Below are 43,255 nucleotides of genomic sequence, written 5' to 3'. Positions count from 1 at the left end.
TCCTTCAAAGACAAGGCAATATATTGCCGGTCATCGAACCGAAAACTTCATCAATAATGGAAAGGACCTTTTTGCATTAACCTTTCCGCACGGCTAGGTATGTCAACGCCTTTGTCGCAACTGTAGTTCCATTATGGATGCGCAATGGCCTATACAACTTCATTTCGCTTCCGATCATGGCCACGATAATTTGACCTTTCAGGACAAATTTCGGAACTCTCGCAACTGCCCGCGCGCTTTATCGGTAGTGACCTGCAATCCAAGGAGATGGAAAATGGCACATACCGACATTGCAACTGGCGAAACCGCAACACTGATCGCATCCGACAAGGTGGAAGGCACCGCCGTTTACAACCGGCAGGGCGAGCGGCTGGGAACGATCAAGAATTTCATGGTCGATAAGATTTCCGGCAACGTTCAATATGCCGTGCTCTCGTTCGGCGGCTTCATGGGTATGGGCGGGGATTATTACCCAATCCCTTGGAACATGCTGACCTATGACACCAGCCAGGGCGGCTATGCCGTGGATCTGGACAAGTCGCTGCTCGAAAACGCTCCCAGGTACAGCAGTGACAAGGAACCGGCCTTCGACCGTGAATATGGCCGCAGCGTCTATGATTATTATGGCGTCACCTACCCCTGGTAACGCAATGAAGCCCCGGCCTTGAGAGGCCGGGGCTCTTTTTTCTTCATCCCCTCCGTTCCCTCACCCAAGCGCGTCTGTCCTTGCTCGGGATCTGTTCCGGCTCCAGCGGCACTTCACCTTCCTCGTCCGGCCCGAAAGAGGGTTCAGGCTCCCGGTGTTGCGGCTCCTGCTTTTTGGGCGGAGCTTCGTTTTTCCCCATTGCCAATCTCCTCTGTGCCTCAGGAAACCGATGCCTTGCCAGTGCCGACATCATCCCGCGCTTTTCCCTTCTTTGTCCGCTGCGCCACTGCTCGCGCACCTGAAAGGACCGGTCCGCAGGAAGCGGCCTTCGCGTCACCAATGTCGACAAACGCCAATATTCCTGCCAGCGGGCTTGCGATGGTCGCCAGGCCAAGCCCTGCCCCGGCTCGTGCCAGCAGCTCGCCACTGATGGGGTCAATCTTGGGCTCGGCAAAATAGCCGCCAACGCCAATCGGCGACTGACCGGAAAAGAGGCTGAACTTTTTGCTGTCGGCTCGTACGGCCAAGTCGATCCGCTCATCCCTGAAGCTGATCGCCCCATTGCCGAGCACCACATTCTTGGCCGTGTCGATCAGTATCGGGTCAGCCGCGGCTACCCCATTCCTCACGGTGAACGCCACCAGACCGCAGTTGATGCTGACCGGCTTTTTGAGTTTCTTCTCAAACATCTTTTGGACAAAAGTGCCGACGTCCAACTCGGAAAGCTCGGTGTTGCGCGTCCACATCGTACCGGCCGGAATGATGATCGCAATCCGTCCGTTCGAATTGGCGAGCGACTTGCGCACGGAATTGCCAAGACCGGTCAATTGCACCCGCGCCTTCAGCACGCCCGAGGTCCCTGACTGCTCCACGCCCCAGCCTGCGAGCAGCCGTCCCATCGGAGTGGGCGACAGGCGAATGTCGTACGCGGTCCTGACCGGCTCTCCGCGCGCGTTGATCTCAATATCCGACGAAAGGAACCCGCCCGCCAGATCAAAGGTCAGCGGCGAGAGGGTGAGCAGGCTCCGGTCAAGCTTCAAGGCCATTGCAATGTTTGAAATGGGGAAGCTTTCTGCCCGAACCCGTGCAATGCTGTATTTGACGTTCGCGTCGAACCGCTTGAGCGCCTCCACCCGAAGCGGCGCGTCCGGGAGGATTCGCGGCCTGCCGCCCACCACCTCCACCGCGCCAGATGCGCCCTGCGCGTCAAGCTTCTGCGGATTGTAGCCGATGAAGGGGCCGATATCGAGAATGTCGACCACCTTGCTTGCAAGGTCGGCATTCAAATGAAGCCGGTCCTGCGGCATGGAAATGGTCAGGCGCCCGGCAAGGTCGCTGTCACCAAAGCGGCCGCGCAGGTGCGTGAAGCGCCATTCATCGCCGGACTTGGTGAGATGCGAGTTGATCCGGTACTGCCTTGTATCGGGGATTGCCACGCCCAGGAAATCGAATAGCAGGCTTAGATTGGGGCCGCGCGCCTGCATGCGGAGGTCGGCGCCTTCAATCTCCGTCGCGCCGGGCAAGGTGCCAGAAACCTCGATCCTTGTGGGACCGGCCTGCGCCTGAAGCGCAAGCTGGTTCTCGCCGCCCGCAACAGTCTCATTGGGTGAAAGCAGGCCGCCAGAGACTGTGAAAGGCCGTCCGCGGATACCGCCGCTGCCCGAAAAACGGATGTCATTTTCAAATTTCGTATCCCGCGCCCGGACCGTATCGATGCCCACATCCGCGTGGAACTGAAGCTGCGGATGGGCATAGCGCAACCTTGTTCCAGCCACCAGGGCACGGCGGATGGTGGGCAGGTCCAGCGGCTTGCCGCGCTGTCGGGGATCACCAAAAGTCCAGGTGTTGCGATCGCCGTCGGCCGACCATTCGAGATCGGCATTTCCCTTGACGATCCGCAGCCAATTGATGCGCTCATCCGGCGTCAGCAAGGAAAAGGTTGCGATCCGCGCCTCCACCAGATCGGCTTTGAAGAAATGCTTCTCGCTCGCCCATTGGGGATTGGCGATGCTGATCTTCTCGGCAAGGAACTTGATGTTGATCGGCGCGAAATAGAGCTGGAAATCGCCGCCGACCTCCACCTTTCGCTCCAGATTGGAGGTGGCGATCCGCTCGAACGGGCCTTTAAGAAAACGCCCCTTGGTGATGTAGAGCACCGCCCAGGCGGCAAAGAGCAGCGCGACAATCCCCAGCACGATCTTCAGCGGCAGGGGCATGCGCCAGCGGCGGCGCAGAGCCTCCACGGGCGGCTCCCCCTCTACTGGGGGCGAATATGCGGGCCCTTCCCTTTGCTGTTCAAGCGACGGACCCTCGGGAGGGATATGCCTGTCCATTGCAGGCTATCAACGATTGGAGTGCAACAAGGGTCCCAAGTGCCTGGGAAGGCGCCATCCCAACACCATTCCGTTCGCTCCGAACGAAGTAGGGGGGCATTGAGATGGCACCGTGTGTCTCGACCTCGCTCGACACGAACGGGGTTAAATTGTTGCGGGTGGGGTAGGGAAATTACCGCCTCACCCGATGGTCTGACCGGTCTTCTCCCAATCGGCGAGAAATGAGGCGATGCCCTTTTCCGTCAACGCATGGTTGAAGAGCGACTTGATCACCGCGGGGGGCATAGTCGCAACGTCAGCGCCGATCTTGGCAGCCTGAAGCACATGGATCGGATGCCGGACTGATGCCACCAGGATTTCCGTGCTGAAATCATAATTGTCGTAGATGAGGCGGATGTCCTCGATCAGTTGCATGCCGTCAAAACCGATATCGTCATGCCGCCCGACAAAGGGAGAAATGAAGGTCGCCCCCGCCTTGGCCGCGAGCAGCGCCTGATTGGCCGAAAAGCATAGCGTCACATTCACCATGCACCCGTCGCTGGACAGCGCCTTGCAGGTCTTGAGCCCGTCAATGGTGAGCGGCACCTTGATCGCGACATTATCGGCGATCCGCCGCAGCACGGCGGCCTCCTTCATCATGCCTTCATGGTCGAGTGCGACCACCTCGGCAGACACCGGGCCATCGACGATGCCGCAGATTTCCTCGACGACCTCAAGGAACTTCCGGCCCGATTTGTGGATCAGCGAGGGGTTGGTGGTAACGCCGTCCAGCAGGCCCGTCGCGGCAAGCTCCCGGATTTCGCTGATATCGGCGGTGTCGACGAAGAATTTCATGGAAATGGCCCTTCATGGCGGGATGATTCGTGGGCCAGTCTATAGCGCCGCCGGGGCGGTGGGGTAAGGACGATGTACTGCTCCTGATGCACGGCTGCGGAAGCAACTGAATCGTCGTCCCTGCGCAGGCAGGGACCCAACTTTTCTTCTACAGTTCCAGGCCAAGAGAAGCGGGGTCCCTGCCTGCGGGCGAAAGCGGCAGTTTATCCTGAGCGCCCGTCCTACGGGCAGTCGAAGGGCAGGGACGACGGATGAGACGGGCAGAATGACTGCATTTACTTCGCTGGAGGTTCACATCCCAGCCTCGCCTGCTCTAGGGAGGACCAATGACTCGCGCCCGCGTCCTTCTCCTCAACGCCGCATTGGGGCCGCTCGACTATCGCGTGCCACACGGAATGGGCGTGGAGCATGGCAGTATCGTCGTCGCGCCGCTCGGCCCCCGGCAGATCGTCGGCGTCGTCTGGGAAGAGGAGCGGTTTCCAGTCGAAACCGTGGGCGACAATCGCTTGCGTCCCTTGCTTCAAACGCTCGATGCGCCCGCCCTGCGCGCTCCGCTCCGGCGGCTGATCGAATGGACGGCGGGCTATTATCTCGCCCCGCCCGCAGCGGTGCTGAGAATGGCCCTGTCCTCCTCAGCTGCGCTCGACGGCGGCCGCATGGTCACTGAATATCGGGCGACTGGAAACGCCCCGGAACGGCTGACGGACAAGAGGACCCAGGCTCTGGAGCGGATCGGAAGCCGGCAGGGGCTGGTGCGGGAGCTTGCGATACTCGCCGGGGTTTCCGACGGCGTGATACGCGGGCTGGTGAAAGCAGGAGCACTTGAGGCGGTGGAGGTCAGCGTCGACACGCCCTTCCCTGCCCCTGACCCGGACTTTGCGCCGCCCGAACTCAGCGGCGAGCAGGAAGCGGCGGCGAGCGAACTCGTCCACGCCGTCCGGGGAGAGAATTTTCAGCCCTTTCTACTCGACGGCGTCACCGGTTCGGGAAAGACCGAAGTTTATTTCGAGGCCATTGCGGAAGCGCTCCGGCGCGGCAGGCAGGTGCTGGTCCTCCTCCCCGAAATCGCGCTGACCGAACCTTTTCTACAGCGGTTCGAAAAGCGCTTCGGCGTCCCTCCGGTCGCCTGGCACAGCGGCCTTCGCCAATCGGAGCGGCGGCGGGCCTGGCGCGCGGCCGCGAGCGGGCAGGCTCAGGTCGTGGTGGGGGCTCGCTCGGCACTGTTCCTCCCCTATGCCAATCCGGGCCTCATTGTCGTGGATGAGGCGCATGAGACCAGCTTCAAGCAGGAGGACGGCGTCCATTATCACGCCCGCGACGTGGCGGTGATGCGCGGCCTGCTTGAAAAATGCCCCGTCGTCCTCGCCTCGGCCACCCCTGCCATAGAGACCCGGCAACAGGTGGCGCTGGGCCGCTACCGCGAAATCAGGCTTCCGGCACGTTTCGGCGGGGCCGAAATGCCTGCGATTGAGGCCATAGACCTTACCCGCGAACCGCCGGAACGCGGCCGATGGATCGCGCCAAAGCTCGTCCGCGCCATGGACGAGGTGCTCGAAAAAGGCGAGCAGGCGCTGCTGTTCCTCAACCGCCGGGGCTATGCACCGCTCACCCTCTGCCGCCATTGCGGCTATCGCTTCCAATGTCCCAATTGCACCGCCTGGATGGTGGAGCATCGCCTGACCCGCCGCCTGGCCTGTCACCATTGCGGTCATGTAGTTCCGACGCCCCGTGCCTGTCCCGAATGCAAGGAGGAGGACGCGCTCGTCGCCTGCGGCCCCGGCGTCGAGCGGATCGCGGACGAGGTGGCACAGCTTTTTCCGCAGGCACGAACCGCGATCGTCACGTCGGACACGCTCTGGTCCCCTGCCAAGGCGGCGGAGTTCGTCCGCTCCATGGATGCGGGGGAAATCGACATCATCGTGGGCACGCAGCTCGTTACCAAAGGCTACCATTTCCCCAACCTGACGCTGGTGGGTGTGATCGACGCCGATCTTGGCCTTGAAGGCGGGGATCTCCGCGCGTCCGAGCGAACATTTCAGCAGATCGCGCAGGTTTCCGGCCGCGCTGGACGCGGCGAAAAGCCGGGCCGCGTGTTCATCCAGACCCGAGAGGCGGGCCACCCTGTAATCAAGGCGCTGGTCCGTGGCGACGCCGACGCTTTTTACACCGCCGAGACCGAGAGCCGCCGCCGCGCCGCCGCGCCTCCCTTCGGCCGTTTCGCCGCCATCATCATCTCGTCGGAAAAGGCCGAGGACGCGCAGGAAACCGCCCGTCTCATTGGCCGCACTGCCCCAGAGGCGGAGGGGATGACCGTCTATGGCCCCGCCCCCGCCCCGCTTGCAGTGCTGCGCGGCCGCCATCGCCACCGCCTGCTGGTCCACGCCCGCCGAGCGCTCGATGTGCAGGATGTGATCCGGGACTGGCTGGGCAAATTGACCTGGCCCGCCAGCACGCGGGTCAGTGTCGATGTCGATCCATACAGTTTCCTATGATCGAATCGCCCTGCAACCGCATCTGCACCCTCGACGATCGCACCGGCTGGTGCCTCGGCTGCTGGCGGACGATCGAGGAGATAATCGAATGGGGCTTGGCCAGCGATGAACGCAAGCGGGAGATATTGGAGGCGCTGGAGGAGAGGCGGAACGGGTGATTTGGGTGAAGAGTGTACCGTTTCCCCCTCCCATGGGGAGAGGATACGAAGGCTTGGCTGCGTGCAGCCTGGCCGGAGTTGGTGAGGGGTTGTGCGTTACTGAGTGGGCAGAACCCCTCACCCAACTGCGACTAGGACTGGCTTCGCCAATCCAAATCTGCATATCCCTCTCCCTCCGGAGAGGGTGGATACCTCTAGCCTTACCGTTATCCTCCCACTATATCCGCCCAGCCAGAAGGTCGGGCGGCCGCCGGCACGGGTTTACCGTGCGGGAGGAAAGTCCGGGCTCCACGAAACAGCGGTGCCGGATAACATCCGGCGGGGGTGACCCCAGGGACAGTGCAACAGAGAGCAGGTCGCCCAGCCCGCAAGGGCTAAGGCTTCGGCCAGGCGAAAGTGAAAGGGTGCGGCAAGAGCGCACCGCGGACCCGGCAACGGGGACGGCATGGTAAACCCCACCGGGAGCAAAACCGAATCGGGGCGGCGCGCGGGCTTCACGCCCGCTAGGCAGTTTCGGCCGAGATCGCCCGGGTTGGTTGCTTGAGCCGCGCAGCAATGCACGGCCTAGAGGAATGGTCGCCCAATTCCGGGAAACCGGAATGGACAGAACCCGGCTTACAGACCTTCTGGCGATTTTCGATAAAGGCCCTTCTGGTCTTGATGGGGGGATGCCGTTACATTGAAGGGGCTATGGCACGACCGACACGATCCAATGACTGGGGATTTCCCCGCTGGCGGGGCTATGGCGCTGCGCGCGAGGCGGAACAGGTCCGCATTTGCGACCGGCACGGCTGCGACGCGCCGGGCAATTGCCCAGCTCCCAAATCGCCGAACAGCCGTGAACGCTGGCATTTTTGCGCCGCGCATGCGGCGGAATATAACCGGAACTGGGATTATTTTCAGGGCCTTGATGCTGAAGAAGCCGCAAAACGCGAGGCCGATGAGCGCCGGGATGCGAGCGGTTTTCAGGATAGCGCCTTTTACGGCTGGGGCGGGCCAGGCGACGGCACCCGCTCTCGCGACGAAATGCGGGCGCTCAGCGTGCTGGAATTGGAAAGTGATGCCGATTTTGAAGCGGTGAAGAAAAGCTGGCGGCGTCTTGCAAAGGAAAACCATCCTGACGTGAAACCCGACGACGCGGAGGCCGCCAACCGTTTCCAGGCCATACAGGCTGCTTATGAAGTTCTCAAATCCGCCGAGGAACGGCGCGAGTGGCGGCCCGATTGACCAAAACCATATCTTCCAACTGGCAGAACAGCATCCTCATTTGCCGTAAATGTTCAAAGCGCCTGGGCGGTGGCTTCGGCCCCGACGGTAAAAAGCCTCTGGCCAAGGCGCTGCGCAAGCATCTGGGCCTCAGGAAGGGCCGCAAGGCTGCGGCTGGCATCATAGAGGTCGGCTGCCTTGGCGTTTGTCCCAAGGGCGCCGTGACGCTGGTAAACGGCAGCGCGAGCCGCGAGTGGCTGCTGGTGCGGCCGCGAACTGACCTCGCCACCTTGGCTGAGGAACTGGGCCTCAACTGAGTATCCGGGCCGCGTCGACCGACACGGCCCGTATAAGCGTCAGACTGCGTGGGCCAGCGTAGGTGCGTCGGCGTCGGCGTTGCCCAATTCGAACTGCCTCACCATTTGCGCCAGATTGAAGGCTTCCTCATTGAGGCTGTTGGCGGCCGCATTGGTTTCTTCCACCATGGCGGCATTCTGCTGCGTGGCCTGCTCCATCTGCCGGACGGCGGCGTTTACCTGCTGCATATTATCGGCCTGTCCCGCCGAAGCTTCCGAAATCGCCTGCGCCTGAACGCGGATGTCACTCACCTTGCCGACGATCCGGTTGAGAGCTTCGCCGGTGCGCCCCACCAGCACAACACCATTTTCCACCTGTTGGGAGCTTTCATCGATCAGGCCCTTGATGTCCCTTGCCGCTTCGGCAGAGCGTTGCGCAAGGCCGCGCACTTCGCTCGCCACGACCGCAAATCCCTTGCCTGCATCGCCGGCCCTCGCCGCTTCCACCCCGGCATTCAGGGCAAGCAGATTGGTTTGAAAGGCGATGCCGTCGATCAGGCTGATGATGCTCGCAATTTCCTGGGACGATTTTTCTATGGCATCCATGGCCGCGACAGCTTCCCGCACGATCATCCCGCCTTCCGTCGCTTCCTGATCAGCCTCGGCCACAGTTTCGTTCACATGACGGGCACGGTCGGCGGTATCGCGGACAGCGCCTGTGATCTCATTCATCGCCAAAGCCGTGCGTTCGAGCGATGTGGCCTGATTCTCGGTCCGCCGCGCAAGGTCATGGGCCGCCGAACTGATTTCCGTGACACCAGTCTCCATCTTTCCGGCGGATCGGGACAATTTGCCGAGCGCCACCTGCAGGTCGGGCACGGCACGATTGAAATCTTCCTTCAGCTTGGCGAACGGACCGGTCAAATCGCTATGGACCCGGACCGCCATGTTGCCGCGCGCAAGCTCCTCCAGCCCCTTACCGATGCTGGAAACCAGCAGCTCCGTCTGCTCGTCCTTCGCACGTTCGGCTTCCTGACGCGATCGTTCGGCGCTGGCGAGCTGGTCGCGAAACCGGGCAATAGCGCGAGCCAGGATCCCAACTTCGTCGCCGCGCTTTGTTTCCAGGTTGGGGATATCGAGATCGCCCCTGGATAGCGCATCCATCGCCTGCGTCATCTTCGGCAACTGCCGCACCGAGGCCATCGCCCACCAGGCTATTGCAGCGCCCAGAACCAGCGCCCCGGCGCAGATCATGAGGATCAGCGTCTGAAATTGCTCAGCCGTCGCCCTGGCCTGAGCGCCGATCGCCTTATTGCGCCCCTCCTGCAGGTCGATGAATTGATTGATCTGCTTCAGCCATTGGACGAACAAAGGCCGGGCCTCACGGAGGAGCAGTACCTGCGCCGCCGCTCCATCGCCAGCGATGCGCAGGGCAATGATCCTTTGGACCACCGGCAGCGTCTGCCGTTCGGTTTCCTTTATGCTGTTCAATATGGACATTTCTTCGTCCGACGGCTTCTTGTCTGGAACGAGCATGTCGTCCAGCGGAGCTGCAGAACTGGCGTAATTCGCCGCAAGCCGGTCTATGTCTGCAATGGCCGCCTTAAGCTCGGCCGGGTCGGTCACCAGCACAACATCCCGGATGTCGATCGAACGGTCATGAACACTGCCGCGAAAGTTGATGGCATAGCGCTGCTTGACGCTGTTCACGTCGTTGATCGTCGCCAAATCCGCATTGATGCTTTGGACCCTGTTTATGCTAACCGTCGCCAGGGCCACCAGCAGCAATAATATACCGGCAAAGCCGACGATCAGCCGCATCACCATCTTGTGTTCAATCAAACCTGTCATCACGTGTAAAAATCCTGTGTATGCATCCGACGCAGACAAGAACGGACTGATTTCATGGAATTTTTCCCGGCCGTGACGATTTTTCCGGTCGGCCATAAGGAAAGCTCGCATGCCGTAACGGCAAGTTCGTGAATCCCTTGGATGGATGGTTGGCGTTTGCGCTCCAACTGCTATATTGCACCGCAATATGGCTGACCGGTCCCCCCACCCCCGGCGCGAAACCGCTTCCCCCCTGCCGCTGCCGGACCGGGTGGCGCTGGTGTTGCAGGGCGGCGGCGCGCTGGGAGCCTATCAGGCTGGCGTCTATGAAGCGCTGCATGATCGCCTGATCGCGATCGACTGGGTCGCGGGCATTTCCATCGGCGCGGTGAACTCCGCCATCATCGCTGGCAATCCGCCGGAAAAGCGCGTGGCGAGGCTGCGGCAGCTTTGGGAAATGGTAAGCGGCGGACTGCCCAATTTCTGCCTGCCGCCCGACGGCGAGATTCGGGAAGCAGCGCATCTGACCGCTGCCGCTGCTGTTGCGGCCTTTGGCGTACCGGGCTTTTTCCGGCCCCATCTGATCCCGCCGCAGTTCGCGCCCAAAGGCAGCATGAATGCGATCAGCTATTATGACACCTCGCCCCTGTTCGAAACCCTCAATGAACTGGTCGATTGGGAGCTTCTGAACCATGGGCCGGTCCGGCTGTCCGTTGGCGCAGTCAATGTGATGACCGGCAATTTCATTTATTTCGACAATCAGGACCCGCACTGGCGCGGCAAGATCGGCCCGAAGCATATCATGGCATCGGGCGCCCTGCCTCCCGGCCTGCCTCCCATAGAGATCGAAGGCGATTTTTATTGGGATGGCGGCATGGTGAGCAACACGCCGCTCGCCCATGTGCTGGACCATATGGGCGGCGACGGCCTGCTCTTTCAGGTCGATCTCTTCCCCGCACAAGGACAGATGCCCAGGCAAATGACCGATGTCTGGTCGCGGCAAAAGGATATTCAGTACAGCAGCCGCACCCGCCAGGTGACCGACAATTTCCTGCGTCGCCACCGCGAACATGGCCTTGTCCGCAAGCTGCTTCGCAAGCTTCCGGCTGAACTAAGGGATGATCCGGTGGTGAAGGAACTGCAGGAACTCAACCATTGCGGCGCGGTTAATATCGTTCATTTCATCTACCGCAGCCATGCCTGGGAAAGCGGCGCGCGCGATTTTGAATTTTCCCGCGCCACCATGCTGGATCATTGGGCTCAGGGGCATGAGGCGGTGGAAGGGGTGATGTGCAAGGGGGACCTGATCGCCCAGAATATCATCGACGGCAAATCATCGACTTTCGACCTCGACCGTCCAGACCATCTCAAGGAGAAGAAGGCATGATCCTGAAGGGCAAGACCGCACTGATCACAGGTTCCACCTCTGGCATTGGCCTAGCCTATGCCAAGGCACTTGCGAGCGAAGGCGCCAACATCGTCATCAACGGCTTTGGTGATGCGGGTGCGATCGAAGCCGAACGCCAGGGGCTCGAAGCCCTGAGCGGTGGCCGCGCGCTTTACAATGACGCCGATCTCACCAAGGTCGAGGCAATCGAGCAGATGATGGCCGCCGCTGCGGAAGCCTTTGGCGGGGTGGACATCCTCATCAACAATGCCGGTATGCAGCACGTGGCGCCCGTCGAGGAATTTCCCGTCGACAAATGGGACCTCATCATCGCCCTTAATCTCAACGCCGCCTTCCACACCACGCGTCTTGCGCTGCCTTATATGAAGCAGAAGAAGTGGGGCCGGATCATCCAGACGGCATCGGCCCACTCCCTGACTGCCTCCCCCTTCAAATCCGCCTATGTGACAGCCAAGCATGGCCTTGCGGGCTTTACCAAGACCGTTGCGCTGGAAACGGCGACCTTCGGGATCACGGCCAATTGCATCAGCCCCGGCTATGTCTGGACGCCCCTCGTCGAAAATCAGATCCCCGACACCATGAAGGCGCGGAACATGACGCGGGAGCAGGTGATGAACGATGTTCTGCTCGCTGGCCAGCCGACCAAGCAGTTCGTGACGGTCGAACAGGTCGCCGCCACGGCCCTGTTCCTGTGCCGCGATGAGGCAAGCAACATCACTGGCGCCAATATCTCGGTCGATGGAGGCTGGACGGCGCAATGACCGGAAAAAGGCTCTGGCCTGCCGTCACTGCACTGATGCTTGCCGCATGCAGCGGCACGGATGAAGAGCTTGCCTCACCTGCCCCAGCTCAGGACACTGGATGGAAAACGGTCGCCACAGAGGCTGACCGCGACCGGCTGCGGCGCTGGTGGGACGCCTGGCAGGAAGCTCTCGCCGATGCCAGGGAAGCGGGACACGGCGCCGACATAGAGGCTCAGGGCTCCTTGCTGGTGCCAGATGCAGCCGTTGACCGGCCTGATTTGCCACCGGGACATTATCGCTGCCGGACGATCAAGTTGGGCATTAAGGGCGAAGGCGGGCTCGCCTATCTCGCTTACCCTCCCTTCGACTGCGCGGCGCAAGTGCAGGATGGATTGACGAAGCTGGTGAAGCTTACGGGCTCGCAACGGCCGGTGGGGCTTGTCTATCCCGACACCAGCCGCCGGTCTGTCTTCCTCGGGGCCCTGGAACTGGGGGACGAACAAGCGCCCATGGCCTATGGCATTGATGCCAGCAGGGACATGATCGGCCTTGTCGAACGGATCGGCCCCCGCACCTGGAGGCTGGTGTTTCCCTGGCCTGCATTTGAATCGAAGCTGGACGTGGTGGAGCTTGTCCCGGCGAGTGAGTGAGTGGATCGCCTAAATCCGTCGTCCCTGAACACGTAGGCAGGGACCCCGCTTTTTTTGCAGCAATTCATCGGAGACCTCCATGCGTCACCTCTTCCTCGCTCTACCGCTCCTGTTCGCTACGCCGGCCGCTGCCGATACGCTGTCCAGCAAGGTGGCCGCCGATATGCCCTCGCTCATGCAGTTATACCGGCACCTGCACGCCAATCCGGAATTGAGCTTCCAGGAAGTGAAGACCGCCGCATTGCTGGCAAAGGAAGCGCGCCACCTTGGTTTCCAGGTGACAGAAAAGGTCGGCGGAACAGGCGTCGTGGCGGTGATGCAGAACGGCCCCGGTCCCGTGCTCATGGTCCGCGCGGACATGGACGCCCTGCCGGTCGTGGAGCAGACCGGCCTCCCCTTTGCATCGAAGGTCCAGGCAACCACGGATGAAGGCATAGAATCTGGTGTCATGCATGCCTGCGGCCATGACACGCACATGGCGGCCTGGCTGGGCACCGCGCGCAGGCTCGGCGAGATGAAGGACCAATGGTCCGGTACACTGGTCATGATCCTGCAGCCAGCCGAGGAGCGCGGTGCTGGCGCACGGATGATGCTGGAGGACGGCCTTTTCACCCGCTTTCCCAAACCCAGCCATGTCATCGCCTTTCATGATGCCGCCAACATCCCTGCCGGCGTCATTGGCTACACACCGGGCTATGCGCTCGCCAATGTGGACAGTGTCGACATCGTGGTGAAGGGTGTCGGCGGCCATGGCGCCTATCCGCACACGACGAAGGACCCGATCGTGCTCGCCAGCCGCATCGTGACAGCGCTGCAAACACTGGTCAGCCGCGAAATGGATCCGCAGGACCCTGCCGTCGTCACCGTCGGCAGCTTCCATGCCGGATCCAAGCATAATGTCATTTCCGATCAGGCGACGCTGCTGCTGACCGTGCGCAGCTATTCCGACGCCACCCGGCAGAAACTGCTGGACGGCATAAGACGCATTGTGCGGGGGGAAGCGATTGCCGCCGGTATCCCTGAACAACTGATGCCGGTGGTGACGCTCAAGGACGAATTCACGCCCTCCACCTATAATGTTCCGGCTTTCACGGAACAGATGGCGGCCCTCTTCACGCAGCGCTTCGGCAAGAACCGTGTCGTGGAAACTCCCGCCTCCATGGGTGGCGAGGATTTTGGCCGCTTCTACCGCGCCGACAACAGCCTTCAGAGCCTGATCTTCTGGGTCGGCGGCGTGTCTGCCGAAAATATGGCAAAGGCCGCCAAGGGCGAGACGCTGCCCTCATTGCACAGCCCGTTCTGGGCGCCCGATGCGGCAACGGTGATTTCCACCGCTACCGAGGCGCTGACTACGGCTGCGCTGGAGGTACTGAAGAAATAGAGGATTGCCGTCAGCTCGCCAGCGGCACGCTGCCCTGGCCTGCCCATATCAGCCAGAATTGCGCGATATCCCGCCACGGGCCGCTGACCGCCGAAAGCACCTGCTTCGCCCCTTCCCTGTCGCCTGAGCGCGCAAGGGCTATCCCGAGCCGGGTATTCAGTTGCCCTGCGTCGGCGGGGCTCTGGCTCAGCGCCTTGCGATACAGTTCCGCGGCCTTGGCATATTCGCCGATGGCCAGATGACCGTCCGCCGCCTCGACTGCTCCTCCAGCCTTGGCGGCGAGCGTTGCCAGCGCGGCCTTCTCCTTTGTGGCACGGGCATTCGCCGTTTTGTAGATGCTTGCTGTAGCCGTATCGCTGTCCAACAGCTTGCCAGCAGCACGCCCTGCTTCCACGACTGCCTTCACTTCCCCATGCTGGCCACTCTGCGCCGCTGCTGCCGCGTAGGCATGATAATCGCGCTCGCTCGCCATTGCCCCAGCGGCCAATTGCAGGCGGTATAGGTCCAGCTTCATCGCCTGCGTCAGCGCAGGATTATCAAGATAGTTGCTGATCGCCGTCCGCCAGTTCTGAGGCGAAGGAAAGCTTGCGAGTTTCTGGCCGTACCAACCAGCAACGGCAGGCCAATCCTTGAGCTTATAGGATATGGCGGCGGCACGATCATACCAGCTCTGATCCACCGCTCCGCCGCTGGCTTTCTGTTGCGCCATGGCTTCCCTGAGCAGCGCCATTCCTTCCGCCGTTTTGCCGGCCCGCAGATTGGCATCGGCGAGCAGGAGGGCCAGTTGGGGGCTTTTATAGCCTAGCTGCCGCGCATAATTCAGTTGGGCGACGGTATCATTCCACTCATTCAGCGTGTAGCTGAAATAACCCGCCAGATAGCGCAAATAGGGAAGTTCATTCTGCGGGGCACCGCCACTGTCCAGCATCGCCGTTATCGCCTTGCGCTGGGCGACGGGATCAGCGCGCTTGGCAGCGAGCTGCATCCGCAGGGCAGCTACCGAATATTTCTCGCCCGGCGTTGCTGCCATGGCCTCCAGCGACCCGATCTGTCCGCTGGCGCCAGCGAAATCGCCAAGATCGACTGTCGACTGCGCATTGCGGGCGGCTTCACGAAACGCCTTGCTGAGTTCGAACCCGGAGGCCTTCTCCTTTGCGTTCCCAGCGATCGACGGAGCAGAAAGAAGCAAAGCCCCGAAAAGGATCGCTGCATGCGATCGGGCCAGCCGGGCAACATAGGTCATGGAGAACTCCCAAATCAGCCGGAGTCAAAAAGGGGAGCGGAGAAAAATTCCCCGCTCCCGTTCGTAAAGCCTGTTTCCGCTCAGGCCTGCTTGCTCAGCCAAAGCAGCCAGAATTTGGCGATGTCCTGCCTCGGTCCGGTCACTTTTTCAAGGGCGGCCTTGGCGCCTGCCTTGTCGCCCGATTTTGCAAGGGCGATGCCGAGGCGCGTATTCACTTCATTGGCGTCCACCGATCCCTTCTGAAGCGCGATATTGTAGAGCGCGGCGGCCTTCGCATATTCGCCGTAGCCGAGATAGGCGTTGGCGGTGGACGCAGCGATCTTGCCGTTCGCGGCCTTGGAGGCGTCCCGCTCGCCCGAAGGCAAGGAGGCCTTGTCGCCCGCGACGCGGCTGTTGGCGATCTGATAGATTTCGGCAAGCTTGGTGGGCGCTACCTTGCCCTTGCTGCGTCCCTCGTCGATCACCGCCTTTGCTTCGCCGGGAAGACCGCTGCTGACTGCCGCCTCAGCATATTCAGAATAGTCAAATTCGCTTTCCAGCGATCCGGTGGTCCGCATCAGGCGCATGAGGTCCAGATTTTCGGCCTTGCCAAGGGTGCGGTGCGTATCCTGGTAGCCACGCAGCAGGCTCCGCCAGTTCTTGGCGCTGGGATCGGCCTCCACCGTGAACATGGCCCATTCGCTTGCTTCGGGCAGTCCGGCGACATAAGCGACCTGGAAGCCGCGCTCATACCATGCGGCCGGCACAGGCTTGCCTTCGCCCTTCTCTACCTCGATGGCTTTTTTCAGATGCGGGAGCCCCGCCTGCACAGATGCCTTGCCTTCGGGCGTGAACTGATTGCCCTTGGCCGTGGCGAGCGCCTTCTTGAAATAGGATTCGGCGAGCAGCACATGCGGCGCGCTGCCCGGATAGCCCGCCGCCGCAGCCTTTTGCAGATGGGCGATGGCAGAGTCGGGATCATTGGCTTTCAGCGCAAAATCGGCGGCATAGAATTCATATTTGCCAACCTCTGCAGCCGGTGCCGCTCCGCTCGCCAGCATGCCTTCGATTCCGGCCCGCTGAAGCTTGGCGTCGCTGGTTCCAAGGCCGAGCTGCAGCTTGAGCATGTTGAAGGTGTAGACATCGTCCGGGGTCTTGGCGGCCGCTTCCGCAGCGGCCAGCTTTGCCTGGGCGCCCGCAAAGTCCTTCGCCGTAATCGCCTTCTGAAGTTCGCTGGCCGGCCCCATGAATTCCTTGCTGAAATTCTGCTTTGCCGCCTTCTCCTTTTTCGCCGCCATTGCGGGCGAAGCGCCGACAACGGCAACACCACTGGCCGCAAGCATCAGGCCCAGGGCCATGGTCGAGACGAAACGCATAGAATTACCCTCCAATAGACATCCTCACACGGGTCTGGCGTTCACTAATTCGAGCTTTCGCCCCGCACAAGACCAATGAAGCAGACATTGGCTAGTCAGTCGCGACTGAATACCGCTTGAACGCTTTTGATCCGACTAAACGCATCTCTTGCACCCTTTGACCCGGCAAACGCCTTGGGCTAGGCGGCTGCGATGCTCGCACTGCTCTCTCCCGCCAAATCGCTCGACTTTAAAACGCCCTTTCCGGCGCTCGACCCCACTTCATTGCGCTTCTCAAAGCAAACCGAGGAATTGGCAAGCGCTGCACGCAAGCTCGAAGCGGCGGACCTCAAACGCCTGATGCACATTTCGGATGCGCTGGCCGAGCTAAACAGGGATCGGTTTGCAGATTTTTTCGCACAGCCGGAGCGGCCCGCTATCTATGCTTTCGCCGGCGACGTCTATGTAGGCTTCGAGGCACGATCATTGCCGGACGAGTGCATCGCCTTCGCCCAGGACCATGTCCGCATTCTTTCGGGCCTTTACGGGCTGCTTCGGCCGCTTGACAACATCCGGCCCTACCGCCTTGAAATGGGGACGCGCTGGGCGCCCAAGGCAAAGAACCTCTATGATTTCTGGGACGACCGGATCGCCCGCCTCATAGCCGAGGACATGGCGGCACTGGGAACCCGAACACTCATCAATCTCGCCAGCAATGAATATTGGAAGGCCGCCCGCGACCATCTCCCCGCCAGCATCCGCATCATCGATGTCGATTTCAGGGAAGAAGGTCCCAAGGGCCTGCGCTTCAACAGCTTCGCCGCAAAACGCGCCCGCGGCATGATGGCCCGCTTCATCTGCGAGAACTTCCTGGCGGATTGCGAATCGCTGAAATCCTTCGACAGCGACGGCTATGCCTTCGATGCGGAGAATTCGACTGGAAATATGTGGCGGTTCGTACGGCGTTAGCCTCGCGCGCATGCGCGCGCGGAGGGGGTGACAGGCCCCTGCCCCTTCGCTAGAACCGTTTCGACCTGCAACCCAAGCCAAAAGAGACAGACATTTGAGCACCGACGAGACGACCCTCGCCGACCCTTCGGACATCAGCCCCATCAACATCGTCGATGAGATGAAGTCGAGCTATCTCGACTATGCCATGTCTGTCATCGTCAGCCGCGCCCTTCCCGATGTGCGCGACGGCCTCAAACCGGTGCACCGCCGTATTCTCTACGCCTGTCATGAGGCTGGTTATGTCGCCGGTCGGCCCTATCGCAAGTCAAGCCGCATCGTCGGCGACGTCATGGGTAAATATCACCCGCATGGCGACAGCGCGATCTATGACGCGCTCGCCCGCCTGGCGCAGGACTGGTCGATGCGCGTCATGCTCATCGACGGCCAGGGCAATTTCGGCTCGATGGACCCCGATCCCCCAGCGGCGATGCGCTATACCGAAGCGCGCCTGGCAAAGGTCACCAACGCCCTTCTCGACGATCTCGATAAGGACACGGTCGATTTCCAGCCCAATTATGACGCCTCCGAAAGCGAGCCGCAGGTCCTGCCTGCGCGCTTTCCCAATCTGCTGGTCAATGGCGCTGGCGGCATTGCCGTGGGTATGGCGACCAACATCCCGCCGCATAATCTGGGCGAAGTGATTGCGGCTTGCCTGGCCTATATCGACAATCCAGGAATCACGGTCGACCAGCTTTTCGAGATCATCCCTGGCCCTGACTTTCCGACAGGCGCCCTCATATTGGGCCAGTCGGGCGCCCGGTCGGCCTATCATACGGGGCGTGGCTCCGTCATCATGCGCTCGCGCCATGAAATCGAGGAAGGCCGCGGGGACCGCCGCTCCGTCGTACTGACCGAAATTCCCTATCAGGTGGGCAAGTCCGGCCTCGTCGAAAAGATCGCCGAAGCCGCCAAGGACAAGCGGATCGAAGGCGTCTCCGACATTCGCGACGAGTCCAACCGCGAAGGCGTGCGGATCGTCATCGATCTCAAGAAGGACGCCACGCCCGACGTCGTGCTCAACCAGCTCTGGCGGCATACCCCCGCTCAATCGAGCTTCCCCGCGAATATGCTGGCCATCAGGGGCGGACGGCCGGAGCTGCTCAACCTACGGGACATCATCGAGGCCTTTGTCAGGTTCCGCGAAGAGGTCATCACCCGCCGCACCAAGTTCGAACTCAACAAGGCGCGCGAGCGGGCGCATCTTTTGCTCGGCCTTGTCATTGCCGTCACCAATCTGGATGAGGTCGTTCGCATCATCCGCGGTTCGCCGAGCCCCGCAGCCGCGCGTGAAGCCCTGCTTTCGCGTGAATGGCCGGTGGCGGAGATCGCGCCCTATATCCGGCTGGTCGAGGCCGTCGAACATGAGGTGGAGGGCGACACCTACAAGCTTTCCGACCTTCAGGTCCGCGCCATACTCGATCTGCGCCTCCATCGCCTGACCGCCCTTGGCCGAGATGAAATAGGTAATGAGTTACAGGCACTTGCGAGCAATATCGAAGAATATCTCGCAATTCTGGGCGACCGGGTAAAGCTCTATGCCGTCATGCGGGAGGAGTTCGAGGCGATCCGCAATGAGTTCGCCACTCCCCGCCGTTCCGCCATCGCCCCCGCCGCCGATGGCATTGAGGACGAGGACCTCATAGAACGCGAAGACATGGTGGTGACCGTCACCATGCAGGGCTATATCAAGCGCACCAATCTCGACAGCTTCCGGGCGCAGGCTCGTGGCGGCAAGGGCCGCTCGGGCATGGCGACCAAGGACGAGGACGCCGTCACCAATCTCTTCGTCACCAGCACGCACACGCCGGTTCTGTTCTTCTCCAACCATGGCAAGGTGTACCGGATGAAGGTCTGGCGCTTGCCGGAAGGCGGGCCCGCGACCCGCGGCCGACCAATGGTGAACCTGCTTCCGCTGGCGGCGGGCGAAAAGATCCAGACCGTCCTGCCTCTGCCCGAAAGCGAGGAGGAATGGAGCAAGCTGCATGTCGTCTTCGCTACCGCCAGGGGCGGCGTGCGGCGGAACAGCATGGATGCGTTCACCAATGTACCCTCGAACGGCAAGATCGCCATGCGTTTTGAGGAAGACACGGAGGATCGCCTGATCGGTGTCGCCCTTCTGACCGAAGGGGATGACGTGCTTCTGGCCACCCGGCTGGGCAAGGCCATCCGCTTTGCTGCGACCGACGTACGCGAATTCCAAAGCCGCACTTCCACCGGCGTGCGGGGCATGACGCTCAGGGAAGATGACGAGGTCATCTCCCTTTCGATCCTGCACCGCGTGGGCACCACACAAGAGGAGCGCGAGGATTATCTGCGTTTCGCTCCCTGGAAGCCCGAGAAGGAAAGCGAGCCCACAATGTCGGCGGACCGCTATCAGCAGCTCGTGGAACAGGAACAGTTTATCCTGACCGTTTGCGCCAATGGCTATGGTAAGCTCAGTTCGGCCTATGAATATCGCCGTACCGGACGGGGTGGCCAGGGCATCACCAATATCGACAATATCGGCCGCAACGGTCCCGTCGTCGCCAGCTTCCCTGCGAAGAAGGACGATCACCTGATGCTGGTGACCGATCAGGCCAAGCTCATCCGCATGGGCCTCGATTCTCTGCGCGTCATTGGCCGCAATTCGGCAGGCGTGCGTCTGTTCAATGTCGCCGACAATGAGCATGTGGTGAGCGCGGCCAAGATCGAGGAAACAGAGGAAGAGGCCGAGTCCGGAACGGAGGCGTGAAGCCATGGCCGAACTTTTCGCCTACAAAATCCTGACGCGGGACCAATGGGAGGCTTTCCGCGCTGACGGCGTTTTCGAAGGCGCGCCAGTTGATCTCGCCGATGGCTATATTCACCTCTCCGCGAAGTCCCAGACGGCGGAGACGGTGACGAAACATTTTGCCGGGCAGGACGACCTCATCCTGGCAATGGTCGACCTCGCGGCTTTGGGCGGCAAGGTAAAATGGGAGCCGTCCCGTGGCGGGCAGCTCTTCCCGCATCTCTACGGACCGCTTCCCATGAGCGCCGTCGTTACCAAGGCAGTGCTTCGCATAGGCACGGACGGCAAGCACAGCTTCCCGGCCGGGTTTGATTGATTCTGCTGTTCCCGCGAAAGCGGGACCCTTGAACAAGTCATCTTCCCGTCGCCGTCGTCCCTGCGCAGGCAGGGACGACGGCGGAGGAAGCGAGCAAACGCACCCAAATCCTTGCCATCTGCTCAGCAAAGGCTATCTCCGCCGCATGACATATCAGGTTCACATCATTGGCGGCGGGCTCGCGGGCTCGGAGGCTGCATGGCAACTCGCCCAGGCCGGAGTAAAGGTCCGCCTGTCCGAAATGCGCGGTGGCGGCGACATGACGCCGGCGCATCAGACCGATCAGCTTGCTGAACTCGTCTGCTCCAACAGCTTCCGTTCCGATGATGCCGACCGCAATGCCGTCGGCCTTTTGCATGCGGAGATGCGCGCCATGGGCTCGCTCATCATGGCAGAAGCCGACAAGGCGAAGGTCCCAGCAGGCTCCGCTCTTGCCGTTGATCGCGACATCTTTTCGGCCAGCGTGACCCGCACCTTGGCCGCGCATACCAATGTCGAGATCGTCCGGGAGCGGATCGATACCCTCCCCTCCTCAGGCATGACGATCGTCGCCACCGGCCCCTTGACCGCCATGGGCCTGGCCCAGAGCATAGGCGCCGCCACCGGCGAGGAAGCGCTCGCCTTTTTCGACGCGATTGCCCCCATCGTCTATCGCGACAGCGTCGACATGGAGATTTGCTGGATGGCGAGCCGCTGGGACAAGGTCGGACCGGAAGGCGACGGCAAGGACTATATCAACTGCCCGATGACGAAGGAGCAATATCTCGCCTTCCATCAGGGCCTGCTTGACGGCGAAAAGACCGCCTTCAAGGAATGGGAAAGGAACACGCCCTATTTCGAAGGCTGCATGCCGATCGAGGTGATGGCAGAGCGCGGCGTCGACACCTTGCGCTTTGGTCCGATGAAACCGGTTGGTTTGGACGATCCGCGCACGGGCCGCTGGCCCTATGCCGTGGTGCAGCTTCGCCAGGACAATGCACTCGGCACCCTTTGGAACATGGTGGGTTTTCAGACAAAGCTAAAACATGCGGCGCAGGTCGAATTGTTCCGCACCATCCCCGGTCTGGAGAAGGCGGAGTTCGCGCGCCTGGGTGGGCTTCACCGCAACACCTTCATCCAGAGTCCCAAGCTGCTCGACCATCAGCTCCGCCTTAAAAAAGCGCCGCATATCCGCTTCGCCGGACAGATCACCGGCTGCGAGGGCTATGTCGAAAGCTCTGCCGTGGGGTTGCTCGCCGGACGTTTCGCCGCAGCGGAACTGGCAAGCCGATCCCTCCTTCCCCCTCCCCCCGCAACCGCGCTCGGTGCTCTTCTGGGCCATATAACGGGCGGAGCCGAGGTTGAAAGCTATCAGCCGATGAACGTCAATTTCGGCCTTTTTCCGCCGGTCGATGCGCGGATCAAGAAGAAGCAGCGCAAGGAAGCCATGACGTCCCGCGCCAGGGATGAACTCGCCGGATGGATGACGGCGATGGGGTAGTGCTTAAAGATTCCCCTCCCGTTTACGGGAGGGGTTAGGGGAGGGCATGTTGCCGCCGCCCCACAGTCCCTCCCCCGCCCTCTCCCGCAAGCGGAAGGGGAGATCTGGGCTTACACCGCCTCCCCATTCTCCTTCCCGGCGCTACCCACCGAACTGTCGATCAGTCCCGCGCGCATCATCAGCCAGAACAGGATGATCCCCGGCAAGGCAGCCAGGGTGGTGAGCAGGTAGAAATTCACATAGCCAAAGGCTTCGATCAGCGCGCCTGCTGACGTACCGGTCAGGAACCTCCCGACAATGCTCGCCGCCGCAGAGATCAGTGCATATTGCGCAGCAGTGAACCTAAGGTCGCAGAGAGCGGAGAAATAGGCGACCACCGTCACGCCGCCAATGCCGCTCGCGAAATTCTCGAAACCAATGGCGCCCGCCATGCCCCAATTGCTGTGACCAGCAGCGGCAAGCAGCGCGAAGCTGAAGTTCGACATAGCCATCAGCACTAGGCTCAGCAGCACCGAGCGCTTCATGCCCAAGCGCGAATACAGGATGCCGCCGACAAATATGCCGATCAGATAGGCCCAGAAACCAAGCCCAACATCATATATCGCAATTTCGTCATTGGTGTAGCCAAGATCATCGAACAGCAGGCGAAAGGTGAGGTTGGCCAAAGTGTCCCCGATCTTGTGGAGCAGGATGAAGAGTAGCACCAGAAAGGCGCCCCGCCGCTGGAAGAACTCCACCAACGGGCCCTTTATCGAAACCCAGGCTTCGGCCATGCCCCGCCGCTCGCTTGGCTCCCGGTGGCGCGCGGGCTCTCCCATGGCAAGGCCCGTCAGCATCGCGGGCAGTGCAAAGAGCGCGCACGCCAGATAGGCCGCCTCCCATCCGGTCCGGGCAGCCAGCACCAGTGCAAGTCCGCCCGCCGCGACCGACCCGATCCGCCAGCCATATTGCGACATGCCGGAACCGACGCCGAGCTGATCCGGCCTCAGCGTTTCAATCCGGTAAGCATCAATCACAATGTCGAACGTAGCCCCGGCGACCCCCACCAGCACAGCCGCATAGGCCGTTTCAATAAGGCTGGTCTCAGGATTGACGAGCGCAAGGTTCGCAACCGCCGCAATGACGAACAGACCCGCAAGGATCAGCCAGGAAACCCGCTGGCCCAGCCTGCCGAGGACAGGGATATGGACCCCATCGACAATCCAGGCCCAAAGCCATTTGAGATTATAGACCAGGAAAGCGAGGGAAAAGGCGGTCACCGCCTTCTTGTCGATGCCGTCCTGGGCAAGGCGCGTGGTCAGCGTCGCACCGATCATGGCATAAGGAAAACCCGACGAGATCCCGAGGAAAAAGGCCGCAACGGGAGCCGCTTCCGTATAGGGGCGAACACTCTCCGGCAACATCGCGCGCCATCCCCGCGCCTCCTCCACTGCCTCCATCCGATCATGCCTCCGCCAGCAACAAATTGCGGGCGAACCTAAAGAAATTTTGAGCTTTGGCCAGTCAGAACAGCATCAGGGCCTGCGGCAGCCGCCCTGGAGTGGAACCCGCCATGATGGCATCGATCGCCTCAATGGCGGCGAGAAGTTCCTTTTGCGCATAGGGCTTGATGAGGCAGCCAACGGCCAGATGCCGCGCGTCTGCGGGACAATTGGCGGTTACGAACAGCACGGCGATGCCACGATCACGGGCAAGCTGCGCCACGTCCACGCCGCTTCTTTTGCCGTTGAGGCGGATATCGGCCAGCACGAGGTCGATTTCCGCACTTTTGATGACCAGCTCGGCATGGGCGTAGCTGTCCACCGTATCGACGACCTGGTAGCCAGCGTGGGTCAGCAGATGCTCATTGTCGAACGCGACGAGCGGCTCATCCTCGACGATCAGAATCCTGCTGATGACCCGGTCGCCATGTCCAAAAAGCATTGCCGTCCTCGTCCCTTTCCGTCATCAGTCGCGGCGGTTCAGCCATCGAACTGCTGAGGCAATGAACCATAAACGCACAACCCCGGCCGGAAGTCGCCCGCGTTTGGCGCGAAAAAGGAATATTTTCTCTTGTCTCAGAAGAAGGCCCCTCCAGCCCGCAAGCCCGCTTCTCCTGTTCGCGCCAAGCGGCGACCAGGTCAGCAGTCAAGGCCCGGCGGCGCGGCCAAGTCCCCTCGTCCCGAGGCCACGCATTCGGACAAGGGAGAACATCGTGTCGCAAAATTGCTGGCAAGGGCTGGCGTAGCGTCGCGCCGCGAAGTGGAACGGATGATCGCTGAAGGCCGGATTGCGCGGGACGGGGAAGTGATCGGCACGCCTGCGACATTGCTCAAATCGCTCCACGGCGTCACGGTGGATGGCAATCCGGTAAATGAACCCGCGCCCGCCCGCCTTTTTCGCTATCACAAGCCTGCGGGCCTTCTGACAACGGAGCGCGATCCTCGTGGGCGTCCGACAATTTACGACAAACTCCCGGCCGACCTGCCAAGGGTGATGCCTGTCGGCCGCCTCGACCTCAACACCGAAGGTTTGCTGCTGCTCACCACCGATGGGGGATTGAAGCGTCAGATGGAGCTGCCCTCAACCGGTGTGGAGCGCACCTATCGCGCCCGCGCCTATGGCGAAGTCAGCCAGGCGCAGCTTGAGGACCTGATCGAGGGCATAGAGATTGAAGGTATCCGCTATGGCCGGATCGATGCCAATCTGGAGCGGCGCACCGGACGCAATCAGTGGATCGAGCTTACCCTGACCGAAGGCAAGAACAGGGAAGTGCGGCGCGTGCTGGAACATCTGGGCCTGAAGGTCAGCCGCCTCATCCGTACCCGATACGGCCCTTTTATCCTGGAGGACCTTCCTGCCGGAGGTGTTGAGGAGGTGCGGCAGCACGATCTGGTGGTGTTCAGAAAAGGGCTGAAATAAACTCGGCCCAGCGGCAGACAGGTACGAAAGTAAGACCTTCCAACTGACCTTATTTCCGTCGTCCCTGCGCAGGCAGGGACCCCGCTTCTCTTTGAGATGGTTGAAGAACCAGCGGGCTCCTGTTTCGCAGGAGCGACGGCTCAGTTTTTCCTCCATGTCAGCAACAGAGGCTCGATCGGCACCACGCCCTTTCGCGAAAACCTGATCTTCCCGCCCGGCAAGCAGCTTTTTTGTGACAAAAGGGCGACAAACGGCTTGCTTCTCTCTATATGCGCGGGCAGGAGGCGGCGAGAGGCCGCTCAGGCTGCGGCGACCGGGTTTTCGACAGATGCTTACGACCAATCCTTTCGACGACGATAAACTGCGCGAGGAATGCGGAGTTTTCGGGATAAGCGGCGCTGAGACCGCCTCTGCCATAGTGGCGCTGGGGCTGCATGCCTTGCAGCATCGTGGCCAGGAAGCCGCGGGAATCACCAGTTGGGACGGCACGGAATTCCACACCCATCGTGCGATGGGCCATGTTGCCGGAAATTTCGACCGCGATGACGTGATCCGCAGCCTTCCCGGTGGCGTGGCCTGCGGTCATGTCCGCTATTCGACCACCGGGGAAACCGCGCTCCGCAATGTGCAGCCGCTTTATGCCGAACTTTCTTCGGGCGGCTTTGCAGTGGCGCATAATGGCAATATCTCCAATGCCATGAAGCTCCGGCGAGAGCTTATCCGCCGCGGTTCCATCTTTCAGTCGACCTCCGACACCGAAGTCATCATCCACCTGGTCGCGACGTCCACCTACCGCACCCTTCTCGACAAGTTCATCGACGCGCTGAAACAGGTCGAAGGCGCCTATTCCCTGATCGTCATGACGCCCGAAGGCATGATCGCCTGCCGCGATCCGCTTGGCATCCGTCCCCTGGTCATGGGGAAGCTGGGCGACGCCACGATCTTCGCATCGGAAACGGTTGCCTTCGATGTGGTGGGCGCGGAACATGTGCGCAGCATTGAACCGGGTGAACTGGTGATCGTGCCGAACAATGGGGAAGTGCGTTCCATCCGCCCCTTCGGAGATCATCACGCCCGCCCCTGCATTTTCGAACATGTCTATTTCTCGCGGCCGGATTCGATCGTGGATGGCTCCTCGGTCTATTCGGTGCGCAAGGCCATCGGCGCGCAGCTTGCCGTCGAGAACCCGGTCGAGGCGGATTTCGTCATTCCTGTACCGGACAGCGGCGTTCCCGCCGCCATCGGCTACGCCCAGCAATCGGGCATTCCCTTTGAGCTTGGCATTATCCGCTCCCATTATGTCGGCCGCACCTTCATTCAGCCGGGCGACAAGGTCAGGCATCTTGGCGTCAAGCTGAAGCATAACGCCAATCGCGCGCTGATCGACGGCAAGCGCATCGTGCTGATCGATGACTCCATCGTGCGCGGCACGACCTCGCTTAAGATCGTCCAGATGATGCGCGAAGCGGGTGCGAGCGAGGTCCATATGCGCATCGCCAGTCCGCCGACCAGGCATAGCTGCTTCTATGGCGTCGACACCCCCGAACGCGCCAAGCTTCTGGCCCATAAGCTGGACGTCAATGGCATGCGTGATTTCATCCATGCGGACAGCCTCGCCTTCCTTTCCATTGACGGCCTTTACAAAGCGCTTGGAGAAGTGAAGCGCGCTGACATCCGTCCCCAATATTGCGACGCCTGTTTCACCGGGGACTACCCCACCACCCTAACCGATCAGGATGAGGCGCAGGTGACGGACCAGTTCTCGCTGCTGCAGGAACGCGTGGTTTCCTGATCTTTCCACATTGTCCGGCTCGTCCGGGTTGCGTCTGTCGAAGACCTTCCTTTCACTGATGGGGGAAGCCTTCCACAGGCTCAGGGCGAACGGGAAAAAGCACAAAGGCTCACATGACCGACCACCCCCTCACCGGCAAATTGGCTCTCGTCACTGGCGCAAGCCGCGGCATTGGCGCTGCAACGGCGGTGGCGCTGGGAGAGAGGGGCGCGCATGTGATCATCACCGCCCGCACGTCGGGCGGACTGGAGGAAGTGGAAGAGCGTATCCATAAGGGCGGCGGCAGCGCCACCATTGCTCCGCTGGACCTGACCGACGGCGAAAGCATCGGCCGCCTTGCCAATGCCGTGGCCGAACGCTGGGGAACATTGGACATATTGGTCCTCAATGCAGCGATGCTCGGCACCTTGGCTCCCGTCAGCGCCATAGACGCCAAGGAATTCGCGCGGCTCATCACGCTCAACCTGACCGCGCAACAGGCGCTGATTGCGGCCTTTGACCCGATGCTCCGCAAAAGTTCGGATGGCCGGCTTGTGGCGATCACCTCGGGAGTGGCTCAAAATCCGCGCGCCTATTGGGGTGCCTATGCCGCTTCGAAAGCTGCTTTAGAAACATTGGTCACGGCCTATGGCGAGGAAGTGAAGAATATCAGCGCTGTCCGCACCGCCATACTCGACCCCGGTCCCACCCGAACGGCCATGCGCGCCAAGGCCTATCCCGGAGAAGACCCCGCCACGCTGAAAAGCCCGGAGGCCGTTGCGGAGATTCTCGCAGGGCTGGTAACCGATGACATTCCCACCGGCTTTCGGACGCGGCTGGAGCGCTGAATTCCAGGCCCGTGCCAAATTCGCTTGGCGCCCGGCCCCTTAGATGATGTCGCGAAACTCACGCAGGACATCCCGGTAGAGCTTTCGCTTGAAAGGCACGATCAGATCGGGAAGCGTGTCCGGGTCCGCCCATTTCCAGGCGCGAAATTCCTGATGGTCGGTCTTGATGTTCACATCCTCATCGGTGCCGGTAAAGCGAACCAGGAACCAGATCTGCCTCTGCCCCCGGTAGCGGCCCTTCCATATCTTGCCGACCAGTTCGTCGGGCAGGTCATAGAAAAGCTCTTCCTTGGCCTGAGCCAGAAATTGCAGATGCTCTTCCGCTATGCCCGTCTCTTCACCTATTTCGCGAATGGCAGCGGTTCGAGGATCTTCGCCTTCATCAATGCCCCCCTGGGGCATTTGCCACGCTTCGACTCTGGTATCGAGCCGTTGTCCGACAAACACCTTGCCTTCATAGTTGACCAGCATCACGCCCGCACAAGGGCGGTAGGGAAGCGTCTCCAGATTAGCGTCCATATATTCCTTCGCTCATGGAGCCCCATTTATCTTTGAACCGGGCGAGTCCCGCCCAGATATCGCCAGCGGAGGAAGGTATCGCCTTGGCAAGGTTAATTAAACCGTGAATGTTACCCCCTCCCTCCCAAGAGGCCAGCGGCACAGCTTGTTCGATGCACGACTTGGCAAGGCGCCGCCCCTCGTCGCAGTGAATCGCAGCCAGTCCCTGTCAGGCCCGCGGCAGAGTTTCCATGCAGCGAATCTGCTGCAACAAAAAACGCATTCCGCGTCCATCTCCTGATTGCTCCCAGGCTTGGAAATCCATATCTGATTAAGGTGTATGGCTCGGGGCCGCCCCGTCTCGCCTGCAAAAGGAAGATTGCGTTATCCGCACATTTTCTTTTTTGAAACAGGGTTTGGAGACGCGTAGGAGGCTCGTGCGCGACGACGCGATTTGTGACAGGATGAAGAATATGGCGACAGCCGCCCATGATTTTACGACCGAAGCAGCCTCCGCTGCACCAGCGCCTGAGGCGGTGGTCGTTCGCTTTGCAGGCGACAGTGGCGACGGCATGCAGTTGACGGGGGGACAGTTCACCCTTTCCACGGCGCTGGCCGGGAATGACCTTGCGACCTTTCCGGACTTTCCCGCCGAAATCCGTGCCCCGCAAGGAACGCTGTTCGGTGTGTCGGCCTTTCAGATCAATTTCGGCTCGACTGAAATCAACACGGCGGGCGATGAACCCGACGTCCTGATCGCGATGAACCCGGCGGCGCTCAAGACCAACGTCAACGCATTGAAAGCCGGCGGTCTCATCATCGCTGACGAGGGCGAATTCAACGAGCGCAATCTTGCGAAGGCGAAATATGACAGCAATCCTTTGCAGGACGGCAGTCTTGCCAAATGGCAACTGCTCGCCTTCAACATTTCCCAGCATACGCTGGACAGCGTCAAGGAATTCGGCCTTGGCAACAAGGAAGCACTGCGCTGCAAGAATATGTGGACGCTGGGCCTGGCGCTCTGGATGTTCGACCGCGACCGGCAGCCGATCATTGACTGGCTAAAGGCAAAGTTCGCAAAGAATCCGGTTTTGGCCGATGCCAATATCGCTGCGCTGAACGCTGGCCATGCCTATGGCGAGACGGCCGAGATCGGCGGTCCCATGAAGCAATATCATGTGGGCGCCGCACAGCAGGAGGAAGGACTCTACCGCACCGTCACAGGTGCTGAATCCGTCTCACTCGGCCTGGTGGCCGGTGCTCAACTTGCCGGACTGCCCATGTTCTTTGGTGGCTATCCGATCACGCCCGCCTCTGCGATCCTGCATCATCTTTCGCGCCTGAAGGAGTTCGGCGTCACCACTTTCCAGGCGGAGGACGAGATCGCCGCCGTCGCTTCGGCGATCGGCGCCAGCTATGCGGGGCAGCTCGGCATCACCTCTTCGTCGGGTCCGGGCATCGCCCTGAAGGGCGAGGCGATTGGCCTTGCGATCATGACAGAACTACCGCTGGTCATCGTGAACTCGCAGCGCGGCGGTCCGTCCACCGGCCTTCCCACCAAGACGGAGCAGTCGGACCTTTATCAGGCGGTCTATGGCCGTAACGGCGATGCGCCAATGCCCGTCATCGCGGCCCGCTCCCCTGCGGACGCCTTTGACTGCGCCATCGAAGCGTGCCGCATAGCGACGCAATATATGACCCCTGTCATGCTACTGACTGACGGCTATATTGCCAATGCGGCAGAGCCTTGGAAAGTGCCGGACATGGGCGCCTATGAGCCCTTCAAGGTCGAGTTCCTTGAGGAGCCGCAGGAGGGTGGCCTCAAGCCCTATGGGCGCGACCAGAAGCTCGCCCGTCCCTGGATCAAGCCCGGCACGCCCGGCATGCTCCATCGCATCGGCGGCATCGAGAAGCAGGTCGGCTCAGGACATATCGACTATTCGCCCGCCAATCACCAAGCGATGACGGAAATCCGCCGCGACAAGGTGCTTGGCATTGCCAATGGCATTCCGGAACAGGATGTCTGCCTTGGCAATCCCGGCGGCAAGCTGGCTGTCGTGGGCTGGGGTTCGACTTTTGGCCCCATTCACCAGGCCGTCCGCCGCGCACGGAACAAGGGCCATGACGTCAGCCACATCCATATCCGTCACATCTGGCCGCTCCCCCGCAATCTGGGCGAGCTGCTGAAAGGCTATGACCGGATCCTGGTGCCCGAGATGAACACGGGCCAATTGAAGACCGTGCTGCGCGACCAATATCTGGTCGACGCCAAGCCCTTGAACAAGATTTCCGGCCAGCCCTTCCGCATTGCGGAAATCGAGGCTGCCATCGAGGAAGAGTTGAAGTGAAAAATCCCCGGCCGTTCGTGTTCGAAGTCGAAACACGTTCGCGCTACCGTCCCTCGACTTCGCTCGGGACGAACGGAGACCAAGAATGAACGAGATGACCAAACTCAGCATCAAGGATTTCGAGACCGACCAGGAAGTGCGCTGGTGCCCCGGCTGCGGCGACTATGCGATCTTGAAGGCCGTTCAGCGGACCATGCCGGAATTGGGAGTGCGACCTGAAAATGTCGTATTCGTCAGCGGCATCGGCTGCTCGTCACGCTTTCCCTATTACATGGAAACATACGGCTTCCACACCATCCATGGCCGCGCGCCTGCGGTGGCGACGGGGGTAAAGCTCGCCAATCCCGAACTCGATGTCTGGATCATCACTGGCGATGGCGACGCGCTGTCGATCGGCGGCAACCACACCATGCATGTGCTTCGCCGCAATCTCGACTGCCAGATCCTGCTCTTCAACAACGAGATCTATGGCCTCACCAAAGGCCAGTACAGCCCGACGAGCCGCGTGGGCACGCAGAGCCCGTCCACTCCCTTCGGCTCGGTCGATCGTCCTGCCCGGCCCTGCGCCTTTGCTCTGGGTTCAGGCGCGCGTTTCGTTGCGCGGGCTTATGACGTGTCGAAGCAGCTCCCCGACGTGCTGAAGGCCGCTCACGCCCATAAGGGCGCCAGCTTTGTCGAGGTTTTCCAGAACTGCATCGTCTATAACAAGGATGTGTTCGCGGATTTCACCGAAAAGAAGAATGCGGACGTGGGCCAGCTCTGGCTGGAGGATGGCAAACCCATGCTCTATGACAAGGGCACCAAGGGACTGCGGCTCAATCTGGATCACCTCCATCTTGAAGTCGTTGACGTGGTCGACGGCGATTGGGAAGCGGCCGGCGTGCTCGTCCATGACGTGCGCAACCGGGCAGTCGCGCATATGCTTGTGGAAATGCCCTTTGGTGCATTCCCCATGGCATTGGGTGTGCTCTACAATGACCCGGCGCCCACCTTTGACAGCGCGGTGGTCGAACAGAACAAGGCCACTGCACAGGGCAAGGTTGCGGACCTCCAGAAGCTGGTCTCCAAGGGACAGACCTGGACCGTAGGCAAACAGCCGGAACCCGCCTGATCCTTGCCTTTTGGACCTTAGCCCCATCAGAACCGTTCGTGCTGGACCTGTCGAAGGCCTTGACTTTTCTTCAAGAAAAGATGGACCTCGACAAGCTCAGTCCGAACGGAAGATGAGTGGTTTCGCTTAGCGCAGCAGCGCTAGCCGTTTTGCCCCAATCCGTTCATCATTGTCTCGGCGGAGTCCGGGCACGCGCATGATTGCGCAAGCCGGGCCGCTCGGGCACATATGCCACATGAACGCCATTCAACCACGAACTGACCGCTCTCCGGCCCGGCCTGGCGATGCTCTCGGCCGTAAAGCAGCCATGGCCCGGCTGGTGGCGCCGCTGTTCCACAGGATATTGGACCGGATCGATGCGGGCCTCGAAAAAGGGGCGCTTGAGGCGTGGCTGCCTGATGGCACCACCCGCATTCTGGGCGGGCGCGGTCAGGGTCCTGTTTGTGAAGTTCGAGTTCATCGCTGGCGCTCGCTGATCCGCCTGGTCACTGCGGGATCGTCAGGATGGTATCGGGCCTGGGCGGCTCATGAGTGGGAAAGCCCTGATCCGGTTCCCCTGTTCGACCTGTTCATGCGCAACGCCGACACATTGGGCGACGTGGCCCGGTCGAGCGGGCTGTCTCGCTGGGTGGCGAAGGTGCTGCATTCCCTGCGGCGCAATGACCGGCGGGGCGCCCGACGGAACATCGAATTCCACTATGACCTCGGCAACGATTTTTATGGCGCATGGCTTGATGAAAGCATGAGCTATTCCAGTGCCTTGTTCAATGATGCTGACCGTTTTCACGAGTCACTCGAACTGGCCCAGCAACGCAAATATGAGGCGATACTGTCCCGCCTTGATCTCCGAAATGGCTCCTCCTTGCTTGAGATCGGCTGCGGCTGGGGCGGCCTTGCGCTCGCGGCGCTCGATCATGCTGGCATAAGCTATGATGGCCTTACGCTTTCGCCCAGCCAAAAGGCTTTGACGCAAGAGCGGCTGAGCCACGCCGCCCTTTCAGGCCAAGCGCGCATTTTGCTTACCGACTATCGCGATGCCGAGGGCCAATATGACGCCATCGCCAGCGTTGAAATGGTGGAAGCGGTGGGCCAGCGCTATTGGCCCGATTATCTTGCTGCCATTCATCGTCTGCTGAAGCCGGGCGGACGGGCAGCCATCCAATATATCTGTATCGAGGAAACGCTGTTCGAGCGCTATGCGGCGAGCGCCGATTTCATCCAGAGCTATATCTTTCCGGGGGGCATGCTGCTCTCCGAGAGCCGGTTTCGTGCCCTGGCCGAGGCTCAGGGGCTGGAATGGCACAATCCCCGCCATTTTGGGCTGCATTATGCCGAAACGCTCCGCCGCTGGCGGGAGAATTTCGATGCCGCGCTTGAAGCAGGCAGGCTCCCGGCTCATTTCGATCAGCGCTTCGTCAATCTCTGGCGCTATTATCTGATGTATTGCGAAGGCGGCTTTCGCGGCGGCGGCGTCGACGTGGCGCAGGTCACTCTCATAAAGCGCTGAACCGCCGGAGTCCGAACGGACTGGAGCGCAGGCCGGTTTTGAGTTATATCATTACACATGAGCGCAATTTCCGAAGCTGAAGCTGCGATCCTCGACCTTGCGGCCAATGCCCCCATGCTTGATCAGGTGCAGAGCTGGGCATCGATCAACAGCGGTTCGCACAATCTCACTGGCCTCGCCCAAATGGCTGAGCTTCTGCGTGATGCATTTGCAGTGCTTCCCGGCAATGTCAGCCTGGTACCGCCCGAGCCTGTCGAGGCCATTCAGCCCGATGGCAAGGCCGCAACCGTTAGCCTGGGCCACCACATCCTTCTGACAGTGCGTCCCAACGTGCCGGTGCGCTTGTTGCTCACAGGCCATATGGACACAGTCTATGGCGCTGATGACCCGTTCCAGCAGCTCTGCTGGGCGGACGAGGGCATATTGAACGGGCCCGGCGTGGCCGACATGAAGGGCGGAATCGCGATCATGCTGGCGGGCCTATGTGCCTTCGAACAGAGCCCTGCCGCCGCTCGGATCGGCTATGACGTCATCATCAACAGCGACGAGGAAATCGGCTCGCCCTCGTCCGCCAGACTGATTGCGAGCATGGCGCAGGGAAAGCTCGCGGCGTTCACCTATGAACCGGCTCTGCCCAATGGCACTTTGGCGGGCGCCCGTTCGGGCAGCGCCAATTTCTCAGTGGTTGTGGCAGGAAAGAGCGCCCATGCCGGCCGAAATCCTCATGAGGGCCGGAACGCCGTGGTCGCCGCCGCCGACCTGGCGGTGCGCCTGAAACGCGGCAGCGGAAGGGCGTTCACCTGCAATCCAGCGCGGATCGAAGGCGGCGGTCCCAATAATGTAGTGCCTGATCATGCCATTTTGCGGGTCAATTTCCGCGCCCGAACTCCCGATGACGAACAGGCCGCACATTCACTGCTGGAAGAAACCGTCACGGCCGTGGGGCGGGAACATGGCGTGTGCATGAATATTCATCGTGACTCGGCTCGTCCTCCTAAGCCCTGGGACGAAAAGACCAAGAGCCTGTTCGAGCTAGTAAGGCAATGTGGGGCGGACCTTGGCCTCGCTTTGGATTGCCGCGATACAGGCGGCGTTTGCGACGGCAACAATATTGCGGCCTGCGGAGTGCCAGTCATCGACACGATGGGCGCGCGCGGCGGCTCCATTCACAGCCCCGGTGAATATCTGATCGTCGACAGCCTGGCCGAGCGGGCGCGATTGTCCGCGCTGGCACTGATGCGGATGGCTGAACGAGGCCGCCTATGACCTTCCTGGTGCGCCCCGCCCATATGAGCGATCTGCAGACCTTGTATGAAATGGCCAAGCTGACCGGAGGCGGGTTTACCAATCTGCCGGCCGACCGGGAGGCGCTGCGGAAGAAACTGGAACGGACCGAGCAGGCGCTGTCGCGCGAGGAGGACAAGGTCGAGGACGAACTGATCGTCCTTGTCCTCGAAAATTCCGAAACCGGCCTGGTCCGCGGCACCTGTCAGCTTTTTACGAAGGTCGGTCAGAACTGGCCCTTCTATAGCTACCGGATTGGCGTCCTCTCTCAGAATAGCCGGGAGCTTGGTCGGAATTTTCGAGCCGAAATCCTTAGCTTGACGACCGATCTTGAAGGTTCAAGCGAGGTGGGCGGCCTGTTCCTGCACCCCCGTGAGCGGGCGGAAGGGCTGGGTCTGCTTCTGGCCCGAAGCCGCTACCTTTTCATTCGCCAGCATCGTGCGCGTTTCAGCGACCGCATATTGGCGGAATTGCGGGGCGTGATTGACGAAGCGGGCGGCTCCCCCTTTTGGGATGGGCTTGCGGGCCGGTTCTTCGGCATGAGTTTCCAAGAAGCAGATGATTTCAACGCCATTCACGGAAACCAGTTCATTGCCGATCTGATGCCGAAACACCCGATCTACACGGCCATGCTGCCGGAAACTGCAAGGACGGTCATTGGCATGCCGCACCCCTCTGGCCGGGCGGCCATGCGGATGCTGGAGACAGAAGGGTTCCATCATGATGGCTATGTCGACATTTTTGATGGCGGGCCAACAATGACGGCACCGACCGACAAGCTCCGCACAATAGTCGAGGCGCAAGACGCAATTCTGGCCGGCATCCATTCGGAAAAGGGCGAAAAGATGCTGGTGGCAACAGGCCGGCTCGGGGATTTCCGTTGCTGCTATGGCTATGCTCTTATGGAAGAGCACGGAGCCGGGCAGCTTGATGCTGAATGCGCCACATTGCTGAAGCTCCATACGGGCGACCCATTCACCATGGTCCGCCGCTGGTAGCCGCTACTGACGGAACAGGATCCAGGCAGACCAAAGCCAGCCAAGGATCAGCAGCGTTCCGCCAATCGGCGTCACAGCACCCAGCCAACGCGGCGCCCCCACCGCCATGGCATAGAGCGTTAACGCAAAGATTGCGCCACCCAATAGCAGCAGCACGGCAGGTCCGCGCGCCACACCCGCGATAGCAAGCGCCGCCACCGCATGGACAAGCTGATAAATGCCGCCTGTTTTCAGCCATTCGGCTGCTTGCGGGCTGGCAGCGCCATGAGCACCAAAAGCGCCTGCCGCGACGGCGATTGCAGCGGAAAGGGCGGCAATGGCGGCGATCATCCGAATTTCCCTTCAAACTGGCCGTCTGCATCGCGCATGCTGTGACCGGGGCGGTATATCAAGTCCTTGGCGGCATGAAGCGAGCCTTCGGCGTCCTGGGCGGCAAGGCGTTGCTGGTCATTTTCGCGATACCGCCGCTCGACCTCCGCAATCTCCGCCTCCGGTACGCCAAGCGCTTTCATTGCCTCAAGCCCCATCAAAATAGCGGACTCGAACACCTCGCGAACGGAACCTGCAATGTCGAGATTTTTCAGCGTCAGCAGATGTTGCCTGTCATAAGCGCGGGCGAATATTGCGGCCTGGGGGAATGCCTCCAATATCGGCTCCAATATCTTCGGGCCAAGGCTGTCGCCATCGATGCAGAAGATTATGATCTGCGCCCTTTCTGCTCCCGCTCGCCGGAGCAGATCCACTCGCGTGCCGTCGCCATAATAGACCTTCATGTGAAACTTGCTGCTGATTTCGATCTGCGCAGGCTTCTTGTCGATCAAGGTGACGTCGCAGCCATGGCCCATCAGCATCTGGGCGACCGTCTGGCCAAAGCGGCCATAGCCAACCACAAGGGCTGCTCCCTGCGGAGCCTCATCGGGGCCTTCTGGTTCATCTTCTTTCGACGGACGCGCAAATTCGAGCTTGCGGGCCAGCAGCAGGAGGAAAGGCGTGGTTGCCATGGATATGGTCACAATGGCGCTGAACATGCTTGCGGCGCTTGGCGCGACCAGCAGTGCGTCCTGCGCCTGGGCGAAGAGGACAAAACCGAACTCGCCGCCTTGGCTGAGCAGCAGCCCAAGCGCGAAGGCCTGTTTCTTTTCCATGCCGAAAAGGCGCCCGACGCCCGAAATGATGACCGTTTTCACAATCACGAGCAGCGCAGCCATGCCAAAAACGAACAGCGGGCTTGCGAGTACCGCCTGCACGTCCAGCACCATTCCCACCGCGAGGAAGAAAAGCCCAAGCAGGATCGACCGGAAAGGCTCTACATCAGCCTCAATCTCATGCCGATAAGGGGAGTCCGCCAGCATCACGCCAGCGATGAAGGCACCCAATGCCGTCGAAAGATGCAGATAATGCATCAGCGCCGCGCTCGCGAGCACGGTGAACAGCCCGACAACAACAAAAAGTTCACGTTCGCCCAAACGGCCGGTCAGCCTTAACAAGGGGTTGAGGATGAACCGTCCGGCCAGCACCAGACCAACAATGGCTGCCACCGTATAGAGAGCGAGCTGCCATCCTGGAGGGCCCAGAGCATCGGCCGGATTCCGCGATAGCGCGGCGACAATGGTGATAAGCGGGACGATTGACAGATCCTGCAGCAGCAGGATGGAGAAAGCCTTTTCGCCAAAGGGCGAATTGATGCGGCCGCTATTCTTGAGACTGGGGAGAACCTGTGCCGTAGATGAGAGACCCAGCGGCAGGCCGAGCGCAATGGCCGCGCCCCAAGTGAATTCCGTGGTCAGATAGATGATCCCGGCCAAAGCTGCTCCGCACAGGACGACCTGCATCAAGCCAAGACCGAAAATGTCGCGCTTCAGCCGCCACAAGCGTTGGACATTGAGTTCCAGGCCGACAAGGAACAGCAGGAGCACGATGCCGATCTCGGCGATGGCGAGTTTCGATTCCGCCCCGCCTACCAGCCCCAGCCCTTGAGGGCCGACCAAGGCTCCAGCGATCAGGTAACCCAACACGGCGCCGAGGCCCAGGCGCCGGAACACCATGACGAACAGCAGCGCGACGCCAAGGAGAATGACTCCCTCGGTCAGCAGCACGTCAGTGGCGGTGACCACCTCCGGGCCGGCCGGACTCATGAATTCCTGCGCTCGACGGCAATGGCCGCCGCCTCGGCCACCGCTTCAAACCCGAGCCGTATGGATGCATGGCGGGCAGGATAAGCCCGGGCGGGAGCAATAATTTCAAAGCCTGGCCAGAAATCCGGCACGTCACCCTGCCCCGCAAGCCATGCAGCCAGCCGGTCCCTTGCAACCGCAAGCTCGCCCGCAGTCTTGCCAAGCGCATGGGACGCCATGAGCGAGGCTGATGCCTGTCCAAGGGCGCAGGCGCGGACCTCCAGCCCCAGATCGGCAAGCCGGTCCTCAGCATCGACGCACACATCCGCTATGACCCTGCTCCCGCACGTCGGCGAGCGCTTTTCGACGCTGGCCTGCGGATCGCTCAGCCGCCTGTGATGGGGGATTGAAGCGGCAAGGCGCAATATGCCGGAATTATAAAGAGGTGCGTTCATTCCGTCCTATCTGCCTAACTAGCCGGTGCTCCGCGCCGTTCGGCCACGAAGTCGCTCATTGCCTTGCCGCTGGCGTTGAGCAGGGGATAGCTGCGTGACGCCGTCATCCATTCCGGCCGCTCCGCATTTCCGCCATATATGGTGTCGTAAACCAGGCTTGCCAGCATGAAGATAAGCGTTGCTCCAATAAGTCCCTTGAGAACTCCAAATCCCAGGCCCAGGACCCGATCCACGGGACCCAGTACGGACTTGCGGGTTCTGGCGCCCAGTGAACGGGCGAGAAACTTGCCGGCAAGGAAGGTGACGCCGAAAACAAGGGCAAAGGCCAGCACCGCCGCACCAGCCTCAGTCCCAACAGGATCAGTCAGCCACTCCGTCGTTGGCGCATGCAGCAGCCGGATGGCGAAGATCGCCAGCACCCAGGCTATGAGCGAGAGGGTTTCCATCACGAAACCACGGATAAATCCGAATGTAGCGCCGCCGCCGATAAGGAGCAGAACGATGATGTCGAGAGCTGTCATGATCCGCTGGCTAATCGCGGCCGAGCATGTGGTCAACAAATTGCGCCAGCGTTCTGAAACCGCTGACCGTAACGCCCGCCGTCTTGTCCGCCACGGAGGCCGGCAGCAGTGCCCGCCCAAAGCCGAGCTTTGCCCCTTCCCTCAATCGAAGAGCGGCGTGGGCCACGGGCCGGATTTCGCCCGAAAGCGCCACCTCCCCGAACAACAGGGCGTCGGCAGGAACCGGCCGTTCGGACAGCGCCGAAATCAGCGCCGCCGCAACCGCCAGATCCGCGGCGGGATCGGATATGCGGTAGCCGCCCGCGATGTTGAGATACACCTCGCAGGCCGAAAAGCTGAGGCCGCATCGCGCCTCAAGAACGGCCAGGATCATGGCTAGCCGGCCGCTGTCCCAGCCCACCACTGCCCGGCGTGGCGTGGCGCCGCTTGCGAGACGCACGGTGAGCGCCTGTATCTCGACCAATACGGGCCGGGTGCCTTCCAGCGCTGGGAACACCGTCGCTCCGGTAACATTCTCATCTCGATGGGTGAGGAACAGGGCGGAAGGGTTGGCCACTTCCGATAACCCCTCCGCCTCCATGGCGAAGACCCCGATTTCATCCGTGCCGCCAAAGCGGTTCTTGATTGCCCTTAGGATACGGTATTGGTGGCTGCGCTCGCCCTCGAAGCTCAACACCGTGTCCACCATATGCTCGAGCACCCGCGGGCCCGCTATACTGCCGTCCTTGGTCACATGGCCCACAAGAACGAGCGCCGTTCCATTCTCCTTGGCGAAGCGAATCAATTCTTGCGCGGACGCCCGGACCTGACTGACGGTGCCCGGCGCACCTTCGATAAGGTCGCTGTGCACGGTCTGGATCGAATCAATAATCAGGAACGCCGGAGCCTTCCCCTGCCCCAGGGTGGTAAGAATATCCCGGACCGACGTGGCGGAGGCAAGCTGTACTGGCGCCCTGCCAAGCCCAAGCCGCTGCGCCCGAAGCCGCACCTGGTCCGCGGCCTCCTCGCCGCTGATATAGGCTACAGGAAGGCCTCTCGCTGCCATTCTGGCCGCCGCCTGGAGCAACAGAGTGGATTTCCCGATGCCGGGATCGCCGCCGATCAGCGTGGCTGAGCCCGCCACCAGACCGCCCCCCAGCGCCCTGTCAAATTCCCCAATCCCGGTGGATTCGCGCGCCGGCAAGGCGACATCGCTGTCGAGGCCCACAAAAGCCACCGCCCGTCCCCCCGACTGCAAGCTGTGCCGGGCGCTGAATACGGACTCCCCCGCCTCTTCCACCAAGCTGTTCCATTCGCCGCAATCATCGCACTGCCCCTGCCAGCGAAATGAGACGGAGCCGCAAAGCTGGCAGACATATTTCTTCTTCACCTTGGCCATGCTGCGGATGTATCAGAACATACAGGGAACGCTAGTGAAAATTGCTCAGCGCGGGAACCTTGCCGGTCTGACCGGCCGGCTTTCTGACAGCTTGCCTTCATCACCATAGGCAGGGCACAATCCCCTGATGATCAAGGTCGCCAGCTACAATATGCGCAAGGCCATCGGGACCGACCGGCGCCGTAACCCGGAGCGCATATTGGAGGTCCTGCGAGAGATAGACGCCGACGTCGTAGCTCTTCAGGAAGCAGACCGGCGCTTTGGACCTCGATCAGCAGCGATTCCGCTTCACCTGCTTGATCTTCACAGCGGCTACAAACCGGTACCGCTCGACGTGCACATCGAAAGCATGGGCTGGCATGGCAATGCCATATTGGTCCGCAAATCTGTGGAAATCCTGCGCCACGAAATATTGCACATCCCCTATCTGGAACCGCGCGGCGCCGTGATGGCGGAACTTGAATTAGGCGGCCATCGGCTGAGGACATTCGGGATGCATCTGGACCTTTCAGGGCTATGGCGGCGCAAGCAGGCCGCGGCCGTCATCTCCTACGCGCTTAATCCTCATGAAGCCATGCCCACGATTTTGATGGGTGATCTCAATGAGTGGAGCGCCAAGGGGGGATGCCTGCGCGACTTTGCCCACCATTTCCGTTTCGCCGATTGCGGCAAGAGCTTTCACACAAGGCGGCCGGTGGCCCGGCTTGACCGTATCATGCATTGCGGCGGGTGGATGGTGAACGCCAGCGGCGTGCATGACAGCCCCGCCGCACGAAAGGCGTCGGACCATCTGCCGATCTGGGCGGTGCTGGAGCCTGCCTAACCCCTCCTTCCGCTCGACAAGCGGCAGCCGCCCTGTCATTTTCTTTCACATGCGGGAGAAGGAACTGAGGCTGGCGCTGGTTTGCTATGGGGGCATCAGCCTTGCCATCTACATGCATGGGATCATCAAGGAGATATGGCGGTTGACGCGGGCCAGCCGCGATTTTCACGACGCGGTCGAATCTTCGGAAGGAAGCCAGGAGATTTATCTCCATATCCTTGAAGACATTGCCCACCATGCCGGCCTCAAGCTCCGTGTTCTGACCGACATCATTGCCGGGGCGAGCGCAGGTGGCATCAACGGCATCTTTCTTGCCCAAGCAGTGGAAACCGGTCAGTCGCTCGACCCTTTGACCGAAATGTGGCTGCAAAATGCCGACGTTGATCTGCTGCTCGATCCAGATGCCCGGCCGATCAGCAGAATGACGAAATTCTGGGCGGCGCCCCTAGTCTGGATGGCGGCGCGGCGGCCGAACGATACTGTCGAACGCACCGTGGCGGCAGAAGCGCGGGAGGAGGTGCGGCACAAATTATCGAACTTCATACGTGCGAGATGGTTTGCGCCGCCCTTTGGGGGGGAAGGGTTCGACCATCTGCTGCTCGATGCCCTGGGCGCCATGGCAGGGAGCGAAGCCGGACCGCCTCTGCTGCCGCCCGGGCATCCGCTCGACCTTTTTGTGACGGTGACGGACTTTGACGGGCATCCCGAAAGACTTCGTCTCAACAATCCGCCAGAAGTTGTTGAAACTGAACATAGACTTACCATAGGCTTCCATGTTCGGGGGGACGAGCGCCGTTTGGGCGACCCCGCCGATTTGGCCTTTGCCGCCCGCGCGACCGCCAGCTTTCCCGGCGCTTTCCCTCCATTCACCGTCCGGGAAATGGACCGGGTCCTGAAGCAGCGCGGGCAGGCCTGGACGAACCGCGAAACTTTCCTGAAGCGCATATTGCCACGTCACTCAGCCATAGGCGCGGCTGAAGAGGCTGTGCTGATTGACGGTTCGGTCCTCGCCAATGCGCCCTTCGCCCAGGCCATAGAGGCGCTGCGAAACCGGCCTGCAAGGCGCGAGATCGACCGGCGCTTTGTCTATATCGATCCAAAGCCCGGGGTCCGCAGCATAAGGTGGAACCGGCGCCGGGAGGGCGAAGAGGAAAATGGCGATCAGGCCCTGCCGGGCTTTTTCCGTACCATTTTCGGCGCGCTGTCAGACATACCGAGAGAGCAGCCGATCCGGGACAGCCTGGAGGCGATAGAGGGGCGTTCCAAGCGCATCCGGCGCATGCGCCGCATCACCGAGGCGCTGAGGCCGGAAATAGAGGAGAAGGTGGGCGCTCTCTTTGGCGGCACCTTTTTCCTTGACCGGCCGACCCCTGCCCGCCTTGCAGCGTGGCGGGCGAAGGCGCAGGAACAGGCAGCGCGGCAGGCAGGCTTTGCCTATCCCGCTTATGGACATTTGAAGCTGTCCGGAATTGTGGAAGACATGGCCGCCTTACTGTTTCGCCTGGGCGGCGACGGCAGCCCCTCGCAGCGCGAACTTTTCCGTTCCTGCATCTGGAAGGTGCTTCGTGAACAGGGGCTTGACCGGATCGGCGAAGGAATGTCCGCCGGCGCTTCGGAGGCCGTCATCCTGTTCTTCCGCAATCATGATCTGGGCTTCCGCATCCGCCGGCTCCGTTTCATGGCGCGGCGGCTGGCGGAAACGCTGGAGATTGAGAGCAGCGCGCCACAAGACGCTGTAACGGGCTTTCATGACGCCATCTATGGGGCGCTGGCCTTCTACCTCGAGCGAGAAACGGCAGACTTCTACGATGCGGCAATGATCGCCGCAGCCCGCGCAGTGCCCAACGAACCTCAGGCGGCAATCAATCTGTTGGCGCAGCGGAGAAATTTGAGGGAAATGGACAGCCGGGCCGAGTTGCTGGTGTCCGAGGCCTTGTGGGCGCTTCCAAAGGAGGAGCGGCGCGCGATGCTGCTCGCCTATCTGGGCTTTCCTTTTTACGACATAGCCACCCTCCCCTTGCTGCAGGGCGAGGGCCTGGACGAATATGATCCTGTCAAGGTCGATCGCATAGCCCCGGATGACGCCACCACCATCCGCCCCGGCGGTGCCGAAGCCACATTGAAAGGCATTGAATTCAATAGCTTTGGAGCATTTTTTAGCAGGGCATATCGGGAAAATGACTATCTTTGGGGCAGGCTACACGGAGCCGATCGCCTGATCGACATCATGCTATCCACCCTGCCCGCCGGAGTTTACCTGCCCCCCGGCGCCGCCGCCGCCTATAAACGGCGCGCCTTCCACGCGATACTCGATGAAGAGGAAGGACGCCTGTCTCTGGTGCAGGATCTGATTGCGGACCTGCGGAAGGAAATTGGCCAGGCGGAAAGTTAATCGGGGGGTCCCTTCCATGCGCCGTCCCTGCATAGGCCTAGGCGCTGTCTGCATTCATAGGATTCCCTTTTCCGAAGAGTTCTGATTCAAGGTTGTCGAAGGAGACGAGCTTTGAGCAGACGGGTACTGACGGACGAGCAATGGGGCCGGATCGAGGGCCATCTTCCCGGTCGAG

36 protein-coding genes and 1 other RNA gene are annotated in these 43,255 nt (G+C 61.1%); 24 read left to right on the top strand and 13 right to left on the bottom strand.

Annotated elements, in window-relative coordinates; translation table 11 throughout:
* Positions 1 to 274: 274 nt before the first annotated feature.
* Positions 275 to 646, top strand: coding sequence for a PRC-barrel domain-containing protein (locus tag VJS46_RS03460; protein WP_324057952.1), 372 nt, complete (start codon positions 275 to 277; stop codon positions 644 to 646).
* Between the two features lie 218 nt (positions 647 to 864).
* On the opposite strand, the gene VJS46_RS03455 is transcribed toward VJS46_RS03460, so the two are convergent.
* Both VJS46_RS03455 and fsa read right to left on the bottom strand, forming a co-directional pair.
* Positions 865 to 2,862 carry an AsmA family protein gene (locus VJS46_RS03455; protein WP_324057953.1) on the bottom strand — a complete coding sequence of 666 codons (1,998 nt, stop codon included), beginning with the start codon at positions 2,860 to 2,862 and terminating at the stop codon, positions 865 to 867.
* Between the two features lie 297 nt (positions 2,863 to 3,159).
* Positions 3,160 to 3,813, bottom strand: coding sequence for a fructose-6-phosphate aldolase (gene fsa, locus VJS46_RS03450; protein WP_324057951.1), 654 nt, complete (start codon positions 3,811 to 3,813; stop codon positions 3,160 to 3,162).
* A gap of 326 nt (positions 3,814 to 4,139) precedes the next feature.
* Here fsa and VJS46_RS03445 point away from each other — a divergent pair, with 326 nt between their 5' ends.
* From VJS46_RS03445 to VJS46_RS03425, 5 genes are all read left to right on the top strand, one after another.
* Positions 4,140 to 6,305 carry a primosomal protein N' gene (locus VJS46_RS03445; protein WP_324057950.1) on the top strand — a complete coding sequence of 722 codons (2,166 nt, stop codon included), beginning with the start codon at positions 4,140 to 4,142 and terminating at the stop codon, positions 6,303 to 6,305.
* Positions 6,302 to 6,463: a DUF1289 domain-containing protein gene (locus VJS46_RS03440; RefSeq protein WP_324057949.1), complete on the top strand. Its 162-nt coding sequence runs from the start codon at positions 6,302 to 6,304 to the stop codon at positions 6,461 to 6,463. Before VJS46_RS03445 ends, VJS46_RS03440 begins: the two co-directional genes overlap by 4 nt.
* A gap of 231 nt (positions 6,464 to 6,694) precedes the next feature.
* Positions 6,695 to 7,097: RNase P RNA component class A (gene rnpB / locus VJS46_RS03435), an RNA gene on the top strand.
* Positions 7,098 to 7,153: 56 nt separating this feature from the next.
* Entirely contained in the window at positions 7,154 to 7,690 is a 537-nt protein-coding gene (locus VJS46_RS03430) for a J domain-containing protein (protein ID WP_324057948.1), read from the top strand.
* Entirely contained in the window at positions 7,687 to 7,986 is a 300-nt protein-coding gene (locus tag VJS46_RS03425) for a (2Fe-2S) ferredoxin domain-containing protein (protein ID WP_324057947.1), read from the top strand. The genes VJS46_RS03430 and VJS46_RS03425 overlap by 4 nt, the downstream gene beginning before the upstream one ends.
* 39 nt (positions 7,987 to 8,025) lie before the next feature.
* On the opposite strand, the gene VJS46_RS03420 is transcribed toward VJS46_RS03425, so the two are convergent.
* On the bottom strand, positions 8,026 to 9,816 hold the full coding sequence (locus tag VJS46_RS03420) for a methyl-accepting chemotaxis protein (protein ID WP_324057946.1): 1,791 nt from the start codon (positions 9,814 to 9,816) through the stop codon (positions 8,026 to 8,028).
* 187 nt (positions 9,817 to 10,003) lie between these two features.
* Here VJS46_RS03420 and VJS46_RS03415 point away from each other — a divergent pair, with 187 nt between their 5' ends.
* The 4 genes from VJS46_RS03415 to VJS46_RS03400 all read left to right on the top strand — a co-directional run bounded on the left by VJS46_RS03415 (position 10,004) and on the right by VJS46_RS03400 (position 13,977).
* Positions 10,004 to 11,182, top strand: a complete 1,179-nt coding sequence (locus VJS46_RS03415) for a patatin-like phospholipase family protein (protein WP_324057945.1) — start codon at positions 10,004 to 10,006, stop codon at positions 11,180 to 11,182.
* Positions 11,179 to 11,964, top strand: a complete 786-nt coding sequence (locus VJS46_RS03410; RefSeq protein ID WP_324057944.1) for a 3-hydroxybutyrate dehydrogenase — start codon at positions 11,179 to 11,181, stop codon at positions 11,962 to 11,964. The genes VJS46_RS03415 and VJS46_RS03410 overlap by 4 nt, the downstream gene beginning before the upstream one ends.
* Positions 11,961 to 12,596 carry a DUF4893 domain-containing protein gene (locus VJS46_RS03405; protein ID WP_324057943.1) on the top strand — a complete coding sequence of 212 codons (636 nt, stop codon included), beginning with the start codon at positions 11,961 to 11,963 and terminating at the stop codon, positions 12,594 to 12,596. Before VJS46_RS03410 ends, VJS46_RS03405 begins: the two co-directional genes overlap by 4 nt.
* Before the next feature lie 79 nt (positions 12,597 to 12,675).
* Complete coding sequence (locus VJS46_RS03400) at positions 12,676 to 13,977, top strand: amidohydrolase (protein ID WP_324057942.1); 1,302 nt, start codon at positions 12,676 to 12,678, stop codon at positions 13,975 to 13,977.
* A gap of 10 nt (positions 13,978 to 13,987) precedes the next feature.
* On the opposite strand, the gene VJS46_RS03395 is transcribed toward VJS46_RS03400, so the two are convergent.
* Both VJS46_RS03395 and VJS46_RS03390 read right to left on the bottom strand, forming a co-directional pair.
* Positions 13,988 to 15,220: a hypothetical protein gene (locus tag VJS46_RS03395; RefSeq protein ID WP_324057941.1), complete on the bottom strand. Its 1,233-nt coding sequence runs from the start codon at positions 15,218 to 15,220 to the stop codon at positions 13,988 to 13,990.
* Between the two features lie 80 nt (positions 15,221 to 15,300).
* Positions 15,301 to 16,575, bottom strand: coding sequence for a hypothetical protein (locus VJS46_RS03390; RefSeq protein ID WP_324057940.1), 1,275 nt, complete (start codon positions 16,573 to 16,575; stop codon positions 15,301 to 15,303).
* Positions 16,576 to 16,767: 192 nt separating this feature from the next.
* Here VJS46_RS03390 and yaaA point away from each other — a divergent pair, with 192 nt between their 5' ends.
* The 4 genes from yaaA (at position 16,768) to trmFO (ending at position 22,131) form a co-directional block, all read left to right on the top strand.
* A complete protein-coding gene (gene yaaA, locus VJS46_RS03385) occupies positions 16,768 to 17,523 on the top strand; it encodes a peroxide stress protein YaaA (protein ID WP_324057939.1) in 756 nt (251 codons plus the stop codon).
* A gap of 94 nt (positions 17,524 to 17,617) precedes the next feature.
* Positions 17,618 to 20,296, top strand: a complete 2,679-nt coding sequence (gene gyrA, locus VJS46_RS03380) for a DNA gyrase subunit A (RefSeq protein ID WP_324057938.1) — start codon at positions 17,618 to 17,620, stop codon at positions 20,294 to 20,296.
* 4 nt (positions 20,297 to 20,300) lie between these two features.
* On the top strand, positions 20,301 to 20,651 hold the full coding sequence (locus tag VJS46_RS03375; RefSeq protein WP_324057937.1) for a DUF952 domain-containing protein: 351 nt from the start codon (positions 20,301 to 20,303) through the stop codon (positions 20,649 to 20,651).
* 145 nt (positions 20,652 to 20,796) lie between these two features.
* Positions 20,797 to 22,131 carry a methylenetetrahydrofolate--tRNA-(uracil(54)-C(5))-methyltransferase (FADH(2)-oxidizing) TrmFO gene (trmFO, locus tag VJS46_RS03370; protein WP_324057936.1) on the top strand — a complete coding sequence of 445 codons (1,335 nt, stop codon included), beginning with the start codon at positions 20,797 to 20,799 and terminating at the stop codon, positions 22,129 to 22,131.
* 110 nt (positions 22,132 to 22,241) lie between these two features.
* Here the strand turns inward: trmFO and VJS46_RS03365 are convergent, their stop codons facing one another.
* Both VJS46_RS03365 and VJS46_RS03360 read right to left on the bottom strand, forming a co-directional pair.
* Positions 22,242 to 23,534: an AmpG family muropeptide MFS transporter gene (locus VJS46_RS03365; RefSeq protein WP_414707959.1), complete on the bottom strand. Its 1,293-nt coding sequence runs from the start codon at positions 23,532 to 23,534 to the stop codon at positions 22,242 to 22,244.
* A 100-nt stretch (positions 23,535 to 23,634) separates the two neighbouring features.
* Entirely contained in the window at positions 23,635 to 24,054 is a 420-nt protein-coding gene (locus VJS46_RS03360) for a response regulator (RefSeq protein WP_324057934.1), read from the bottom strand.
* A 129-nt stretch (positions 24,055 to 24,183) separates the two neighbouring features.
* Here VJS46_RS03360 and VJS46_RS03355 point away from each other — a divergent pair, with 129 nt between their 5' ends.
* The 3 genes from VJS46_RS03355 (at position 24,184) to VJS46_RS03345 (ending at position 27,651) form a co-directional block, all read left to right on the top strand.
* Positions 24,184 to 25,032 (top strand): pseudouridine synthase, encoded by an 849-nt coding sequence (locus VJS46_RS03355; protein WP_324057933.1) that lies wholly within the window; start codon positions 24,184 to 24,186, stop codon positions 25,030 to 25,032.
* Positions 25,033 to 25,360: 328 nt separating this feature from the next.
* Positions 25,361 to 26,824: an amidophosphoribosyltransferase gene (purF, locus tag VJS46_RS03350; RefSeq protein WP_324057932.1), complete on the top strand. Its 1,464-nt coding sequence runs from the start codon at positions 25,361 to 25,363 to the stop codon at positions 26,822 to 26,824.
* A 113-nt stretch (positions 26,825 to 26,937) separates the two neighbouring features.
* The gene (locus VJS46_RS03345) at positions 26,938 to 27,651 is read left to right on the top strand and encodes an SDR family NAD(P)-dependent oxidoreductase (RefSeq protein WP_324057931.1); all 714 of its coding nucleotides are present in this window, start codon (positions 26,938 to 26,940) and stop codon (positions 27,649 to 27,651) included.
* Between the two features lie 39 nt (positions 27,652 to 27,690).
* On the opposite strand, the gene VJS46_RS03340 is transcribed toward VJS46_RS03345, so the two are convergent.
* The gene (locus tag VJS46_RS03340) at positions 27,691 to 28,170 is read right to left on the bottom strand and encodes an RNA pyrophosphohydrolase (protein ID WP_324057930.1); all 480 of its coding nucleotides are present in this window, start codon (positions 28,168 to 28,170) and stop codon (positions 27,691 to 27,693) included.
* A 452-nt stretch (positions 28,171 to 28,622) separates the two neighbouring features.
* Between VJS46_RS03340 and VJS46_RS03335 the strand changes: the two genes are divergently transcribed.
* The 5 genes from VJS46_RS03335 (at position 28,623) to VJS46_RS03315 (ending at position 35,397) form a co-directional block, all read left to right on the top strand.
* A complete protein-coding gene (locus tag VJS46_RS03335) occupies positions 28,623 to 30,497 on the top strand; it encodes a 2-oxoacid:acceptor oxidoreductase subunit alpha (RefSeq protein WP_324057929.1) in 1,875 nt (624 codons plus the stop codon).
* Between the two features lie 85 nt (positions 30,498 to 30,582).
* Positions 30,583 to 31,608, top strand: a complete 1,026-nt coding sequence (locus VJS46_RS03330) for a 2-oxoacid:ferredoxin oxidoreductase subunit beta (protein ID WP_324057928.1) — start codon at positions 30,583 to 30,585, stop codon at positions 31,606 to 31,608.
* Between the two features lie 235 nt (positions 31,609 to 31,843).
* Positions 31,844 to 33,115: a cyclopropane-fatty-acyl-phospholipid synthase family protein gene (locus VJS46_RS03325; protein WP_324057927.1), complete on the top strand. Its 1,272-nt coding sequence runs from the start codon at positions 31,844 to 31,846 to the stop codon at positions 33,113 to 33,115.
* A 57-nt stretch (positions 33,116 to 33,172) separates the two neighbouring features.
* Entirely contained in the window at positions 33,173 to 34,381 is a 1,209-nt protein-coding gene (locus tag VJS46_RS03320) for a hydrolase (protein ID WP_324057926.1), read from the top strand.
* On the top strand, positions 34,378 to 35,397 hold the full coding sequence (locus VJS46_RS03315; RefSeq protein WP_324057925.1) for an arginine N-succinyltransferase: 1,020 nt from the start codon (positions 34,378 to 34,380) through the stop codon (positions 35,395 to 35,397). The genes VJS46_RS03320 and VJS46_RS03315 overlap by 4 nt, the downstream gene beginning before the upstream one ends.
* A gap of 3 nt (positions 35,398 to 35,400) precedes the next feature.
* Here the strand turns inward: VJS46_RS03315 and VJS46_RS03310 are convergent, their stop codons facing one another.
* From VJS46_RS03310 to radA, 5 genes are read right to left on the bottom strand one after another with little or no spacing between them, the layout of a single operon-like run.
* Positions 35,401 to 35,727 (bottom strand): DUF423 domain-containing protein, encoded by a 327-nt coding sequence (locus tag VJS46_RS03310; RefSeq protein WP_324057924.1) that lies wholly within the window; start codon positions 35,725 to 35,727, stop codon positions 35,401 to 35,403.
* Positions 35,724 to 37,532 (bottom strand): cation:proton antiporter, encoded by a 1,809-nt coding sequence (locus VJS46_RS03305; RefSeq protein ID WP_324057923.1) that lies wholly within the window; start codon positions 37,530 to 37,532, stop codon positions 35,724 to 35,726. The genes VJS46_RS03310 and VJS46_RS03305 overlap by 4 nt, the downstream gene beginning before the upstream one ends.
* The gene (locus VJS46_RS03300) at positions 37,529 to 37,966 is read right to left on the bottom strand and encodes an iron-sulfur cluster assembly scaffold protein (protein WP_324057922.1); all 438 of its coding nucleotides are present in this window, start codon (positions 37,964 to 37,966) and stop codon (positions 37,529 to 37,531) included. Before VJS46_RS03300 ends, VJS46_RS03305 begins: the two co-directional genes overlap by 4 nt.
* Before the next feature lie 14 nt (positions 37,967 to 37,980).
* Entirely contained in the window at positions 37,981 to 38,487 is a 507-nt protein-coding gene (locus VJS46_RS03295; protein WP_324057921.1) for a CvpA family protein, read from the bottom strand.
* A gap of 10 nt (positions 38,488 to 38,497) precedes the next feature.
* Positions 38,498 to 39,865, bottom strand: a complete 1,368-nt coding sequence (gene radA, locus VJS46_RS03290; protein WP_324057920.1) for a DNA repair protein RadA — start codon at positions 39,863 to 39,865, stop codon at positions 38,498 to 38,500.
* A gap of 127 nt (positions 39,866 to 39,992) precedes the next feature.
* Here radA and VJS46_RS03285 point away from each other — a divergent pair, with 127 nt between their 5' ends.
* The gene (locus VJS46_RS03285; protein ID WP_324057919.1) at positions 39,993 to 40,688 is read left to right on the top strand and encodes an endonuclease/exonuclease/phosphatase family protein; all 696 of its coding nucleotides are present in this window, start codon (positions 39,993 to 39,995) and stop codon (positions 40,686 to 40,688) included.
* A gap of 49 nt (positions 40,689 to 40,737) precedes the next feature.
* Positions 40,738 to 43,080, top strand: a complete 2,343-nt coding sequence (locus VJS46_RS03280) for a patatin-like protein (RefSeq protein WP_324057918.1) — start codon at positions 40,738 to 40,740, stop codon at positions 43,078 to 43,080.
* The last annotated feature ends 175 nt before the right edge of the window (positions 43,081 to 43,255 follow it).

Source organism: Rhizorhapis sp. (genome assembly GCF_035276005.1).
Taxonomy (GTDB): Bacteria; Pseudomonadota; Alphaproteobacteria; order Sphingomonadales; family Sphingomonadaceae; genus Rhizorhapis.
This window is presented reverse-complemented; position numbering and strand designations above follow the sequence as displayed.

Bases quoted from the DNA above. Each gene is read 5' to 3' on its own strand.
- VJS46_RS03460 (WP_324057952.1), top strand. From the start codon at position 275: ATGGCACATACCGACATTGCAACTGGCGAAACCGCAACACTGATCGCA.
- VJS46_RS03455 (WP_324057953.1), bottom strand. From the start codon at position 2,862: ATGCCCCTGCCGCTGAAGATCGTGCTGGGGATTGTCGCGCTGCTCTTT.
- fsa (WP_324057951.1), bottom strand. From the start codon at position 3,813: ATGAAATTCTTCGTCGACACCGCCGATATCAGCGAAATCCGGGAGCTT.
- VJS46_RS03445 (WP_324057950.1), top strand. From the start codon at position 4,140: ATGACTCGCGCCCGCGTCCTTCTCCTCAACGCCGCATTGGGGCCGCTC.
- VJS46_RS03440 (WP_324057949.1), top strand. From the start codon at position 6,302: ATGATCGAATCGCCCTGCAACCGCATCTGCACCCTCGACGATCGCACC.
- VJS46_RS03430 (WP_324057948.1), top strand. From the start codon at position 7,154: ATGGCACGACCGACACGATCCAATGACTGGGGATTTCCCCGCTGGCGG.
- VJS46_RS03420 (WP_324057946.1), bottom strand. From the start codon at position 9,816: ATGACAGGTTTGATTGAACACAAGATGGTGATGCGGCTGATCGTCGGC.
- VJS46_RS03415 (WP_324057945.1), top strand. From the start codon at position 10,004: ATGGCTGACCGGTCCCCCCACCCCCGGCGCGAAACCGCTTCCCCCCTG.
- VJS46_RS03410 (WP_324057944.1), top strand. From the start codon at position 11,179: ATGATCCTGAAGGGCAAGACCGCACTGATCACAGGTTCCACCTCTGGC.
- VJS46_RS03405 (WP_324057943.1), top strand. From the start codon at position 11,961: ATGACCGGAAAAAGGCTCTGGCCTGCCGTCACTGCACTGATGCTTGCC.
- VJS46_RS03400 (WP_324057942.1), top strand. From the start codon at position 12,676: ATGCGTCACCTCTTCCTCGCTCTACCGCTCCTGTTCGCTACGCCGGCC.
- VJS46_RS03395 (WP_324057941.1), bottom strand. From the start codon at position 15,220: ATGACCTATGTTGCCCGGCTGGCCCGATCGCATGCAGCGATCCTTTTC.
- VJS46_RS03390 (WP_324057940.1), bottom strand. From the start codon at position 16,575: ATGCGTTTCGTCTCGACCATGGCCCTGGGCCTGATGCTTGCGGCCAGT.
- yaaA (WP_324057939.1), top strand. From the start codon at position 16,768: ATGCTCGCACTGCTCTCTCCCGCCAAATCGCTCGACTTTAAAACGCCC.
- VJS46_RS03375 (WP_324057937.1), top strand. From the start codon at position 20,301: ATGGCCGAACTTTTCGCCTACAAAATCCTGACGCGGGACCAATGGGAG.
- trmFO (WP_324057936.1), top strand. From the start codon at position 20,797: ATGACATATCAGGTTCACATCATTGGCGGCGGGCTCGCGGGCTCGGAG.
- VJS46_RS03365 (WP_414707959.1), bottom strand. From the start codon at position 23,534: ATGTTGCCGGAGAGTGTTCGCCCCTATACGGAAGCGGCTCCCGTTGCG.
- VJS46_RS03360 (WP_324057934.1), bottom strand. From the start codon at position 24,054: ATGCTTTTTGGACATGGCGACCGGGTCATCAGCAGGATTCTGATCGTC.
- purF (WP_324057932.1), top strand. From the start codon at position 25,361: ATGCTTACGACCAATCCTTTCGACGACGATAAACTGCGCGAGGAATGC.
- VJS46_RS03345 (WP_324057931.1), top strand. From the start codon at position 26,938: ATGACCGACCACCCCCTCACCGGCAAATTGGCTCTCGTCACTGGCGCA.
- VJS46_RS03340 (WP_324057930.1), bottom strand. From the start codon at position 28,170: ATGGACGCTAATCTGGAGACGCTTCCCTACCGCCCTTGTGCGGGCGTG.
- VJS46_RS03335 (WP_324057929.1), top strand. From the start codon at position 28,623: ATGGCGACAGCCGCCCATGATTTTACGACCGAAGCAGCCTCCGCTGCA.
- VJS46_RS03330 (WP_324057928.1), top strand. From the start codon at position 30,583: ATGAACGAGATGACCAAACTCAGCATCAAGGATTTCGAGACCGACCAG.
- VJS46_RS03325 (WP_324057927.1), top strand. From the start codon at position 31,844: ATGAACGCCATTCAACCACGAACTGACCGCTCTCCGGCCCGGCCTGGC.
- VJS46_RS03320 (WP_324057926.1), top strand. From the start codon at position 33,173: ATGAGCGCAATTTCCGAAGCTGAAGCTGCGATCCTCGACCTTGCGGCC.
- VJS46_RS03315 (WP_324057925.1), top strand. From the start codon at position 34,378: ATGACCTTCCTGGTGCGCCCCGCCCATATGAGCGATCTGCAGACCTTG.
- VJS46_RS03310 (WP_324057924.1), bottom strand. From the start codon at position 35,727: ATGATCGCCGCCATTGCCGCCCTTTCCGCTGCAATCGCCGTCGCGGCA.
- VJS46_RS03305 (WP_324057923.1), bottom strand. From the start codon at position 37,532: ATGAGTCCGGCCGGCCCGGAGGTGGTCACCGCCACTGACGTGCTGCTG.
- VJS46_RS03300 (WP_324057922.1), bottom strand. From the start codon at position 37,966: ATGAACGCACCTCTTTATAATTCCGGCATATTGCGCCTTGCCGCTTCA.
- VJS46_RS03295 (WP_324057921.1), bottom strand. From the start codon at position 38,487: ATGACAGCTCTCGACATCATCGTTCTGCTCCTTATCGGCGGCGGCGCT.
- radA (WP_324057920.1), bottom strand. From the start codon at position 39,865: ATGGCCAAGGTGAAGAAGAAATATGTCTGCCAGCTTTGCGGCTCCGTC.
- VJS46_RS03285 (WP_324057919.1), top strand. From the start codon at position 39,993: ATGATCAAGGTCGCCAGCTACAATATGCGCAAGGCCATCGGGACCGAC.
- VJS46_RS03280 (WP_324057918.1), top strand. From the start codon at position 40,738: ATGCGGGAGAAGGAACTGAGGCTGGCGCTGGTTTGCTATGGGGGCATC.